Here is a 57,671-nt window from a genome sequence, read left to right as displayed (position 1 = left end):
CCCGGTGGAGGGCCACCGCGTTCAGCGCCGCCGCGGACATGCCCTGGCCGTACACGGGGTTGAGGGCGCACAGCGCGTCACCGACCACGAGCAGCCCGGTGCGGTGGCGCGCGGCGCGGTCGTAGCGGCGCCGCCGGTTCGTGGTGTGCCGGAAGCCGACCGGACGACCGACGGCCTGTGCCGTGCTCAGCCACTTGTGCGGCCCGTCGTGCGGGAGATCGCGGGTGAAGTCGACGAAACCGGTCACGTCGTTGGGTGGCGCCTGCCCGCGCGGCCCGGACAGGGTCACCATCCACCGGTCACCCTCGGCGGGCAGGATGATCGTCCCGAGTGGTTGCCTGGCCTCGGGCACGATGTAGAAACCCCTGATGTGGCCGTCGGGCACGAGTTCGTCGGTCTGGAAGACACAGGTGGCGTAGGCCCGCCCGGTCTCCAGCAGTTCCTCGTCGGGCGCGGGGGCGCCCAGCGCGGTCAGCCACTCGGGCGTCCGGCTGCCTCGGCCGGTGGCGTCCACCACCAGGTCGGCGGACAGGCTGTGCCTGGCCTGGTGGTCGCCTCCCCGGCTGCGGTAGGTCACGCCGGTGATCTGGTGGGGACCACCGGTCAGGCCGGTGGCCTCGGTCGAGGTGAGCACCCGGATGTCCGGGTTGGCCAGCACGCGCTCGCGGACGGCCCGCTCCAGCAGCGGCCGCGTCGGCGTCATGATCGGCCCGGACGGGTGGCTGCGCGAGATCCACTGTCCCGCCTGCCACACCCCGAGGTCCGCGGGCACCGACAGGTGCGGCGCGCCCGCGTCCCGCAGTTCCCGGGTGAGCCCGGGAAGCAGCTCGTCCAACGCCCTGATGCCACTGCTCAACAGGACGTGGGTGTGCCGGGACTGGGGCACCCCGGAGCGTGGCTCGGGCCCGGCGGCGTACTGGTCGCGTTCCAGCACGGTCACCCGCTCGGCGTGCCGGGCGAGAACGTGGGCGGTCAGCAGGCCGGCGATGCTCCCGCCCAGCACGACGACCTGTCCCAGCAACGGACTTGGCGACAACGCGCGCATGTGTGGCCTTTCACGAACGCGTCCTCGGCCCCGCCGCGGCGGCGGCGTCACCGGGGGCCGGACCGTCCAACTGGCGTGCCAGGTACTCGATTCCGGAGGTGTTGCCCGAGCCGGGCAGGTCGCCGATCATGTGCGCGACCAGCTTGATGTGGGTGCGCCGCCAGTCCTGGACCGCCGCGCGCAGCCGCATCAGGTGTTCCAGTTCCGTCACCGACCGGTGCGCCACGTCGCGTCTGGTGAGGCGCTCGGTCAGCGTGAACAGCTCGCGGAACTGGGTGGACTGCAGCCCGCTCGCCGATCCGAAGCGGTCCCGGAACAGCAGGAAGTCCGTTCGCCGCAACGTGTTGTGCAGCAGCGACAGCTGCCCCTCCAGTGCGTGGATCAGCCGGGTGGCCCGGTCCACCCGGTGCGCGAAGCACTGCGACGTGCACCGGTCCGCCTCGATGTGGCGCAGGTCGGTGAGGACCTGGCTGAGCAGCGTCTCGGAAGCCTGGTGCACCACGATGAACAGCCGCTCGCTGTCGTGCACGTCCTGCTGGTCGGACGGGGTGAGCGGATGCTGCAGCGAGAGCAGTTCGTCCAGGTGCAGGTATGTCGAATAGGTCATGGCGGTCAACAGGAGTCACCTCCACATGAGCGTCGGTGCGCTACACCAGGCGACCCGGCACGGTGAGTTCCGCGAGCGCGGCGCGGTGCTCGCTGGCGGGCAGCCCGTCCAGCGCCTTCGCGGCCAACCGCGCGTAGCGGTGGGACATCTCCCGCGCCGCCCGCACGCCGTCGTGGGCGCGCACCAGCCGGGTCATGGCCTCGTAGCGCTCGGCCACGGGTGAGTCGGTGTCGGCGAGCAGCCGTTCGATCAGCTGCTGCTCCTCGCGCGGTGCGCGCTGGTGGGCGAGCAGCACGGGCAGGGTGGGCCGGCCGTTGCGCACGTCGGAGACGTTCGGCTTGCCCGCCCGTGTTCCGTCGTAGGCCATCAGGTCGTCGCGGATCTGGTACGCGACCCCGAGCAGGTCGCTGTACCTGCTCAGGGCCGTGAGCGCGGCATCGTCGGCGCCGCTGAGCGTCGCGCCGACCCCGCACGCCATCCAGAGCAGGGCGCCGCTCTTGTCCCTGATCATGTTCAGGTATTCGGTGCTGGAGCAGATGCGCCGCCCCATCCGGATCTCCTGGATGGCCGCGTTGCCGATGCGCAGGCCGGTCTGGGACAGCACGGTCAACGCCCGCGCCACCCGGTCGACGGGCACGCCCGCCTCCTGACACTCGGCCAGGGCGGCGAAGCCGTGGAAGAACAACCCGTCCCCGCCGACGATCGCCGACGGCTCCCCGAACCTGGCGAACGCCGCGCGTTTGCTGCGCCGCTGGGGGTCGCCGTCGATGATGTCGTCGTGCATCATCGCGCCGACCTGCACGCACTCCACGGCCACGGCGGCGGGGAGAACCGACGCGATCTGGCCACCCACGGCCAGGCTTGACCGGATCAACAGCCAGGGGCCCATCATCTTGCCGAAGGGCACCAACCCGTAGCGCACCAACTCGTCGATGCCGGAAACACCGTCCGGCCACCGGCATTCCACCTCGGCCCGCACCAGTGCGGCGATCTCGGGATCGGCCACCTGCGGCACATCGACCTCCGTCATGCGGCCGACTGTAGGTGTGGCACAACGGGTTGTCGCCGAGGACGAACGAGCCGTGCCCGAAGGGGACACCGGTGCGGGCTCTTTCGGCCGGCCGGAATCCCAGTGCTGCCAACGATCTTCGGGCGCGGCGCGGTAGGTCCACCGTCCCGGTGCGAGGTGTCCGGGGAAGTGCGCGGCGGGCCAACAGGCGCGGGCGGCACGTGCGGTGGGCGGACGACCTTTCTGCCGTGCGGTGCTCACCAGTGCGGTGTCCAGGCTGGCCGAGGTGGCCGACGCACGCGGGATCGCCGCCGGTGTCAGCGTGGGGATCGCCTGCGGCACAAGGCGATCACGACGGTCGGGCGGGGCTGGGCAGCGCGGGGCGGCCGGGCGGGATCGGCGTGGCGCGGCTCGGGTGGTGTGGTTCGGGGCGGACCGGCGCACCGCGCCACGGTGCTCAACTGAGCAGCGCGGTGGTGCTGCGGCCAGGCCGGTCCGCTGGTGTGCCGGCCGCCGCGCGGATCACATGGAGAGGCCGTTGATCGCGGTGCGCAGCGCCGCCCGGGTCGCGTTCGTCAGGCCGCCCGGCGGTGTCGCGCGCGCACCGGCGGGCGCGGTGTTCCAGGCGTGGTGCTCCACCGCGATGCGCAGTGCGATGTTCAGCATTCCCGCCTGCACCTTGGTTTCCAGCGCGTCCGCCGCCAGGCCGGTGCGTTCGGCGATGACCTCCGCGAAGACGTTCTCCGCGTCGAGGTAGCTCCGCAGCCAGACCGACCGCAGCGCGGGCTCGGTCCGGGTCAGCCTGGCCAGGTCCAGAGTGGACTCCGGCACCCGCTCGGCGAGATCGCTCTCGTGCAGCAGGTGGTCGAGCAGTGGCAGGTGGCGCGGCCAGGCCCGCAGCTTCTCGACGACCGCGGCGAGCCCGTGGGTGAGCAGCGGCAGGACGCACCCCTCCTTGGACGGGGAGTACCGCCACAGCGTGCGAGTGGAGATGCCCAGTTCGCCCGCGATCTGCTCGACCGAGGTGGCGGCCACCCCCTGGGACTTGAACAGCTCAAGGGCTGCTGTGGCGATCCGCAGCCGGATGACGTCCTTGCGCCGCTCGCTCATCGGGGGTCGTCCCCTGCCGCGGTCCACCGTCTCGCCTGCCGAGTCCGCTGCCACGCCGCACAATCTCCTCCAGGTCTCGGCGGCCCCGTGGTGGCGACCGCCGCCCGAACCGGCCGGGGCCCACAGGGCATCGGGTCTATCTGGCGCTTGGGGTCAAAAAGACACTCCGCGACAAATAATGTTAGCATCCTCCCCGCGACGGTCCACCGGCCGGACGAGGTGTCGCCCTGGCCGGTGCCGTCGGCCGTCATCGGTGCTGTTGTCCGGACGTGGGCGGGGCCGCGAGGTGAACACGATGACCCGGGCTGGCGGTGGTGCGGTGCTGGCGCGTCCGGACGGCCGCCGCGGTGCCGAGGACGGCGACCAGGCAGCCGGTGAACTCGCCACCACCTTTCGGAAAGTCCCTGGCCACCAGGAAGTCACGACCACCAGGAGCCGATCATGTCCTCTGCCGCGTCCGCTGTCGAACCCGTCGTTGACCACCACCAGCGGGTGGTGCGCGACTTCCTGACCAGCATGGGGCCCACCCCGGCCGACGTCACCGCCGCGGTGCACCGGTTCCTGACCGACGACTGCGTGTGGGAGAACCCGGGCGCGCCGGTGTGCCGGGGCAGGCAGCAGATCCTCGCGCTGATGCCGGACGACTTCGCCCAGTTGGAGGTCAGGTTCCGGCACCTGGCCACCTCGGGCGACACCGTGCTGGTCGAGCGGGTGGAGAACATGCTCCGGGTGGACGGCACCCCGATCGCCCGCAACCTGAGGGTGATGGCCGCCTTCGAGCTGCGTGGCGACCGGATCCGCGCCTGGCGGGACTACTACGACAGCAACAACCTCATCTCCGAGCCGCGGGAGTGGTGAGCGCGATGGTGCGGTACCGGCAGGCGGGGCCGCCGGTGGCGGAGCGGGCGCTGCGCCAGGCGTTCGCGCAGTTCCCCTCCGGCGTCACCGCGATCGCCGCGCTGGTGGACAGCGCGGCCCTGGGGATCGCGGTGAGTTCCTTCACCTCGGTGTCCCTGGAACCACCCCTCGCGTCCATCTGCGTGATGGAGAACTCCTGGACCTGGGCGCGCCTGCGCACCGCGGACCGGATCGGGGTGAGCGTGCTCGGCGCCGAACACGCCGAGCTGGCCCGTCGGCTGGGCCGCGCCACGGCGAACCGCTTCACGCCAGCGGAATGGCGGCTGACCGACCGGGGGGCGATCCGGGTCGTGGGCGCGCCAGCCTGGCTGGAGTGCTCACTTGAGCAGGAGATCCCGGCCGGGGACCACGTGCTCGCGCTGCTGCGGGTCGAGCACGTCGAGACGCGCGCCGGGGTCCGCCCGCTGGTGTACCACGCGAGCGGCTTCCACCACCTCGCCCGCTGAGGCGACACCACACCGGTCTCCTCCTCCTTCGACACGGCAAGCTTCCCCGGACACGGCAAGGGACATCCCATGGACTGGCTTCCGCCGTTTCTCATCCCGATGTCAGAGGTCGCGCCGGTCACCCTGGGGCCGGCCGACGTCCCGCGCTGGCTCTTCTGGGCCGTCGCCGGGCCGACCGCGGCCGGCTGGGTGGTGACCTACCTGCTGGCCATCCGCCAGGCCATTGTGGACAAGCGGGTGGGGGTGCCCGTGTACATGGCCGCGGTGGACTTCGCCTGGGAGTTCAGCCTGACCTTCATCCTGGAGCAGACGCCGACCCAGCGCGGCATCAACTTCGCCTGGGTCATCGTCAACGTCTTCCTGATGTACCAGGTGTTCCGGTACGGGCGCAACGACTACCCCCGGTTGTCGCCGCGGGCCTTCACCTGGTCGGTGCTCGGCGTGCTGGTGTGGGCGGCGCTGCTGGTGATGGCCGGGGCCAACGAGTTCCACGACCTCGACGGCATGTACATCGGGATGGTCATCAACGTGCCGCTGAGCGCCTCGTTCATCCTGATGCTCCGGCGGCGCGGATCGTCGCTGGGGCAGTCCATGCACATCGCCACCGCCAAGTGCGTCGGGTCCTTCTTCGCCGGGCTCACCGGCTTCCTCCTCTACCCGCACCGCATCCTGTTCTGGGTGGTGGTGCCGACCATGGTCGTGCTGGACATCGTCTACCTGGTGCTGCTGCACCGGACCATGCGCGCCGAGGGGCGCTCGCCGTGGGCGTTCACCGCGCGGCCGCACGCCGAGGCGGTGCTGGTCGCCCGGACCTGAGCCGGTGGCGGGCCCACCGCGTGGATGACGAGTCGGATGCTGTGCGCAGGCGCTGGTTGCCTGCGCACAGCCGCGTCCTGCGGTGAAACCCTCACCGGACGAAGTGTTGATCCGGTTAATCATCGCGATCGGCGGCGGCGAGGTGTTGTCCGGGGCACACCGGCGGGGCTGTGGTGCGGGAACCACCAGGACGCCGGCCGGGTGATTCGGGCGAGGACGCGCTGCCGGGCTGGCGGGATGTCGTCCGTGCTGTTCGTGACGCCTCCGGGCGCGGCGGTCCGGAGTGGACCAGTCGCGTGAAGGATTCGTGAAGCGGTGGTGGTCCCCGGTCCACATGCGTGCGTGTCAACGGGCACCGCGTTTCGCGCCGGTGAACTCCGCGTTCCAGGAAAGCCCTGTTGCCGGTTTGTCCTGTGCCCCCCGGGGGGAGACTGGTGCCCGTTGCCGTTCGAGGTGGTGGTGGAAAGGGGGATCTCCCCCAGTTTGCCCCTGCACGGCCGAGTTGGCCGGCTCGACGGGGATTGGTGTGCTGACCTTGTCGTGGATGTTCTCACGGTTCGAGCCGCTCGACTGCAGCCCGGGCTTCTCCGGTCGCACTGTCAGGCTCAGAGCGCATGCGGGAGTGCGGATGGTTCCGAACGCGGAACTGAAGATAAGGCTGCTCGGCGAGCCCCGCGCCTGGCGGGGTGAGGTGCCGCTCAAGCTCGGACACGGGTTGCCGACCGCGGTGTTCGTGGCCCTCGCCCTGCGTGCCAACCGGGTTGTCTCGCGCGACGAGTTGGTCGCGGCCCTGTGGGACGACGACTGTCCGAACGGCGCGAGCAACCGGATCTACACCTACGTCTCCGCGCTGCGCCGGCTCGTCGAGCGCGGTGTGGGCACGCGCGAGGCGGCCGGGGTGCTGGAGAGCGGCTACTCCGGATATCGCCTGGTGGTCTCGCCGGACAACCTCGACGTCGCGCTGGTGCAGCGCTACCGCGACCAGGCCAGGGCGATGCGGGCGAGCGGGGACGCGCGCGGCGAACTGTCGGCTGTGGACAGTGCGCTCGCGCTGTGGCAGGGGGAGGCCCTGCAGGGCGTGCCGGGTCCGCTCGCGCTGTCCTGGCGGCAGCGCCTGACCGAGGTGCGGCTGGGGCTGAGTGCCCGCCGCGCCTGCCTGATGATCGACATGGGGTACCACGACGAGGTCATCGACGAGTTGCGGGAGCTGGTGTCGCACCACCCCGCGCGTGAGGACCTCCACCACTCGCTGATGCTGGCCCTGTCCCGCTCCGGCCGCCAGGTCGAGGCGCTGGGGGTGTACCGGCAGGCCAGGGAGGCACTGCTGGAGCACTTCGGCGCGGAGCCGGGCGCGGCACTGCGCGAGCTGCGCCAGGCGGTGCTGCGCAGCGGAAGCCCGGTGGTGCCCGGGATCGTGGGCGGCGCGGTCGTCGCGGAGCGCGAGCTGTCCGGTCGCGCGTACGCGCGGATCGCCAGTGCGCGCCCGGCCACCTTCGTCGGCCGGGACGGGGAACTGGCCCGGGTGCGGGCGGCCGTGGCCGGGGTGCGCACCGGCCGGGGCGGCGCGCTCTGGGTGAACGGCGCCCCGGGCACCGGGAAGACCGCCCTGCTCGGGGCGGGACTGGCCGAGCTGGTGGGCGCGGAGTGCGTGGTCGGCTGGGGCGTCGCCGACGAGCTGTCCCACCGGGTTCCGCTCGGGGTCCTGGAGAGCTGTGTCGGTGGGCTGGACAGCGGGCTGCTCCGCCGCGCCGGCCTGACCGGACTGGACCTCGTGCCGGAGAGCGTGGCGAAACGGGCGGACGCCCGGGTGCGGCTGGGCGGCGTGCTCGCCAGGGTGCGGTCAGTGCTGGACGCCGCCGGCAGCCGGCCGGTGGTGCTGGTGATCGACGACCTGCACTGGGCGGACGACGAAACCCTGCTGGTGTGGCGACAGCTGCACGAGCTGACCGCGCACCACCCGCTGCTGCTGATCTCCACCTGTCGGCCGCTGCCCCGACACCGCAACCTGGACCTGCTGCGCATGCTGGTGGCCGAGTCCGGCTGCGACACCCTGGAGCTGGGCGAGTTGTCCGACGCCGAGGTGCGCGAGCTGCTGCACCGGTCGCATCCCGCCGGCCGGCACACCACCGACCTGGTGGCCACCCTGTCCGGGGGCAATCCCGCGTTCGTGCGGGCGATCGGCCAGGCCATGGCCAGTCGGCCGAGTCGGGGCTGGCTGGCCACCCCCGACTCGGTGGCCAGGGCGGTGCACGACTACCTCGACTGCTTCTCCTCGGCCACCCGCGAGATGCTGCGCTGCGCGTCCCTGCTCGGTGACCCGCACACGGTCGGGGATGTGCTGCGGGTCAGCGGCAAGCGCGCGCACCAGCTGGTGGACTCCGTTGCCGAGGCACTGGCCGGCGGCGCCCTGGTCGACCTGGGCGGGTCGCGGCTGCGGTTCCGCCATCCCATCGTCAAGCGGGTGCTGCACGAGTCCGTCCCGGTCGCCGCGCGCCGGGCCGCACTGGCCGACCTCGGGGTGGACAACGGGCTGCCGGCCACCTACTGGGCCCACCCGGTGGGAACCCGCGCGCCCGTGCACGACGACCTGGGGGTGCGGCTGGACGCGATCAGCTAGCGCGCTGGCCGGCCGCGCCCGCGCGGCTACAGGCGCAGGCCGGCGATGGCGGTGCGCAGTGCCACGCGCGTGGCGTCCGTCATGCTGGACTCGCGCGCCGCGTCCGGGTCATCCGCGGTGAGCCAGGCGTGCTGCTCGACGGCGATGCGCAGCGCCGCGTTGAGCATGCCAGCCAGCACCCGGGTCTCCAGCGCGTCGGCCGGCTGGCCGGTGCGCTCGGCGATCGCCTCGGCGAAGGCGTTCTCGGCCTCCAGGTAGGTCTGCATCCACACCGCGCGCAGTGCCGGCTCGGTGCGGGTCAGTCTGGCCAGGTCCAGAGTGGACTGCGGGACCTGCTCGGTGAGGTCGGACTCGTGCAGGAGGTGTTCCACCAGCGGCACGTCCCGCGGCCAGGCGCGCAGCTTCTCGATGACCACCCCGATGGCGTGGGTCAGCAGCGGCTGGACACAGCCCTCCTTGGACGGGCAGTACCGCCACAGCGTCCGGGTGGAGATGCCCAGCCGGTCGGCGATCTGCTCGCCGGAGGTCGCCGCGACCCCCTGGGCCTTGAACAGTTCCAGCGCCGCCGTGGCGATCTGCAGGCGGATGATGTCCTTGCGCCGCTCGGTCATGGGCGGTCGCCCCTTGCCGCGCGGCACCTCGGTGTCTGCCTGGTCCGTACGCACGATCGCCATTCTCACCCAGATGCCACTGGCCGCGCGCGCAGACCAGGCCTGGATCTGTCTTTCAGTGCCAAAATAGCGCTGAGTGCCAAATAATGTTACGCTGGTGCGGTCGATCGAGTCGACGACGTTCTCCAGAGCCATCGAGGTGAACACGATGTGCGCAGCGTTCGCTGATCCGCACCCGCCGGTGCCGGCCAAAGGTGCTGTCGCCGCCGTGATCGCGCTCGCGGCGGGCGTGGCCGCGATGAACCAGACCCTGATGGTGCCGCTGCTCGGCGAGCTGCCGACGCTGTTGCACGCGAGCCCCGCAGGCACCTCGTGGGTGGTCACGGCGACGCTGCTGGCCGGGGCGGTCACCAGCCCGGTCACCGGCCGGCTGGGCGACCTCTACGGCAAGCGCCGGCTGGTGCTGATCGTGCTGGGGCTGGTGACGCTGGGCTCGCTGCTGTGCGCGGTGGCCGACTCGCTGGCCCCGGTGATCATCGGGCGCGGGTTGCAGGGCATCGGCATGGGGCTCGTGCCGCTGGGCATCAGCCTGCTGCGCGATGTGCTGTCCGGGCGGCGGCTCGGCTCGGCGATCGCGGTGACCTCGTCGGTGGTGGGCATCGGCGCGGCGGTCGGGCTGCCGCTGGCCGCGGCGATGGCCCAGTTCGCCGACTGGCACCTGCTGTTCTGGACGATCGGTGCGCTGACCGCGGTGCTCGGCGTGCTGGCGGTCTGGCTGGTCCCGGCGACCCCGCCGCTGGCCACCGGGCGCTTCGACGTCCTCGGGACGCTGGGCCTGACCGCCGGACTGACCGCGCTGCTGCTGGCGATCTCCTACGGCGGCGAGTGGGGTTGGGGCAGCAGCACCACCGTGGGCCTGGTCGTGGCGGCCGCGGCGGTGCTGGTGCTGTGGGGCAGGTGGGAACGCCGGGTGGCCGACCCGCTGATCGACCTGGCCACCGCGGCCCGGCGGCCGGTGCTGCTGGTGAACATCGCCTCCGTCGTGGTGGGCTTCGCCCTGTACGCGCAGGTGCTGATGGTGTCCCAGTTGCTGCAGCTGCCCGTGAGCACGGGCTACGGGCTGGGCCGGTCCATGCTGCAGACCGGCCTGCTGATGCTGCCGGCCGGGCTGGCGATGATGGCCGCCTCGGCGTTCGGCGCCCGGCTCTCCTCGGCGCGCGGCCCCAAGTTCACGCTGCTGCTGGGCATCGCGCTGATCGGCCTGGGCTTCGCGGCCTGCCTGGTCCGGATGGACTCCACCACGATGCTGGTGATCGGCACGGTGGTGAGCAACGCCGGGGTCGGCTTCGCCTACGGCGCGATCCCCGCGCTGATCATGATGGCCGTGCCCGCCACCGAGACCGGGGTCGCCAACGGGTTCAACACGCTGATGCGGTCCATCGGCTCGTCGCTGTCCGGCGCCGTGGTCGGCGCGATCTTCGCCGGGCTCAGCGTCGCGCGCGGCGCGACGGCCATCCCGCTGCGGGAGGCCTTCGTGCTCATCGCGGTGGTCGGCATGGTCGGCGCGGTCTTCGCCACGGCGATCGGCGCCGCCATTCCCGCGCGACCACGCCAGCCCGAGCCGCAGCGCTCCGCGGTCCAGTAGGTCACGGCGCGCCGCGCCCCGGCGTCCACTGTGGATGATCCGGCCCGTCGCGGTCCGGTCGATCACCGGCGCTCCGCCGCGGACGTGCGGCTGTCGCATGCCCTTACTCCTCATGAGCAGAGAGGCGATCTCATGACCGAACCCAGGGTGTCCCCCATCGACGCGCGAGCCACCGGGTGCCCGTTCGCCCCCGCCCCCGACCTCCGCGCGGCGCGGCAGGACGAGGAACTGCGCCGGATCAAGGTGCCCAGCCCGCTGTTGGGCGCGTTCGACGCGGTGCTCGTGACCCGGTACGAGGACGCCAAGGCCGTGCTGGGCAGCGGCGGGTTGCGGATGGGCGGGGGCATGCCGCACCAGGAGGGCAACCTGCTCAGCTACGACGGCCCGGAGCACACCCGGCTGCGGCGGCTGCTCACCGGGTCGTTCACCACCAGGCGGGCGCGGGAACTCCGGCCGAGGATCGAGGACATCGTCTCGTCCACTTTGGACGACCTGGCGGCCGCCGGACCGGGCGCGGACCTGGTGCGGCTGTTCTGCACCCCGATTCCGACGCTGGTCATCTGCGAACTGCTCGGCGTGCCCTACACCGACCGCGACGAGTTCCAGCGCCGCACCAAGGCCGTGGTGGACGTCAACACCAGCCGGGAGGTGCAGCTGGAGAAGACGGCCGAGATGGAGGCCTACATGGCCCAGCTCGTGGCGCGCCACCGGCAACAGCCGGGCGACAACGTGCTGGGTCGGCTGGTGCGCGAGCACGGCGACGAGCTGACCGACCGCGAGCTGGTGGGCATCGGCAGCATGCTGCTCATCGCCGGGCACGAGACGATCGCCAACACGCTCGCGGCCAGCGTCGCCCTGCTGTTCCAGCACCCCGACCAGCTCGCGGTGGTGCGCGACGACCCCGAGGCGGTCGACGGCGCCGTCGAGGAACTGCTGCGCTACGTCGCGCCGGCCACCATCCTGCCGCGCCAGGCCGCCGAGACCCTGTGCGTGCGGGACCAGAAGATCAACGAGGGCGAGCGGGTCGTGGTGTCCGCGCTGGCCGCCAACCGGGACCTCACCGGCACCGACCCGGACCAGGACCTGGACCGGCTGGACGTGCGCCGGCGGGCGAACCGGCACCACCTCACCTTCGGCTACGGCCCGCACCAGTGCCTCGGCCAGCAACTGGCCCGAGTGGAGCTGCGGGTCGCGCTGCCGGCGCTGTTCACCCGGTTCCCCGCGCTGCGGCCGGCTGTCCCGCAGGACGAGATCGACTACCGGACCAACGCGCTGGTCTTCGGCGTGAACAGCCTGCCGGTCACCTGGTGACCCGGAACAGGACGTGGAGATGACCACGGAGGTCGAGGTCGACAGGAGCCGGTGCGTCGCGTCCGGGAACCGCGTCGCGATCGCGCCGACCGTCTTCGACCAGAGCGAGGACGACGGAACCGTGCCCCTGCTCGACGCGACTCCGCCGGAGCACGAGCGCGAGCGGGTCCGGGAGGCGAGCCTGGTGTGCCCGGCCGCCGCCATCGTCCTGCACGAGCACACATCGGCCCGCCGCGAGTGACCTGCCCGACCAGGCGTTCGCCCAACACCTTGAAGGAAACCAATGTCTGACGTAGACGTGCCAGTTCTCGTTGTCGGCGGTGGCGGGTGCGGGCTCGCCGCGTCGATCTTCCTGTCCGACGTGGGCGTGCGCCACCTGCTGGTGGAGCGCCGCGAGACGACCTCCGGCCTGCCCAGGGCGCACTACCTGAACCAGCGCACCATGGAGATGTTCCGGCAGCACGGGATCGCCGACGACGTCTACCGGATCAGCACGCCGCTGGCGAACATGAGCGAGGTCGTCTGGCGCACCTCGCTGGCCGGCGAGGGCGAACTCGACGCGCGTGACCTGTACCGGATGGACTCCTTCGGGGGCCGGGGCACCGCCGGGCCGTACGCGGCCGACAGCCCCGGCCCGTCCACCAACCTGCCGCAGCACCGGCTGGAGCCGCTGCTGCTCCGGCACGCCGAGCAGCGCGCGCCCGGCCAGCTGCTCTTCCACCACGCGCTGGAGGAGTTCACCCAGGACGAGAACGGCGTGACCGCGCACATCACCAACCGGTCGACCGGCCAGACGCGCACGGTCCGCGCCCGGTACCTGATCGGCGCCGACGGCGGCCGGAGCATCGGCGGTGCGCTGGGCGTGCCCATGGACGGCGCCGGCGGCGGGTTCACGGTGATCTCGGTGCACTTCAGCGCGGACCTGTCCCGCTGGTGGCCGGGTGACTCGGTGATGATGACCCACTTCGTCAGCCCCGACGGCGGGCCGTTCAGCACGTCGGTGATCGTCGCGGCCGGGCCCAGCTGGGGTCTGGCGTGCGAGGAGTGGGTGCTGCACTTCAGGCTGCCGCCGGGCGCCCAGGGCGACCTCGACCCGGCGGCGATCAGCGCCACCGTGCGCGACCACCTGAAGCTGCCCGACCTGGACCTGCGCATCCACCGCGTGAGCGAGTACCGGCCGGAAGCCGTGGTGGCGCGCGCCTTCCGGGTCGGCCGGGTCTTCCTCGCCGGGGACGCCGCGCACCGGCAGCCGCCCGCCACCGGACTCGGCCTGAACTCGGCGATCCAGGACGCGCACAACCTCGCCTGGAAGCTCGGGGCCGTGCTCGGCGGCCAGGCCGACGAGGCGCTGCTCGACTCCTACGAGGCCGAGCGGCTGCCCGTCGCCCAGCAGAACGTGAACTGGTCAATGGCCTGCCTGCGCAACCACGCGGCGCTGTACGCCAGCCTGGGCAAGCTGCCGGGGCAGCCGCCGGAACTCACCAGGGCCAGCTTCCGCCAGCTCCTGTCCGACACGCCGATGGGACAGACCCGGCGGGCCGTGGTGCGCGAGGTCTTCGGCACCCAGCGGACCGAGTACCAGGCGCACGACATCGAGATCGGCTACGCCTACCCGGCCGGTGCGCTGGTCCCGGACGGGACACCGGCACCGCCGCGCGACCCGATGGGCAGGACCTACCACCCGGTCACCCGGCCGGGCCACCGGCTGCCGCACGCGTGGCTCGCCCACGGCGACACCCGCGTCTCAACGCACGACCTGGTCGGCAGCGGCGGCGGCTTCGTGCTGATCACCGGGCCGCTGGGGGAGGGTTGGACGGTCGCGGCCAAGCAGGCCGCGGACACCCACCGGGTGGCGCTCACCGTGGTGCCCATCGGCAACAAGTGCGACGCGGCGGGCTACTGGGACGCCGACGGCACCTGGGCGGCGGTGCGCCAGATCGACGACGACGGCGCCATCCTGGTGCGCCCGGACAACCACGTGGCCTGGCGCAGCAGCACCGCGAGCGGGTCGCCGGTCGAGGAACTGGCCGCGGTGTTCCACGAGATCCTCGGTCGCCCCGCCCCGGCCGACGACCGCACCAACCTCACTGCCGAGCGCGCGGAGTGGTGACCATGACGAACAGCCGAACCGACCCGAGGGAACTGCGCACCGAACTCGTGGACCGGGTCCACAAGTTCGGGCCGATCTTCGCCGACGGCGTCGCCGAGGGAGAGCGGGAGCGGCGACTGCCCGACGCCACCGTGCGGGCCATCGACGACGCCCAGCTGAGCATGCTCTGGACCGCGAGCGGCTACGGCGGGCTGGAGACCGACGTCCGGACCCTGAGCGAGGTCACCAAGGCCCTCTCGCACTACTGCCCGTCCACCTCGTGGGTGGTCAACAACATCAACGGCTCGAACCTGCTCGCCACGAAGTTCTCCCGGGCCGCGCAGGACGAGGTGTTCGGCGACAACCCCGGCGCCAAGCTGGCCTCGGTCTTCGCGGCGGCGGGCACCGCGGTCCGGACCGAGGGCGGCTACCTGCTCACCGGCACCTGGCCGTACGCCACCGGCATCCTGCACGACGACTGGGCGATCCTGGTCGCCAAGGAGGTCGACCTGGACGGCGAACCCGTGGGCGCGCTGTCCATGCTGGTGCCGGCCGCGGACATCACCGTCGAGGACACCTGGCGCACCGTGGGCATGCGGGCCACCGGCAGCCACACCGTCGTGCTCCGGGAGACCTTCGTGCCCGAGCACCGGGTGATCTCGGGCCAGGTGCAGCGCGGGCGGGAGAACGCCGCCGACCTCACCCTGCCGCCGCTGCTGCGGACGGCCGCGATCGCGGCCATGGCCGTCATCTGCGCGTCGGTGGTGGTCGGCATCGGCCAGGCCGCGCTCGCCGTGGTCGTGGACCGCGCGCCGGGCCGGGGCATCGCGCCCAGCCACCGGTACACCAGGCAACCGGACTCCCAGACGTTCGTGTCCGAGATCGGCCGGACGGCGCTGACCATCGACGCGGCCGAGCTGCACGTGAACCGGGCCGCCGACGCCATCGACGCGGCCGCCACCTCGGCCAGCCCGCTGGCCGAGCACGACCTCCGCCGGATCCGGGGTGATGTCGGGCAGGCGGTGAACCTGGTGACCGTCGCGCTGGACGAACTGATGTGGGCGCACGGCGCGGGCGCCTTCGCCGAGTCGAACCCGCTGCAGCAGTACTGGCGGGACGCCAACACCGCGGCCAGGCACGCGATGCTCAACCCGCGGCTCGGCCGCGAGCTGTACGGGGGCGCGTTCTTCGGCCTGGACCTGGTCGTGCCCAGCCTCTGAGCGCGCCAACCCCGCAACCGGCCACAATGGACAGACACGGTGGTCGTCCCGAGGCCGGGCCCGCACCAGCAGGGCCCGGCCGGTCACCTCAGCCGGCGGCGCCGACGCTGACCAGGTAGTCCTGGGTCTTCTGCGGGTCGAGCAGCCAGTGCTGGAAGTCGGTGGGGTTGTTGAACCCGTTGACGAAGCGCTTGGCCACGGCCTCGTTGGTCTGCGCGGCGCCCAGGATGGCCTGCACGTGCTCCGGCGGGTGGAGCATGGTGTTGGTGAACCGGGTGACGTACTGGGCGTGCTCCCAGTACCGGTCGAACGTGCGCTGCATCCAGGCGCGGTCGAACGGCTGGTCGCCGTGCTCCAGGATGGCGCGCAGGTAGGCCTCGGCGCACTTGGCCGCGTTGTTGGCGCCCTGCCCGGTGATCGGGTCGTTGGCCACCACCACGTCGGCCATGCCGAGCACGAACTGGCCGGACGGCAGCTCACCGACCGGGTGGCGGACCACCGGCGCGTAGCCGCCCACCAGGGTCGCCCTGGCGTCGGTCAGTTCGGCGTTGCGGCAGCGCTCGTACTCCCAGGGCAGGTACTGGCGGAACAGTTCGAGGTGGCGGGCCAGGTGCTCACTGGGACCGGGTCGGTCGGCGAAGCAGTCGAACGGCCCGCCCGGCGCCCCGGACACGTAGAAGATGTCGCACGGGCCGCTGAGCGTGTAACCGGGAATGTTGATCAGCTCGCACACCCCGGGGACGATGTTCATCCACACGTCGGTCGAGCCCGGCCGGTCCGGGCGGGACTCCACACCGTGCACATAGGACACCGACAGCGCCCGCTGCGGCGCGGTGAACGGGGACCGGGAGGCGTCCCGGGTGAACAGCTGGACCAGTTCGCCCTTGCCGGCCGCGACGATCGTCAGCTCGTACAGGGAGGCGAGCCCGTTCAGGTCGGAGGTGGTGACCCCGTGGATGACGACCTTGCCGCCCCGGTCCTCGAACAGCTCCAGCCACGCGGGCATCTTCACCCGCTGGTCGATGGACTGGGCCGGGCCGTTGTCCCAGGCGCTGATCCAGTTGAGCATCCGGGTGCCGTCCGGCGCGCCCAGCGACAGGCCCTGGCCGGCGATCCTGGGCGCCACGTCGTCCCACAGGTTCAACCCGTGCGCGCGCTCGACCGCCAGCGCGTCCGCGAACATGCACTGGGTCGACAGGACCCGACCGGCGCGGATCTCGTCCGGTGTGCGCGCCGACATCACCGTCACGTCGTAGTCGTGCTCCTGCAGGGACAGCGCCAGCTGGAGACCGGACTGGCCGGCACCGACGATTAGGACCTTACGCATGCGTGCGCATCCTCCTGGGATCCGACAGTTCTGCCAGCGACAGCGTGTGGGAGACCAGCTCGCGCAGCGTGCCGACGGCGGAGGCCGGGTCGCGCGCGTCGCACGTGGTCAGTGGGACGTCCGGGCTGAGCGCCAGCGCGTCGCGCACCTCGTCCAGGTCGTGGCGCAGCTGTCCGTCGAACCGGTTGACCGCCACGATGAACGGCAGGTCCGAGTCGTTCTCGAAGTAGTTGATCGCGGCGAAGGACTGGTCGAGCCGGTTGGTGTCCACCAGCACGATGGCGCCCAGCGCGCCTCGGGTGAGGTCGTCCCACAGGAACCAGAACCGCGCCTGCCCGGGCGTGCCGAACAGGTACAGCAACAGGTCGTCGTGCAGGGTGATCCGGCCGAAGTCCATGGCCACGGTGGTGGTGGACTTGCTGGCGTCCGGCGGCAGGTCGTCAACGCCCTCGCTGGCCTCGGTCATCCACGCGTCGGTGTTCAGCGGTGGCACCTCGGACACGGAGCCGACGAACGTGGTCTTGCCCACGCCGAAGCCGCCCGCGATGACGATCTTCGCGGACACGGTCAACAGCCCGGGGTCGGGCGCGTGGGTGGCGTCAGGGCGTTCTGCGCCGCTCATTGTCACGTCTCCGTTTCCCGACGCCGCCTCACACCGGCAGTCGGCTGAGCCCATCGAGGATCTTCTTGAGCACGTCCGGGTCGTGCTGGTAGGCGGCGGCCGTGGGGTGGACGTAGACCGCGCCCTGCGCGGCGAGGTCGCTGACCAGCACCCGGACCACCCCCAGCGGCATGGACAGCAGCGCGGACAGCTCGGAGATCGACACCCGGGTGCGCGCCCGCTCGTAGAGCGTCCGGGATTCCGGCATCAGCGAGTCGCTGAGGTTCGGGTCGTAGTTCGGCACCGAGATCAGCGTTTCCATCAGCAGCTCGTGGCGCGGTCTGGTGCGCCCCCCGGTGAGCGCGTACGGGCGGATCCGCTTGCTGCGCATCCGCTGCGGCTGACCGGGCCTGCTCCCGTCGGACAGCGTGCTCACCTCCTCGCGCCGGACTGACCCTGGGCTCGGCGCGCGGTCAGCACCTGGCGCAGGTCGGAGCGGATCTCCGGGGTCAGCGCGTGCCCGGCGTTGGCCACGAACTGGGTCATCTCGTAGCCGACCACCTTCATGTCGCAGTCCGGGTTGGTGAGCACCGCGAGCCCCGCGCCGGTGCCGATGCCCATGAACAGGAAGTAGCCACTGCTGAGCCGCATGATGATCTGCTCGCAGGCGCCCTTGTCGAACAGGGCCGCGCTGCGGCTGGCCAGGCTGAGCAGGCCGCTGGCGATGGCGGCGAGCTGTTCGGCGTCGTCGGTGCTGACCGAGTCCGACGCGGTCAGCGGGAACCCGTCGGCGGACATGATCAGCGCGTGGCTGACGCCGTGCACCTTGCGGACGAAGTCGTTGATCAGCCAGGCGAAGTTGTTGGCCGGGGAGCTGGTGTTCTCAGCGGTCACTGGTTTCCTTCAACTGGTTGTTCAACTGGTTGTTGCTGGTCAGCCTCGCGGGCGCGCTGCTCGTCCAGCGCCTCCCGCTCGCCGGCGGTGAAGGCGTCGAGATCGGCGAGCAGCCGGTCGGGATCACCACCGGTGGTTGGCGGTGGCGGTGCCGCGTTCGGGGTGCCGGGGTCACCGGACGGGTTCTTCAGGCTGCGCGAGACGCGACGGGGCAGGCCGTTGGCGGTGACCCCGCCCCGCGCCCCGGGCTGGCCGACTCCGGGCTGGCCGGCGCCGAACGGGCCGGCCGGGGGTGGTGCCGGCGCGGCGGGCGCGCGCCGGGGCAGGCCGGCCGGGGTCGTGCTGGACACCGGCGCCGCCGGCCGCGGTTCGACGCTGGCCGGCCGCTCGACCGGGGCTGCGGCGGGGGTGGCGCCACCGGGCCGCACCACGGTCTGCCCGCCGGACCAGTTGGCTTCGGGGAGTTCGCCGACCAGGGCGGCGGGCAGCAGCACGGTCGCGGTGGTGCCGTGCGGCATCCGCCGGTCCAGCGACACCCGGATGTCGTGCCGGTTGGCCAGCCGGCCGACCACGGCCAGCCCCATGTGCCGCACCGCGTCGTCGTCCAGCACGGGCGCGTTGACCAGCCGGTCGTTGAGCGTGCGCAGCCGTTCGGGCGGCAGCCCGATGCCCTCGTCCTCGATGCGGATGAGGATGCTGCCCTGCTCGGTGAGGTGCGCGCTGACCCGGACCGGCGAGTTCGGCGGCGACTGGTTGGCGGCGTTGTCCAGCAGTTCGGCCAGCAGCCGGCTCAGGTCCTCGGCCGCGAACCCCACCACGCCGAGGGAAACCACCCGCCCGATGGTGATCCGGGCGTAGTGGTCGATCGCGGACATGGCGGCCCGCACCACGTCCACCAGGGAGGCGGTCTCGGACACGGCGTGGTCGGTGCCGCCGCCGGCGAGCACGCGCAGGTTCTCGGCGTTGCGGCGCAACCGGGTGGCCAGGTGGTCGATCTGGTACAGCTCGGCGAGCCGGTCGGTGTCCTCCTCCTTGGCCTCCATCGCCTCCAGTTGGGAGAGCAGGGCGTCCAGCAGGTTGAGGTCGCGCAGTGCGATGCTGTCGCAGATGCCGGCCAGTGCCGCGCTCGACGGGCGCTGCGCCTGGGGGTCGGCGGTTCTGGTCCCGGCAGGGCTCGCCCCGTCCGATGTGGACGTGTCTGGTGTGGACGGTTGGGCAGTGGGGGACCGGTGCTCACCGGCCGGCCGGACCGGCGGTGCGGGGCGGGGCGCCCCGAGCAACTGTGCTGCGGCCACTCGTGAGCGGTCCAGCAGCACCCGTGAGCGGTCCAGCAGTGTTCGCGCCCGGGTAGCCATCTAACCACTACTTTCTGTCGCGCACGCGCCTGACTCAGGCGGCCACACGGTCGACAACGGCAGCTATGCAAGCAGAGTCACCCGATCTTGTCCACCGTCGTTGTGCCAAGTGGACCTGGATCACTGTCCGCGACCGCGGTGCACGGCGATTGTCACCACGCGGTGACACCGGGTCTGCTCGGTGCTCGCCCCAGTGGCGGACGCCGGCGGGCACCCGTCGTGCGCGGCAGCCGACATCCACTGTGGTCACGAATCTGGCCAGTTCGACCTGCCCGAAGATTTTCTCGGGGAGCCGTTCGACATCGAATCCCCCGTGCGTTCGGCTTCGCGGCCGAATCCTCCGGTGCGCCGACCACGGCTACCACCGAACCAACGGTTCAGCGCACCAGTTGGCGCGGTTCGGCGAGATCGTTTCGCTCAATGCGGACAAGGCGGAACCATGTCGGCTGGAATTATTATTATCTGACATTTCCGCGCCGCGGGAACGCTACCGTGAGGAATATGGCCGAGCAGTCGGGTGATCGCGTGGAAAACAGGGTGGGGACGAACTTCGGCCCGCTGGTCCAGGCCGGAACGGTGCTCGGCGGCGTCAACTTCTACGACACCTCCCGGCCGCCGCTCGCGCAGCGGGCCTTGTTGCCCGAGCCCAGCCTGCCAGCCAGGTTTCCACCCAGCGCGTTGCTGCGCAGTGAGTACAAGATCGTGCCGTTCCACGGCCGGGGCGACGAACTCGACGACCTCGTCGCGTGGTGCGGCACGGACGAGCCCATCGGGATCCGGTTGTGCACGGGCCCGGGTGGCCAGGGCAAGACGCGCCTGGCACTGGAGATGATCGCGTTGCTGGTGGGTCGGGGGTGGACCGCCGGCCGCCTGCGCACCGGCTGTGACGAGTCGACGCTGGGCGAACTGTGCGCACTGCCGGCCGACACGCTGCTGGTGGTGGACTACGCGGAGAGCCAGCCCGAGCAGGTGGGAACGCTGCTGGAGGTGGCCGCCGCCCGACCGGCCGGCGCGGGTCGGCTGCGGCTGCTCCTGCTGGCCAGGAGCGCGGCGGAGTGGTGGCCGCAGCTGCAGGCCGCCGTGGTCGATGACGGCATCGCCGCGCTCATGGACGAGGCGGAACACGCGCTGTCCCCGCTGTTCGGCGATCCGGCGGACCGCTCCCGCCTGTTCACCCAGGCCCTGCTGGCGTTCGCGGACCACGGTGGCTGGCCGCGGGTGGAACTGGTCCCGCCCGACGATCTCGCGCAGCAGCGCTTCGCGTCCGCGCTGGCCCTGCACATGGCGGCACTGGCCGCGCTGCTGGACCACCAGGACGCGGTCGAACCAACGAGGGCCTACCGCGACCCCGCTGCCCGGGTGCTGCACCACGAACAGCGCTACTGGAAGATGACGGCGCAGGCGCTGGCACTGCCGCACACCCAGCCGAGAACCCTGCGCACCGTGATCACGATTGCCAGTTGCTGCGGCGCGACCAGCAGGGACGAGGCGGTGGAGTTGATGGACCGCGTCCCGGACCTGGGTGGCGAGCACGAGCGGGTGCGCGGCCAGTACGCGGACTGGGCGCACGAGTTGCATCCCGGCGAACGCTGGCTGAACTCCGTGACACCGGACCTGCTCTGCGAACGTCTCGTCGCCGACGTGCTGGTCGAACAGCCGGAACTGGCGGTCGCGGTCGGCAGGGCCGCCGTCACCACCGAACAGCAGTTCACGCTGTGCACCCTGCTCGGCAGGGCCGCGGAGCAACACGCCAGCGTGCGCAACGCGTTGGGCACCATCGTGGCCAGTGGCGCGGACAGGTTGTGGCTCGTGGCGGCCGCGTTGACGTCCTATCTCGCCCGCCCGGACCTCATGCAGGCAGCGCTGATCGAGTCCGTCGACGGAGTGACCGACCGGAACATCCTCTGGTACGTGGCCGAACAGATGCCGCACACGCACCGCAGTTGCGAGTTGAAGATCGCCATCGCCGAGCAGGCGCTGCGACAGTTCCACGATGGCGTGGACCGCGATGTGGTCGCCGAAGCCGGGTTGCACTTGGCGCTGGCGGATGCCCTGACGTCGGCCAATCGGTTCGACGAGGCCCTTGAGCACTACCGCGGAGCGATCCGCCTGTTCCAGAAGATCGTGCCGGATCAGCCGGAACGCTGCGCGGACCATTACCTCCGCGCGCTGTGCAACTACGCGACGCAACTGGACAACAACGGTCGCCACGACGAGGCGCTGAAGGTGTGCGACAGGGTGTTGGCCGAGGCCGAACGATACGGCAGCGGTGACGACGGTTACCTGCGGGCCAGCGTGTGGTGGTGTCGTTCGCAAGCGCGCCACAACAGGAAGCAGCCGGCGAAAGCGGCGAAGGCGATGGAACGAGCGGTCGCCGAGTGCCGAGCGGCCGTGGCGAGTGACGAACGCGCCAAGGCCCACCTGCCGCTGATGATTATGAATCTGGCGAACCGCTACAGCGACCTCGGCTGGCACGATGAGGCACTCAAGACGATGGAGGAGTCGGTCTCGATATATCGGGAACGCGAGAGTGCCCACCCGGATCCGTTGAATCCGAGCTTCGGTCAGGTGCTGTTCAACTATTCGGCGTGTCTGTACGACTGCGGCAGGCCGCAGGAGGGGAGGGCGGCGCTGGTGGAAGCGGCCCGGCGGCTGGCACGGGTGACCGAGCACCACACCCCGCGCCTGCCGCTGCTGTGGTCGGTCCTTGAGGTGTGGGGCAGACGGCTGGCGCACAGCGACTTCGCGGACGAGACGGTGCGCGCCGAGTACGAGGAACTGGCGACACTCCACGCTCGCACCGACTGGCCGGTCGACGGCCGGCGTGGGCGAACCGCGTTCGCGATCATGCTGGACTACTGGGTGAAACTCGGTCAGTGGGGTGACCGGGCGAAAGCCGAGAAATGGCGGAGGAAAACGTTCGAGATCTTCCCGGTGCAGTCGAGGTTGCTGTGGCGCGCTGCTCAGGTTGCTGCTTTGCGTTCATCGGTGAGCACACGTGATCGGGCTGGCGAATGACTGGACAGGCGTAGCCGGTGACCTGGTGCCCCTGGCCCAACGGGTGGGAAACCGGGCACGCGCTCCACTGTGGACGGTCCGCACGAGATCGCCGTCGGGGTGCGCGCTCGTGCGGTGTCCTCCGCCGCTCCGCTGATCAGCCGGCCAGTTTGCGGAACAGACCCTCCAGGTCGCGTTCGCCGTCGCGGGTCTGGGCGCCGTTGGCCAGTCCGCCCCGGAGCAACCGCTCGGCCGAGGGCAGGGCGATCTGGCCGGCCCAGGCGTGGTGTTCCCGCAGGAAGCCCTCGGCCAGGTCGTCGGGGACGATGGCGCGTTTGGCCGCGGCGACCACACCCTCGGGCAGCGCGGCGATGTCGCGGGCGAGGCGGTCGACGAAGGCGTCGAGTTCGTCGGCGGGGACGGCCCGGTTGACCCAGCCGTAGCGCTCGGCGGTCCGCGCGTCGAAGAGGTCGGCGCCGAGCACCACCTCCAACGCGCGGTTGCGGCCGATCCGGCTGGCGAGGTACTGGGTGCCCCCGCCGCCGGGCACGATGCCCATGAGGGCCTCGATCTGGCCGAGGCCGGCGCGACCGATCGCCGCGAACGCCATGTCCGCCGCGGTGACGAACTCCGCCCCGCCGCCGCGGGCCAGGCCGGCGAGCTTGACGATCGTCACCTGGGGCTGGTGCCGGAGCATTTCGCCCAGGGACTGGAAGACGTTGACGCCCTCGGGTGTGTCGGCCGCGAGTTCGTCGACGGCGTCCGGCGCGTCGACCAGGGACATGTCGACGTGGGCGATGAAGAAGTCCGGGTCGGCGCTGTCGAACACGATCACCCGGACCGAGTCGTCGTCCCGCAGCCCGGTCAACAGCCGCCGCAGGTCGGCCATGAGGGCGACGTCCAGGACGTTGACGGGCGGGTTGTCGAGGGTGACGCGGGCGATGCCGGCCTCGTGGCGCACGCGCAGGGTCGCGTAGGCGTCGTGGTGCACGAAGATCTCCGATCCGTACCTGTCAGGCAGCTAGGTTCCTGATGTATACCTAGGCTGCGGCGCCGGGAGATCGGCGTCAATAACGCACTTTCGGCATCGCAAGGATCGCGGAGGATACCGACATGACCGCTTCCGACACCGGCACGGACCCGGGCATCGTCTACCGGGCCGACTGCCCCAGCCGCCCGATCCTCGACCAGATCGCCGACAAGTGGTCGATGATGGTGCTGGCCGTCCTCGACCGGCCGCGCCGGTTCAACGACATCAAGCGCCGCCTCGAAGGCGTGACCCAGCGGGTGCTGACCCAGACCCTGCGCCGCCTGGAGCGCAACGGGATGATCGACCGGCGCGTGCTGCCGACCGCGCCGATCGGGGTCGAGTACTCCCGCACCCCGCTCGGCGAATCCCTGCGCGAGCCCTTCGGACACCTCTACGACTGGACGACCGCGCACGCGGACGAGATCCAGCGGTGCCAGCAGGACTACGACCGGCGTCAGCACGCCGCACGGTCCTAGTCCGCCACCCGGTGCCGCGCCGCCGACGTCACGGCGCGCCGACGCGGGCGCCGAGGGCGGGGTGGTCGCGGGGCAGCAGGAAGCTGGAGGACCGGATGGCGCCGGTGGCGTCCCGCGGTCCGGTGAGCACCGACTGGTCCGTGCTCACCAGGTCGGCGTCGGACCAACCGCTCTTGATGTCCCAGGAGTTGCCCGAACCCGACGACGAGGACCCCAGCGCGACCGGCGTCGTGTTGCCCACCGCGAGGTTCCCGGTCAGCGTGGAGCTGGAGCGGTCCACGTCGAAGCCGGTGCCGGGATTGCGGTAGGCGGTGTTGCGGGTGAGCGTCAGCGCGCCCGGGTTGCCGTTGTCGGTGTAGCCGTGGGCCGCGTTGGCGAAGGCGACGGTGTTGGCCACGACGTGGGCGACGGCCGGGGCCGGGCTGCCGCCGCCCAGCTTGAAACCGTTGCCGTCGCCGGCGAAGTCCGGGAAGTTCCACCGGTTGACGCCGTTGCCGTAGGCCACGCTGTGCTCGACGCGGATCGGGGAGGCGAACAGCCACGCGTCAAAGCCGTCGTCCACGTTGTTCCACAGCCGCGCGCCGCGCACCACGTTGCCGGTGCCCGAGCCCTCCTTGATGGCCAGGCCGTCGGCGCTCTCCCCGTTCTTGCGCGGGTCGTGGTTGCCGTAGCTGTCCAGGTTGAGGATGAGGTTGTTGCTGGACGCGCCCTGCAACTGGAAACCGCTCTCGTAGTTGTCCCGCGTCACCAGGCGTTCGAACACGTTGTCGTCGCAGCCGGCGCAGTAGTACGCGTACGGCCCCCGGATGATCTCCAGCCCGATCACCCGCCAGTGCGACGCCTCCTGGTGGAACACGCCCCGCTCGGCCCTGGGGATGCTGCCGCCGACCGGGGTGTGGCTGGCCGGCAGCCGCTCGCCGTCCACCACCACGTGCTCGCCCGGGTAGTTGGCCAGGGTGATCGGGTTGCCCGGCTGGCCGCTCCTGGTGATCTGGATGTTCGTGGTGACCGCGTACGTGCCGCCGCGGACCAGGATGACGTGGCCGGGCTGGGCGAGGTCCACGGCCTTCTGGATGGTGCGCAGCGGCTGCGCCAGCGTGCCGGGGTTGGTGTCGCTGCCGTTGGTGGCCACCACCAGGGTTGGTGACTCGGCCAGTGCCGGGGCGGCCGGGACGAGGGTGGCCAGCGCACAGACGAGCGCGGTGAACAGTGGGCGGACGGGCATGCTCGGCTCCGGGGCAGGCGGTCGGGTGGTCCGGTGCTGTCCATTCCCGGTGGGCGTCGGCGCGACCGGCCAACCGGGCGCCGTCGCCGCGGCGCTGATCCGATCCGAGGAGGGGCCGGCCAACCTCGGCCGGGCCCGTGTTCCGGACGCTAACCAGCGACCGCGCGCACTGTCAACCGCCCGGTCAGCCGGCTGCCCGGCGCGCGGCGGTGTCCGGGTGCGCGGCCAGCAGCCGGTCCAGCCGGGACTCCACGTCCGGGCAGGTTCGCCGGACGGTGTCCAGGAACGCGGCGAGCACGGGTGAGCGGTCGGCCGCGCGGAAGGACAGCAGCAGGTCCGGCAGCCGCACCCGAGGCGTCACGTCGCAGAACCAGACGTCGTTGCGGGCCACCCGGCGCATGCTGTCCGGCCCGAGCCCCACACCGACACCGCACGCGGCCAGGCCGACGATGGTGTGCACGTCCCGGGCCACGGTGGCACCGTCGAGCGGACACCGCTCGGGCGCGAACAGCGCCCGCAGCATCGCGCTGACCGCCGGTTCCTTGTCCGGTGGGGTGATCACCAGGTCCTCCCGGGCCAGCTGGTCCACGCCGATGGTCGACCGCCCGGCGTGCGGGTGCGCGGTCGACACCACGGCCACCAGGTGGTTGGTCCAGAACGGCACGGTGACCAGGCTCTCCGCGCCCACCCCGCGCGGGGTGGCCCGCCCGACGGCCACGTCCAGTTCGCCGGCGAGCAGCGCGGCCGTGCCCGCCGGGCTCTCCATCTCCTGCACGGCGAGCCGCACGTCCGGATGGGTGCGGCGGAAGCGCCCGAGCACCGCGGGCAGGGGCGCGAGCAACGCGGAACCGATGAACCCCAGGCGCAGCCGGCCGGTCTCGCCGCGCGCGGCCCGCCCCGCGTCCACGACCGCGCCGGCCATCTCGTCCAGCGCCCGGCGGGCCCCGGCCAGGAACGCCGCACCGGCCGCCGTCGGGAACACGCCCCGGGGGGTGCGGTCGAACAGCCGCTCGCCGACCTCCCGCTCCAGCGCGGCGATCTGGGTGGACAGGGGCGGCTGCGCGATGCCAAGGGACGCCGCCGCGCGGCCGAAGTGCTGGTGCTCGGCCAGGGCCAGGGCGTAGCGGAGGTGTCGAGCTTCCACCCGGCGCACGATACGTCAGAGATATCGCGCGGGGCGAAGTCAGATATGGAAGTGGATAGCGCGGGCGTCTGGCGGGTGAGCTGGGGGCACCAGAAACACCAGCCAGAAAGGCGCACCCATGACTCAGCTTCCGCCAGCCGAGACCCTGTTCGTGCTGGTCCACGGCGCGTGGCACTCCTCGGTGCACTGGGCGGCCACGCAGCGGGCCCTCGCCGGCCACGGCCTGGCCAGCATCGCGGTGGACCTGCCCGGCCACGGGATCGACGCGCCCGTCCCGTCCGGCTATTTGCTGGCCGGGCAGCCCGGCCTGGCCACCGAGAAGTCGGCCGTGGCCGACGTGACCATGCGGGACAACGCCGACGCCGTGCTCGCGGTGCTGGCCGACGTCCGCCCCCGGTTCCGGCACGTGGTCCTGGTCGCGCACAGCGCCGGCGGTGGTCCGGCCTCCGCCGCGACCGAGCGGGCGCCCGACCTGGTCGACCACCTGGTGTACCTGTCGGCGTTCGTCCCGGCCGGGCGGCCGAGGTTCGCCGACTACATCGGCGCGGAGGAGAACGCGGACGCCGTCATCATCCCGCCCGTCGGTGACCCCGCCGAACTCGGCGCGTTCCGGATCAACCCGCTGTCCGACGACCCGGACCTGGTCGCCACCATCCGCCGGGCCTTCCTGAACGACCTGCCCGCGGCCGCCCCGGACGGCTGGCGCCACCTGCTGCACCCGGACCTGCCGACGGCCGTGTTCGCCGAGCCGGTGCCGGTCACCGCCGAGCGCTGGGGCCGGGTGCGGCGCACCTACGTCCGGCTGACCGACGACCTGGCGCTGCCGCTGGGCACCCAGGACCTGATGATCAGGGAGGCCGACCGGACCACGCCGGAGCACCCGTTCCAGGTGCGGTCCCTGCCCGGCGGGCACTCCCCGTTCGTGACGCGGCCGGACGACCTCGCGGCGCTGCTGGCCAGCCTGGCACCGGGCGTGAACACCGCGCACGGAGACCCGAGGTGACCGTCACGTCGCGGGTGTCCCGGCCGGTCCGGGCCCCGCGCCTGGTCCTGCCCGTGGTCCTGTCCGGGACCTTCGTGCAGCTGCTCAGCGTGACGGTGATGCAGGTGGCCGTGCCCGACGTGCAGCGGGACCTGGGCGCCGGCCCGGGCACCGGGCAGCTCGTGCTCGCCGGCTACACGCTGACCTTCGCGTGCTCGCTGATCACCTCGGCCCGACTGGGCGACCGGCACGGCTACCGCCGGCTGTTCGTCCTCGGGATGGCCGTGTTCACCGTGGCGGCGGTGATCGCGGCGGTGGCCCCGACGGCCGGGCCGCTGGTCGGCGGCCGCCTGCTCCAGGGACTGGGCAGCGGGCTGATGGCGCCGCAGATCCTGTCGATCATCCAGACGGCCCTGCCGGACCAGCGCAGGGCCCGCGCGCTGGGCGCCTACGGCGCGACCATGGCGCTGGCGTCGCTGGCCGGCCCGCTGCTCGGGGGTGTGCTGCTCCAGGCCGATCCGCTCGGGCTGGGCTGGCGCGCGGCCATGCTGCTGCCCGTGCCGGTCGGGGTTCTCGCCCTGCTCCTGGCGCCCGCACTGCCCGCCGGCGGTGGGCGGCGGGGCCGGGAGTCCCGCGTCGACGCGGTCGGCGCCGGGCTGAGCCTGGCCGGGTTCGCCCTGCTGGTGCTGCCGCTGACGCTGGGCCGGGACGCCGACTGGCCACTGTGGACGTGGCTGAGCCTGGCCCTGGCCGCGGTGCTGCTGGCCGGGTTCGCGGTCGCCCAGCGCAGGGTCGCGCACCCGCTCATCCACCCGACCGCGCTGGCCGAGCCGGCCACGAGGTGGGGGATCGGCCTGGTGTTCGTGTTCAACGCCGGCGTCCCCTCGTTCACGCTGCTGCTGTCGCTGCACGCCCAGGGCGCGCTCGGCTACAGTCCACTGTGGACGGCAATGGTCATCACGCCGTACGCCGCGGGCGCGCTGGTCGGCAGCGTGCTCGCGGAGCGGCTGGGCCGGCGCTTCGGCGCCACGGCCCTGACCGCCTCGGCCGCCGCGTTCGCCGCGGTGTGCCTGCTCGTCGCCGTGACGCTCGGGGTGCCGGGGCTGGGCTGGGTGCTGGCCCTGGTGCTCGCGGTGGGCGGGTTCGGCTTCGGGGTGTTCACCGCCTCGGTCTTCGCCCAGATCCTGGCGCGGGTCCGGCCAGCGGCCGTCAGTTCACTGTCCGGGCTGCTGCCCACCGCGCAGCAGTTGGGCGGCACCCTGGGGGTCGCCATCGCCGGGGTCGTCTACTTCGGACCCGCGCCCGACGCGGGCAGCGCGCTGTGGCACGCCATGACCTACCAGGCCGTGGTCTTCGCCGCCGCCGCGGGCATGGCGGCGGTGGTGGCCCGGGCACGGCCAGCCGGGCCACCAACCGTCGACCGCTGACCGGTCGAGCCCCGGTCAGCCGGTGGCGTCCGGCGCGGTGGTGCCCGGCGGGGTGGTGCCCGGCGGGGTGGTGCCCGGCGGGGTGGTGCGCTGCCTGGCGGGCAGGGACAGACCGGCCAGGAAGATCAGGCCGGCGGCCACCACCAGCGTCCAGAAGGTGTTGCCGTAGGCCGATTCCTGGGTCGCGGTCAGCAGGTTGCGCTGCAGCACCAGGGCGACGATGGCCACGCCGAAGGCCCCACCCAGCTGGTGCAGCACCATGGCGGCGCTGGTGGCGCGGGGCACCATGTCGCCGGGCACGGTCCGGTAGAGCGACCCCATGGTGGGGGCGCCGACAAAGCCCACCCCGAAGCCGGCGAGCAGCGTCCACGGCACCAGCCAGGCCACCGGGGTGGTGGGGCCGGCGGTGATGAACACGACCGCGGTGGCGGCGATGACCAGCCCGCCGATCGGGACCAGCACCCGGGCGCCGAGCCGTTCGCTGTAGCGGCCGGCCACCGGGTTGCCCAGCAGGGTGCCCACGCCCAGCGGCGCCAGCAGCAGGCCGACCGCCAGCGGGCTGTAGTCGCGGACCTCCTGGTAGTACAGCGGGATCAGGAACAGCAGGGAGAACAGCACCACGCCGAGGACGGTCATGCCGAGCGCGCTGGCCGTGTAGGTCCAGCGGGTGAACAGGCGCGGGTCGATCAGCGGCGTGGTCCTGGTGCGCAGCGCGTGCACCAGGTAGGCCGCCAGGAACAGCCCACCCACGACCAGACCGGTCAGCACCGGGGTGTTGGCGAAACCGTTGCCGTCACCCGCCCGCGACAGCCCGTACATCAGGAACGCGCTGCTCGGGCAGAGCAGGGCGATGCCGAGCACGTCCACCCGGGGCGCGCCGCCCGCGGTGGCCGGGGTGTCGGCGGGCAGGTAGCGCAGGGCCAGTGCGATCGCGGCCAGTCCGATCGGGACGTTGATCAGGAACAGCCAGTGCCAGTCGAGGTTGGCCAGGATCACCCCGCCCAGCAGCGGGCCAAGCACCGGGCCGACGGTGATGGCGCCCAGCAGCCCCATCAACCGGCTGACCCGGGCCGGGCCGGCCGCGCGCACCAGCAGCGCCAGCATGATCGGCTCCAGCATGCCGCCGCCGAAGCCCTGGAGCACCCGGAACGCGATCAGCACCGGCGCCGACCAGGCCAGGCTGCACAGCACCGACCCGATCACGAACGCCACCAGCCCGGTCAGCCACATCCGCCGGCCGCCGAAGCGGTCGATCAGCCAGCCGGTCAGCGGGGTGACCACGGCGACCGCCAGCAGGTACCCGGTGGCCACCCACTGGATGGTGTCCAGCCCGGCGCCGAACTCGGTGCGCAGTGTCTCCACGCCGACGTTGACGATGGTGGCGTCGAGGAACGCCATCATCCCGCCCAGCACCATGACCAGCACTGTGCGCATGAGCGGCCAGTCGAACTCGGTGGGTGGACTCGGCTCGGTCGTGTCCGGCCGGGTGTCGGACATGGGCACCTCGTTGGGTTGTGAGGGGTGGTCGGATCGCGTGTCGGGTTGGTCACTCTGCGTGGTCCCGACGAAGCGGACGAACAATATCCCAGTCCGTCCGCCCCGCGTCACCGAAATGCCCGGACCACCTCCTCGTGCAGCCGGGCGATCTCCTCGGCCGGGTCGGCGGGCGGCCGGGCCGGCACCAGGATCACGTGGTGCGCCCCGTGGTCGCGGAACTCGGCGACCCGGTCGACCACCGCGCCGTACCCGCCGAACGCGTAGATGTCGGCGGTGGCGAAGCCCGGCTTGTGCCGCCGCACCTCGTCGTCGAGCTGCGCGGCCAGCCAGTCCTGCCCGTCCAGCTCGGGCGGGACGTAGACGACCTGCACGGCGTGGGTGACCTCCTTGCGCCCGCCACGCCGCGCCACCAGCTCGTCGATCATCGCCCGCCGCGCGCCGAACTCGGCCGGGGCGATGAACGACGGCACCCACCCGTCGGCCGTGGCCGCCACCCGCCTTGCCGCCCGCACCGAGTGCCCGCCCAGCCACACCGGCGGCCGGGCCAGCGCGTCGTCGGCGTCGAAGAACGCGGCCAGGTCGGCCAGCAGCTGCTCCATCGCCCGCGCCGCCAGCCGGGGATCGGGGATCAGCGCCTCCCTGGGCCCGCCGAGGCCCAGTTGGGCGACGAACCGGCCGCCGGAGGCCGCGGCCAGCGCGCTGAACCGCTCGGCCAGCGGCAGCGCCGGCAGCCCGGCCGCCACCAGCACGTGCGGTCCCACCAGCAGCCGCTGCGTGCGCCGCAGCACCTCGGTGACCAGGTCCAGCACCGGCGGCAGCGCGCCGTTGGTGTTGTACAGCCACACCGAGTCGAACCCGACCCGCTCGACCTCGGCGACCAGGTCCCACAGCCGCTGCGGCCCCGGGTCGGCCCGCAGCAGGGTGCCGAAGCAGAACCCGAACTCCATCACGCCTCCACCGGCCGGTAGAGCGAGATGTGCGAGCGGTCCCCGGCCAGGAACGGCCGGGTGCGGGCCCAGTCGCCCCACCGGCCGACCAGCCGCAGCCCGGCGGCCTCGCACATCAGGTCCAGCTCGCAGGTGGAGGTCAGCCGCAGCGCCATCGGGTGCAGCCGGGTCTGGCCGTCCCGCAGGACCACGTGCTGCGCGAAGTAGTGCTGGTGCACCGGGTCGTACTGGGCGGCCAGCAGGTGCAGCTCGTCCGAGGTGATCCGGAGGACCTCAAGGCCGGACCGGGTGAACGCCGCCGGGTTGGCCTCCTCCAGCACCAGCACGCCGTCCGGCGCCAGGTGCCTGGCGATGTTGCGCAGGCACAGCCGCTGGGTGTCCGCGCCGGCCAGCTGGAGCAGCGAGTTGACCACGAGCACGACCTTGAAGCGGCCCCGCACCGGCATGTCGATGAAGTCGCCGAGCACGGTCTCCACCAGCCCGTCCGGGTCCTTCTCGCGCAGCTGGGCCAGCATCGGCTCGGACACGTCCACACCGGTGACCTTCACCCCGCGCCGGGCCAGGGGCAGCGCGACCCGGCCGGTGCCCACCCCCAGCTCCAGCACGGGGCCGCCGTCGGCCAGCTCGACCACGGTGTCCACGGTGTCCGTCGGCGACCAGTTGCCGTGCAGCTGGTCGTAGCTGTCGGCGATCCGGTCGCCGTAGGTGGACTGCTGGTAGCCCTGCACGCCTCAGGCCGCCTTTCGGGCCGCGGCGATGATGTGCGTGCCGCCGTCGATGTTGCCCGGCGCCCGGCACGCCTCCAGCTCCCAGCGGGTGAACGCGGCCAGCACCTCGGGGTCGGCCAGCAGCGACTCGTCCAGCAGCGGGGTGTCCGCGGACAGGAAGTTCGACGCGGACGCGGTGACGATCTCGCAGCCGCGCGAGGTCAGGTGCGTGCGCAACTCGTCCCAGGTGAAGAAGTGCGTGGTGAGCAGTTCGAAGTCGGCCTGCACGTTGGCGATGTCACCGGTGGCCACGGCCTTGTCGATGGCGCCGAGCTGTCCGCCGGCCGCGACCATCGGCAGGATCGCGTTGAGCCCGGCGCGCAGGTAGCCGTAGCGGGAGGTGACGCTGACGATCACCGTGCCGCCCGGGCGGACCAGCCGGACCAGCTCGTCGAACGCGTCCGGGATGCGGTCGAGCACGCAGCTGAGCACGCTGCCCACGCACACCACCGCGTCGAAGCTGGCGGACTTGAACCGGCTCAGGTCCACGATGTCGGCCTGGTGCCAGCCGGTGACGTTGCCGGCGAGGCCCGCCTCGGTGACCTTCTCCTCGTTGATGGCCAGCTGCACGTCGGACAGGTCGCACACGGTGACCTCGGCGCCCGCGCGGGTCAGCTCCAGGGTGAACCGGCCGGGGCCGGCGCCCGCCTCCAGCACCCGGTCGCCGGGCTTGACCAGCTCACCCAGGATGGTGCGGTGGATCTGGTAGTTGATGCGGTTCTCGAACGAACTCTCCAACCGGTTCCACTCGTTGGCGCCCCACTTGTTGTAGAAGGTGCGGGTGGTGTCGGGCTGGTACATCGCGGACGTCATGGCTCTCCTCGGTGCGGTGTGCGGTGTGCGGTGTGCGGTGTGCGGTGTGCGGTGTGCGGTGCGTGCGGTGGGTGCGGGGACGGGGTCAGCGGGTGTTGGCGGCGTGGTAGGTGAGGTCGCGGCTGCCCAGGCGGATGCGGCTGCCGGAGGCGAGGGTGAACGGCTGTCCCGGGGCCAGCCGCACCCAGGTGGCGCTGTCCGGCTCGCGGACGTGGGTGCCCTGGGGGTGGCCCCGGTCGACCACGGTGACGTCCCACTCGACCAGGGCGATGTCGGCGTGCGCCTCGGCGAGCAGGCCGGTGCCGTCGGTCACGGCGAGCGCGGTGGCCTGGCCGCCGCGCACCTTGGCGTCACCGTGCGGCGCGGTGCCGAGCACCACGTCGTGGTCGAGCACGTGGGACACGCCGTCGTCGCCGATCAGGTAGCCCAGTGCCGGTCGGGGGCCCTGCCTGGGCTCGTGGGTGAGGCCGTGCATGGCGGTGCCGCAGGCGGCGCAGTACCGGGCGTCCGGCCGGTTGAAGTGGCCCTGCTGGCAGTTGATGCCCCACACCAGCGGCGTGGCCGACCCGCTGCCGCTGCCACCGGCCGGCTGCTCGGCCACGGGCACCCCCGGCAGGGCGGGCCCGGTGACGCCGGTGGCGGTGGCCGCTCCGGCGGGGGCGGGTGCGCCGCGGTGCAGCAGCCGGCGGGTCGGTGGCAGCAGCCCGAGCACCACCACGCCGACGGCGATCAGCACCGCGGTGGCGGCCACGTCGATGGCCAGGGCGATCTCGTCCACCAGGAACTGCTCCGGCAGCAGCAGCACCTGCACGCCGTAGGCCAGCGCCGCCTCGGGCACGGCCTGGAGCAGCAGCAGCGGCACCGGCCAGTCCCCGGCCCGGCGGCGCCGCTGGGCGAACTGGCAGACCGGGTCCCAGACGACCACGCCGAGCACGAACAGCAGGCCCAGGGCGACGAACGTGGTCAGGTAGACCTCGTCGAGCGGGGCGAAGCCGACCGGCAGCACGAACCCGAGCAGGACCGTGACCAGGCCGCCGACCACCGCGCTGCTGAGCAGCCTGGCGGCCAGCCGGGTGGCGTAGGTCGGGGTGGGTGCCCTGGTGGCGGGCGCCGTGGTGGCGGGGGTGTCGGTGGCCGGGCCGAGGCCGGGCAGGTCGGCCGGTGGCCTCGGGTTCGCCCAGCCGGTGGTCACCGCGCCGGCCCGGCCGGTGGCCGCGCCGACCGGCGGTGGTGCGGTGCTCGGTCGCGGCGGTGGCACGGCCATGGGGGTGGGGCGCGGCGGGGCGGGCGTCGGCGGTGCCGGCGGCGCCGTGGCCGGGCCGCTCCTGCCGGCGACCGTGCCGACCGTGCCGACCGGGCCGGCCGGGGCGCCCGCCATCGCCGGAACGCGGTGGTCGGCCACGGCCGCCATCGCGCCGGTGTGCGCCATGCCGTCCCCGGCGGCCATTCCGTCCACAGTGGAGTCATCCGGCATCGCGGCGTCCTCGCGGTGCAGCACCAGGCCGCCGCCGGAGACCAGGCCGGTGCGCAGCGACAGCGACGCGGATTCCGCGCTGATCTGCTCGCCGGCCGCGCGGATGGACAGCGACCGGGTGCCGTCCGGCGCGTCGTAGCGCTGGAGATCACCCATCGCCGGGCCCCAGGCGCGCAGCTCGGCGTGCGGGCTGTCCGCGGAGACCTCCAGTGGGCCGTGCAGGTAGACGGCCATGCCCCGGTCGGTCTCCAGCACCGCGGCGAAGGTGGACGTCGGCGCGGCCGGGTCCAGCTCGGCGAACATCGCCTCCAGCCGGGGCGCGACCTCGGCGCCGTCGGTGAACAGGTTGATCAGCTTGTCGTGTGCGTTGGCGCCGTCGTCGCCGACCAGCAGCAGGACCCCGGCCGGGAAGCGCCCGACCAGTCCCTGCCCCGGCCGCACGGCCACCTTGAAGTCGTCGAGTTTCACAGCAGTCTCCCACCGCGGAATCGCCAGCGGACCGACACCACGCGCAGCGGCCCGTGCAGGCACAGGAACACCACCAGCCAGGTGGTGCCGAAATGGATGAGGAACGGGACGAGCCGCACGTCGAAGCCGAGGACGTCGCGCAGCAGGAAGAAGACCAGCGCACCCTCGGGAATCCCCTCCAGCAGGGTGAACATCGCCGGCCAGTCCTTCTCCCAGCGGAACTGTTGCAGGAACTGGTAGACCGGCTCCCACAGCAGCACGCCCACGCCAGCGGTCAGCCCGATCGCGGCGAACGTGCTCGCGTAGGTCTCGCTGACCGTGGCGAAGCCCACCGGCAGCAGCGGGGTGACCAGCAGTGTCCACAGCAGACCCGCGGTGGCGAGCACGAACAGCCGCGACTGCCAGCGGCCCAGCAGGGTCGGGGTCACGGTGCCACCCCCCGCATGCGCCTGCACCACTGCGCGATCGACCGGCCGGAGCCGATCCGGTGACAGAAACCCAACTCCGCCAGCTGGTCGGTCACCCGCAGCGCCGCGTACTGCAGGCCGAGCAGCGAGTCGGCCGGCGCGTAGTAGGCGCCCTCGGTGACCGCGCCCGCGGCGAACAGCCGGCCGGCGCCGTTGCGCAGCGAGCGCACCTCGAAGCCGGGGCTCACGTCCAGCCGGCCCCACAGGTTGCGCGCGGCCCCGGACACCTCCACCAGGTCGTGCAGCAGCCGGTGCGAGCGCAGATCGCCGATCAGCCCGGTGGCGTCGACCACGAAGTCCGCGGCCAGCGTGCGCGGTGTGCCGGTGGCGTTGTCCCGGTAGACGATGGCCAGCCGGTCGTCCTCGGCGCGGTCCACCCGGTCGATCACCCCGCCGACCGCGGTGTAGACGCCGTCGCGCCGGGCCTGGGCCAGCTGGCGCTGCCAACCCCGCCGGTAGGGCGTGGTGGAGCCGGCCATCAGCTCCCACAGCTGCCGCCGGTCCTCGCCCTCCAGCTTCTCCAGCCGCACCTTGAGCTGACCGCCCCACGCGGCCTTGGGCCAGTTGAACCCCTGGTGCGCCCAGCCCAGCCGGCCCCGGCGGCGCATGAACCGGGACGGCCCGTGCGGACCGTCCACATAGGTGCGCAGCAGGTGGACGATCCGGGTTGCCGCGCCGTGCTGCTCCCGGTCGTTGAGCAGCCGGTGGATGATCGCGGACGCGGCGATGCCGCCGCCGCGCACCACCACCGTGCCCGGCCGGGCCACCAGGTCGGTGTAGACCTGCTCGTGCGGCTCGTAGGCGTTGACGAACCGGTGGCCGCTGCCGTGCCTGGCCCGGTAGTCCTGCATGTCCGGCAGGAACCGGATGCTCGGGTAGCCCACCGCCAGGTGCACGTACCCGCTGCGGTAGACCACCCGCTGCTTGTGCGCGCCCTGCGTGGTGAACACGGTGAAGTAGCCGCCGCCCGCGCGCCGGCGCACCATCCTGGCCTGGCCGTGCGCCACGCAGTCCCAGTAGCCGACGCGGTCGGCCTCGCGGCGCATCCCGTCGAACACCTCACCGGCCAGCGGCGTCCAGTAGTCGGTGAACACGTTCTCGGTCAGCACGTTCCACAGCGGTGCGATGAATCCGCGCGGGCTGCGGGAGCGGAATGCGCGGCGGACCGCGTAGCTCGGGAATCCCCAGATGTTGTCCGGCATCGACGAGGCGTCGGAGCGAATTCGGTAATGCGGCGGGAGTTGCGAGACCCCGGTCAGGTACGCGTAGTTCTCCCACGGGTGGCGCAGGTTGGTCAGCACCTTCATCTGGTTGGTCGGCACACCCGCGATCCGCAGGCAGTCGATCATCGCGAACGAGCCCATGCCGCCGCCGACGGTCAGGAAAGGCACGTCCACCACGGGGATTCCGGACTCGTGGACCAGCTCGTCCGTCCACACCGGACTCGTCAGCAGGAAGTCGGGCAACTCGGGGGCGCGCTCGTCCCACCCTGGCGGCGCCGGTGGCGCGAGCACACGTGAACTGTCTGTTGTGGGCACGGTTTTCACACCCTTGGCGAAGTGATTGATCGGCACCCGGATCGGGTGGTGCTTGTCGTCTCGCTCGGATTCGAGCTAAGCACGTGGCCCGGATTCGGTACACCCGGTGGTTTTCCTATGTAGGGTAGGGAGTCGGGGGATCGACACCGTCCGGAAAGGAGCCCGCGTGAGCATTCCGCACATTCGCGGGTTCCGCGTGCAGGGCGAGATCGGCGGGTCCGGGATCAGCGTGGTGTACCTGGCCGAGGACCTGCTGCTGGCCCGCCGGGTGGCGGTCAAGGTGCTGCGGCCCTCGGTGGCGCACGAGGAGCGGCTGCGCAACCGGTTCCTCGGCGAGGCGCGGATGGCCGCGAGCCTGGACCACCCGCACATCACCCCGGTGCTCTCCGCCGGCGAGGCGGGCGGGTCGCTGTACGTGGTCATGCCCTACGTGCACGGGTCGGACCTGCAGAGCCTGCTCGACGAGAACGGCCCGTGCCCGCCGGCCAGGGCCGCCCAGATCGTCGACCAGGTCGCGGCCGCGCTCGACCACGTGCACGCCTGGGGGCTGGTGCACCGCGACGTCAAGCCGCGCAACGTGCTGGTGGCCGCGGGCCCGGCCGGGCACTGCTTCCTCAGCGACTTCGGCATCGCCACGCCGGCGCGCACCCCGGACACCGCGGCGGTGGCCCGGCCGGACCGCTCGGCCGGCTCACCCGGCTACGGCGCGCCCGAGCAGCTGGCCGGGCTGCCCACCGACCACCGCGCCGACGTGTACTCGCTGGGCGCGCTGCTGCTGGCCTGCCTGAGCGGGGTGGAGCCGTGGCGGCTGGACGAGGAACCCGGGCTGCGCGAGCGCGTGCGCGCCGCGCTGCCCGGGGACCGGGTGGCGCTCACCCGCATCCTGGACCGGGCCATGGCGGCCCGGCCGGAGGAGCGCTTCGCCACCTGCGGGGAACTGGCCACCGCGGTGCGCCGCTGGGTGGCGGGCGCACCCCGGTAGCCGGGCGGCGCCGGCTCAGGCCGATCCGGACGGGCTGGCCCCGCCGGGGCTGTCCGGCCCGGCCGCCAGCGTGTCGGCCGCCTCCTCGGCGGGCGGCGGCGGCATGGTGTGCCGGCGGATCGCCCTGGGCAGGGTGACCGCCACCAGCAGCGTGAACAGGATCCCGCCGCCACCGGCGATCATCAGCGTGGCCGGCGCGTCCGTGGCGTCGAGCAGCAGGCCGCCGCCGACGTAGGAGATGGCCGCCGCCACCCCGATGCTGCCGTAGAGGTTGCCGAAGACCCGGCCGAGCAGGCTGGTCGGCACCATCCGCTGCAGCATGGTGGACGAGGCCACGTCCATGCCGGCGATGCCGAGGCCGCGCACCGCCTGCACGGTGAACGCCGCGGCCACCGACCAGGCCAGGCCGGTCAGGAAGTTGCCGGCGCTGCTCACCAGGAACCCGCCGACCAGCAGCGCGGGCATGCCCAGCGCCGTGCTGTAGCGGGTCAGCAGCGCGTACCCGACCAGCAGGCCGATGCCCACCGCGCCGAGCAGCAGACCCACCGAGGAGTCCCCGGACATCAGGTTCTCCTTGGCCAGCAGCACCAGGGCCACGTCGTCGACCCCGTTGAACGCCACCACCGCGCAGAAGCCCAGCGAGATGATCCGGATCGCCGGGGTGCGCAGGATGTAACCGAGGCCCACCTTGGCCTGGGTGAGCAGGCTGCCCTGGTCGGCGTCCGGGTCCGGCGTCGGCGGCATGGCCCGCGTCCTGGTCAGCACCAGGGCCGAGAGCAGGAACGAGGCCGCGTCCACCAGCAGCACCCCGCGCACCTCCAGGAACGGCAGCAGCGCCGCGGCCAGCAGCGGGCCGAACGCCTCGGCGCAGTTGGAGCCGAAGCCCACCGCCGAGTTCGCCGTCTCCAGGTCGCGGCCGGAGACCATCGCCGGGATGGCCGAGCGGGACGCGGGCTGGAAGACCTGCGAGGCGATCGCCCGCAGCGCCACCAGGGTGAGCAGCAGCGGCAGCGGGGGCAGCGCCAGCGCGATCAGCAGCACCAGCACGCCCTGCACCAGCTCGCAGATGATCATCACGCGGCGCAGGTCGAACCGGTCGCTGATGGCCCCGGTGAGCGGGCTGATCAGCGACGGCACGAAGTCGCCCACCAGCAGCAGCAGCGCCACGGCCAGGCCCTGCCCGGTGGTGTTGGCCACGTGCAGCATCAGGGCGACCATGCTGAGCGAGTCACCGCCGTAGGACACCACGCGTGCCACGAACAGCGCGCGCAGCGGCCCGACGGTGCGCAGCAGACGGTAGGCGCTGGGAGCGCGCTCGCCCGCGTCGGCGTCAACAGTCGACATGCTCAGCCTTTCCGTCTTCTCCGGGCGAAGTGCGACCGGGTCACCGACCGTACCCGGCCGGCTGCGGTGGGTGCGAGATCGGGTCCGGTCACGACGTGGTCAACCGTTTCCCGCCATGGCCCGGCGCAGGCTCAGCGGGCGCAGGTCGGTCCAGGTCCGCTCGATCCAGTCCAGACACTCGTCCTCCGTCCCGGTTACCCCGACCGGGGTCCATCCAGCGGGTGGTTCCCGGTCGGCCGGCCAGATCGAGTACTGCTCCTCGTGGTTGACCACCACCCGGGTCAGTGGTCCCCCGGTGTTCTCGGCGGTCGTCTCGCCACGCTCGGTGGTCATGCCACCACCATCCCTTCCGTACCGCTTGCTGCCTACCGGCTGGCCCGCCGTGCCTTGCCGCCGGTCTCGTTGCGCAGGATCGACATGTCGTTGGAGTTGTGGTTCACCGCGACCAGGTCCGGGGCGCCGTCGCCGTCCACGTCGATGGCGGCGATGCCGCCGCGCGGGTCGTCGCCGGCCTCGGCCAGCGCGCCCTCGCTGAACCGGCCGGAGCCGTCGCCGCGCAGCACGCTCAGGTCGTCGGTCGCGGAGTTGTTCGTGGCCAGGTCCAGGTAGCCGTCACCGTTGAAGTCGGCGGCCACCAGGCCGGCGGGCGAGCCGCCGTTGACCGGGTAGCGGCGCGGCTCCCCGAGTTCGCCACCGCCCCGGCCGAGGTAGACCGACACGTCGTTGGAACCGTAGTTCGCCACGGCCAGGTCCACGTGGTCGTCGTCGTTGAGGTCGGTCACCAGCAGGCCGGCCGCGTCGTCGGCCGTGGTGATCAGTTCCGGCGCGCGGAACGCGCCCTTGCCGGTGCCGTAGAGGATGGACACGTCGTCCGAGCCGAAGTGGCCGAGCAGCAGGTCGACGACGTCGTCCTCGTTGAGGTCGGCGGCCAGGATCCGGATCGGGGTCGCCGCGACCGGCGTCTTCACCGGGTCGTCGAACGCGCCGTCGCCGTCGCCGAACAGCACGGAGATGTCGCTGCCCTTGTAGTTGACCGTGGTCAGGTCGAGGATGTTGTCGCCGTTGAGGTCGGCGGCCAGGATGCGGGCCGGGTCCTCGCCGCCGGGGAAGCGGGCGCGGTTGCCGAAGCCGCCGGTGCCGTCGCCGTAGACGACCGAGATCATGCCGTCGTTGAAGTTGGTGACCGCGGCGTCGACCTTGCCGTCGCCGTTGAAGTCGCCGACCCCGATGTCCGAGGGCATCGGGCCGACCTCGGACTTGATCGGGTCGGCGAAGCCGCCCTTGCCGTCGCCCAGCATCACCGACACGGTGGTGGACAGGAAGTCCCCGGTGACCACGTCCATGATCCCGTCGTCGTTGACGTCGGCGGTGGCCAGCGAGGCCGGGCCACCGCCGATCTTGAGCGTGCTGGCCTTGCCGATGCTCACCTCCTCGGGCAGTGAGCAGGCCGCGGCGGTGAGCGCGGCGGCGCAGGCGAGGGCGGCCAGCCGGGTGGCCCGGCGCAGGGTGGTCCGGCTCGGGGTGGGGTTCATCGGTTCTCCAGTTCTTCCTCGGCCCGCCGGAACAGCTGGACCATCAGGGGGTCGGTGACCTTGCCGGCCGCGTAGTCGGCGGCGAAGCGGCGGTGGTACTCGGCGAACCAGTCCGGGCGCTGGTGCAGGAACAGCACGTCGTGCGGGGCCATGTGGCGGATCACGAAGCACGGCACCGGGCCGGTGGACACGGCGAAGTCGGGGTTGCGCACGGCGGTCTCCGGGCAGCCCTCGTAGAACTGCCCGAGCATGGCACCGCCGCGCACCATGTCCGGCTTGACCGCGCGGTGCACCGAGTCCAACGTGGACATGTGGGGCGCGGCGACGCCGGGCAGCACGATCACCAGGCTGCGCTGCCGCCGGGCCACCGCGTTGCTGGGTGTGGTGGCGACGAACTCGGCGAGGTAGTCGCGCAGCAGACCGGCGATCCGGTCCGGGTCGCTGCCGTCGATCTCGTCGTGCAGCACGATGCGGACCTGGTCGGTGCGCAGCGACTGCGGCACGAACGGGCACACCGGGCCGCTGCGGCCCAGATCCGGGTGGGGCATGCAGATGTAGTCGCGCAGCCAGTCCAGCACGGCCCCGGCCGCGCGCAGGTCGGCCAGGGACACCGGGGTCTTGGGTGTGGGCGGTGCGTCCGGTGGGGAACTGTCGGCTCTCATGGTTGGACACCTGTTCCTTGTCGGGCCGGCTCGGGCTGGGAACTCAGGCGGGCAGCAGCAGCGGGGTGGGCGCGGGCACCGGGGTCAGCGCGATCGCCGGTTTGGTCCCGGTGCGGCGGGCGGGCAGCGGGTCCAGCCGGAACCGCTGGGCCACCCTGGTCAGCACGAGATCGCCCTCCAACTGGGCGAAGGTGTTGCCGACGCACTGGTGCGCGCCCGCGCCGAACGGGAAGTAGGCGAACCGGTGCCGCTGCTGGTCGACGAGCCACCGCCCGGGGTCGAACTGCTCGGGCCGGGCCCACACCCCCTCGTGCCGGTGCGTCACGTAGGAGGACACGATCAGCCGGGCGCCGGCCGGCACGGTGTGCTCGCCGATCTGCAGCGGCTCGTCCACCACCCGGCGCAGCGCCCACGCGGGCGGGTAGAGCCGCAGTGCCTCGCGGAGCGCGGCGCGCGGCCAGGTCAGCAGCCGCAGCCGGTCCCCGGTGGGCGCGTCCGCGCCGAGCACGTCGGCCACCTCGGCGCGCAGCCGCCGCGCCGGCTCCGGGTTGAGGCTGAGCAGGTGCAGTGCCCAGACCAGGGCGGTGCCCGTGGTCTCGGTGCCGGCCACGAAGATCGACAGGATCTCGTCGACCAGCTCCTCGTCGGTGAAGTCGCCCTGGTTGTCCAGCAGTCCGTCCAGGAACGTGGGCTGCCCGCTGGGCCGGCGCCGCCGCGCGGTGAGCGCGTCGCCGATGACGCGGCGCAGCGCGGCGATGTCGGCGCGGTAGCGGCGGTTGTCCGGGGTCGGCCAGGAGCGGGGGATGGTCAGCAGGGTGAACAGCTGGTGGTCGACGTAGCCGAGCAGGAAGTCCAGTGCGGCGCGGGCCGCGGCCCGGTCCACGTCCGGCGCGGTGCCGAAGGTGGCATCCACCATCATCGCCACGGTGATCTTCTTCAGCTCGGCGGCGAGGTCGATCCGGGCGCCGGGCCGCCACCGCCGGTCCAGCGCCTCGTCCAGCGGCCGCAGCAGCAGCGGGGTCATCGAGGCCAGCCGCTCGGCGCGGAACAGCGGGGTGAGCAGCCGGCGCCGGCGCACCCAGTCCTCGCCGGACGGGCTGGTGAACAGGCCCTTGCCGAGCAGTTCGCGCAGCAGCTGGCGGTGCGTGCGCCGGCCGTTGAGCAGCACCTGCCGCACCCCGTCGGGGTGGAAGGCGGCGTAGAGCGAGCCGGCCACCCCGAGGTCGAGTTCCACCAGGTCGCCGTGGTCGCGGCGGGCCTGGCAGAACATGCCGATCGGGTCGCGCAGGAACCGCAGGTTCAGGCCGAGCAGCGGGGGACCGGCGTAGCGGGGGATCACGGCTGACCGTCCGACGTGGACTCCAGCAGGGTCCAGAAGGTGCCTGGCACCCGGTGCACCCGGTCCAGCCGCAGCCCGGCACCGGCCAGCAGGTCGCGGAACTGGGTGTGGGTGCGCACCGCGCCGCCCAGGTGGGCCAGTGCGTTCATGTCGCCCTCGACCACGGACATGCCCGCCTCGACCCGGTCCGGCGCCATCATCTCGAACACCAGCAGCGTCCCGGTCCCGCCCAGGGCGGCGCGGCAGTTGGCCAGGATCCTGGCGGCCACCGGGTCCGGCCAGTTGGCCAGCACCCGGGACAGCAGGTACACGTCGCCGCCCTCGGGCACGTGCTCGCGGAAGTCGCCGGGCACGAACCGGCAGCGGTCGCCGCCAGGCACCCGGCCCAGCGTCTCCAGCGCGGACGGCTCGGTGAGCGGCAGCTCGACGAGCACGCCGCTGGCGTGCGGGGCGTGGGTGAGGATCTCGGCGAGCAGCGAGCCGTTGCCGCCGCCGACGTCCACAACGGACCTGGCCGCGCCGAAGTCGAACAGGCTGGCGATGAGCGCGCCCGTGCCGTGGCCCAGGGCGATCATCCGGTGGTAGTGCTCGGCCAGCACCGGGTCGCGGTCCAGGTACTCGTAGTAGGGCATGCCGAAGACGTGGTCGAAGGCGATGCCGCCGTCGCGCAGGCTGGCGGTCAGCCCGGCGTAGGCCTGGTAGCTGAGCCCGCCGAAGTAGATGGCCGGGCCGTGCAGGGACTGCGGGTGCGCCGGGTCGAGGAAGGCCCCGGCCTCGGTGAGCCCGAACCGGTCGTCCTCGTCCTGGTCCAGCACGCCCAGCCCGACCAGGGCGCGCAGCACCTGGGTGAGCGGGCCCTGGTGGGTGTCGGTGAGCCGGGCCAGCTCGGCGGCGCCGCGCCGGCCGGTGGCCAGGTGGGCGGCGATGCCGAGCTGCGCCGCGGTGTGCACCAGGGCGCTGCGCCGGTAGCCCTCGATCAGCTGGCTGACCCGCTGCCGCGCGTCCAGCCCGGTGGGCGCCTCGGTCATCGGGTCACCTCGTCGAGGTGGGCGAACAGGGCGTCCGCCAGGGCGACGGCGGCCCCGCCGATCCGTGCGTCGTACAGCATCACCAGCTCCAACCTGTGTCCGATGTGGTGGGCCTGCAGTGCCAGCCCGAAGTCCGTCCAGTGCTCCCTGGGTGGCTCGGCCACCAGGCCCGGCCCGAGATCCGGCGCCGGGTCGGCCAGGTCGGCCATCAGGGGCAGTGCCACCGCCTCGGCCAGCGCGGTGTGCGGCAGCAGCCGCTGGCGCTGGTAGGCGGCCAGCACCTCGGCGTGGGTCTGGCCGATCCGCTCGGCCCGCCCGGCCGCGGCCGGGGTCGGGCGGACCACGGCGAGGTTCACGAACCGGCCGACCACCCCGTCCAGGCCGGGCTCGGTCCGCCCGGTCACCGGCACCGCGATCGGCAGCGGGCCGGTGGTGTCCCTGGCCGCGTCGGCCAGCAGCGCCAGCAGCAGCGACCGCACCGGCACGCCGTGCTCGCGCGCGGCCCGGGCCAGTCGGGCGCTGCGCCGCTCGTCCAGCACGTGCTGGCGGGCCAGCCGCGGGCCGGGGCCGAGCACCGGGAGCACCTCGGGGATCGGCGCCTCGGCCAGCCAGTCACGCAGGGCGGCCTGCACCACCGCCGGGGTCAGCCAGGACCGTTCCCAGGCGGCGAAGTCCGGGTGGTGCAGGCGCAGCGCGGGCAGCCCGTCCGGCGCACCGGACAGCCGGGCCCGGTACAGCGCGGCCAGATCGGCGGCGAGCAGGCCCGCGCTGGCGCCGTCCACCGCGATCCGGTGCGCCCGCAGCGTCAACCGGTGCCCACCATCCACGGTGGACAACTCGGCGGCGAGCAGTCGACCGGTGGCCGGGGACAGCCCTTCGCCGGCGCCGAGCACCGGGTAGGGGTCGGCGGGCCGCTGCCGGTCGCCGTCGACCACCACCCGCAGTGCCTCGTGCCTGGCCACCACGGCGGTGAGCGCGTCGGCCAGCGCGTCCTCGTCGACCGCGCCGGTGATCAGCGCGCTCAGCTCCAGCTCGGCCGCTGGCCCGGCGGGCACCGCGGTCAGCCGCTGCTGCGCCCAGGACAGCGGCGCGTCCGGAGTGGACCGGCGCGCCAGCACCGGAGTGTCCACAGTGGATGCCGTGATGGCGTCGGCGACCCGTTCCACCGTGGCGGCGGCGAAGAAGTCGCCCACGGACACGGCAACGCCGAAGCGCTCCCGGATGGCCCGGACGATGCGCACCGCGATCAGCGAGTCGCCGCCCAGTTGGAAGAAGTCCGCGTCCGCGGCCACCTCGTCGCGGCCAAGCGCCCGCGCCCACAGCGCGGCCAGCTCCGCCTCGGTGCCCGGCCGGGGCGGCCGGCCGCCGGTGTCCGGCACCACCTCGGGCAGGGCCGCCAGGTCGACCTTGCCGGTGGGGCTCAGCGGCAGTTCCGCGACGGCCACCACGTGCGCGGGCACGAACGCCGCCGGCAGCCGGCCGGCCACGAACGGCCGCAGCTCCCCGACGTCCAGCGGGCCCGAGGCCGTCACGTACGCGGTCAGCGCCGGCACCCCGTGCACCGGGCGCGCCACCACCACGGCCTCGGCCACCGCCGGGTGCGCGCGCAGCACCCGCTCGATCTCGGCCGGCTCGACGCGCACGCCGTTGACCTTGACCTGCCCGTCGGCCCGGCCGGCGAACTCCAGGGTGCCGTCCGGCCGGTACCGGGCCAGGTCGCCGCTGCGGTAGACGCGCGAGCCGGGTGCGCCGAACGGGTCCGGCCGGAACCGGTCCGCGGTCTGCCCGGGCGCGCCCGCGTAGCCGTGCGCCAGCCCGGTCCCGCCGATCCACAGCTCGCCCACCACCCGGGGCGGCACCGGCTCGCCGTGCGCGTCGAGCACGTACACGCGCTTGCCCGCCACCGGTCGGCCGATCGGCACCTCGGTCTCGGCCCGGTCCCGCTCCAGCGGGTGCGAGGTGGTGTCGATGGTGGCCTCGGTCGGCCCGTACTGGTTGTGCAGCCGCGCGGCGGTGCGCTGGTGGAACCGGGCGACCAGGTCGGCGCCGAGCCGCTCGCCGCCGCAGAACACGTGCCGCAGCGTGCGCAGCTCGTCGTCGGCAGCGTCCAGGGCCCGCCCGAGCTGGGCGGGCACGAAGTCGGCCACGGTGATGGCGTGCGCGCCGATCAGCCGGACCACCTCGGCCGGGTCGGCGGCCTGCTCGCGGGTGGCGATCACCACGGCCGCGCCCGTGGCCAGCGGACCGAACAGCTGCCACACCGACGGGTCGAACGCGACGGACACGGTGTGCAGCAACCGGTCGCCGGGCCCCAGCCCGGTCAGCGCGTGCCGCCAGGCCAGGTCGGCGGACACCCCGGCGTGCGGCACGGTCACGCCCTTGGGCGTGCCGGTCGAGCCGGAGGTGTACATCAGGTAGGCCACGTCCTCGGCGCCCACCTCGGGCAGCTCACCACCGCCGGTCGCGGGCACGTGCCGGACCACACCGTCCACACCGTCCACACCGGACTCGTCGCCGATCAGCCGGCGGGCACCCGAGTCGGCCAGCATCTGCCGCCGCCGCTCGGCCGGGTGGGCCGGGTCCAGCGGCAGGAACGCCGCGCCCGAGGCCAGCACCGCCAGCAGGGCCACCACCAGCTCGGCCGAGCGCGGCAGGCACACGGCCACCACCTCACCGCGGCGCACCCCGGCCGCGCGCAGCCCGGCCGCCTCGACCAGCACCCGCTGCCACAGCTCGGCGTAGCTGAGCCGGGTGTCCCCGCACACCACGGCGGTGGCCGCCGGGGTGCGCTCGGCCTGGGCGGCGACCAGGGCGTGCACCGGCCGGTCGGCCCACGGCCACGCGGTGGCATCAGCCAGGCTCGCCAGTGCCCGCGCGCGTTCCTCGGCGGTGAGCAGCGGCACCCGGTCCACCGGCGCGGCCCAGCCGGGCAGCACGCGCAGCAGCCGCGCGTAGCGGGCCAGCAGGTCCTCGACGCTCGCCCGGTCGAACCGGACCGTGTCGTAGTCGACCAGCACGGCCAGGTCGGCGCCGTCGCGCACCACCGACAGGGTCAGCGCGCACTGGGCCGTGCCCCGCCCCAGCTCCAGCGGCCGCACGGTGAGGCCGGGCAGGTCGATGCTCGGCGCCGGCGCGTCCTGCAGGGCGAACAGCACGTCGTAGCCGCCGGTCAGGAACTGCTCGGCGGGCACGGCGGCGTGCTCGAACGCGCTCGCCGCCGCGGCGCGCACCCGGTCGACCAGCTCGGCGAACCCGGGCGCGCCGGTCAGGTCGGCGACCATCGGCACGGTGCTGAACAGCGGCCCCACCACACCCACCAGCTCCGGCCGGTGCCGCCCGGTCACCGGCACGCCCACCACGAACCGCTCGCCGGCGCCGCAGCGGCTGAGCAGCACCTGGAACGCGGCCAGCAGGCCGGCGAACAGCGGGGCGCCGGTGGCCGCGCAGTGCGCGTCGAGTTCGGCGAGACCGGTGATCCGGTGGGTCAGCCGTCCGGAGTGGACGGTGGTGCCGGCCGGGCGGTCCACCGGCAGCTCGACCGTGCCGGACAGGCCGGCCAGGGTGTTGCGCCAGTGCTGTTCGGCCCGGGCGTGGGCGCCCTCGGCCATCCGGTCGCGCAGCCAGCGGGCGTAGTCGGCGAACTGCAGCTCGGGCTCGGCGTGCTGGGGCCGCTCGCCCCGCGCCTCGGCCGCGTAGCAGGCGGCGAGGTCCTGCAGCAGCACGGTGTTGGACGCCGCGTCGGTGGCGATGTGGTGCAGGGTCAGCAGCAGCGCGTGGTCGCCGTCGGACAGCTCGACCAGCACGGCCCGCACCGGCGGCTGGGTGGTCAGCTCGAACGGCCGCTCGGCCTCGGCCAGGGCCACCGCGGCCAGGTCGTCGGTGCGGACCCGGCGCGGCACCAGCTCGGCGGTGTCCGGCACGACCTGGCGCAGTCCCTCGGCGGTGTCCACGAACCGGGCGCGCAGCACCGCGTGCCGCTGGACCAGCGCGGTGCAGGCCCGCTCCAGCGCGGCCACGTCCAGCCGACCGCGCAGCCGGACCGCCACGAACACGTTGCCGGCCACGTCCTCGGGCGCGGCCTGCTGGCGCAGCCAGAACCGCTCCTGGGTGGGCGAGAGCGGCGCGCCGTCCACCGGCCCGGCCGGGATGGGCAGCTCGTCGGCCGGCTGGTCGGCGGCGTGCGCGGCGGCCCGGTCGATGGCCTCGGCCAGCTCGCCCAGGGTCGGGTGGTCGTACAGGGACGCCACCGGCAGCCGGACGCCGAACTTGGCGGCCAGCTCGTCCAGCACCCGCATGCCCACCAGGGAGTGCCCGCCGAGCTGGAAGAACGACTGGTCGCGGGTGATCCCGCTGACCCCGAGCAGCCGTTCCCACACCGCGGCCACCACCTGCTCGGTGCCGCTGGCCGCCGCGGACTCCGCCGGCACTGGCGCCGGCGGCGGGAGCACGGTGGCCGGGGCGTCGCCCTCGCGCACGCTGTAGCGGGTGCGCTGGAAGGCGTAGCCGGGCAGGCCGGTGCGGCGGCGGCGCTGGCCGTGGTGCAGGCCGGCCCAGCGCAGCGGCACGCCGGCCCGCCACAGCGCGCCCGCCGCGGCCAGCAGCGTGCCCAGGTCGTCCCCGCCGCCGGCGCCGGGCAGGCTGGGCCGGGCACCGGTCAGCTCGGCCAGCGCCCGGCCCGGCCCGATCTCCACCAGGGGCAGCCCGCGCACGGCGGCCACGGCGTCGGCGAACCGGACCGGCGAGCGCAGCTGGGCGCCCCAGTAGTCCGGGGTGATCTCGCTGATCGGTGCCCCGGTCATGGTGGAGCACACCGGGATCCGCGGTGCGGCGTGCGGCAGGGTGGCGGCCGCGGCGGCCAGTTCGGCGGCGGCCGGTGTCATGGCCGAGGAGTGGAACGCGTGTGAGGTGCGCAGCCGGCGGGTGCGCACCCCGCGGGCGGCCCAGTGCTCGGCGAACGCGGCGATGGCCGCTTCCGGGCCGGCCACCGTGGTCTGCGACGGGGCGTTGACCGCGGCGATCTCCACGCCCGCTGGCAGCTCACCCAGCTCGCCGGTGCCCACCGCGAGCATGGCGCCGGGCGGGCAGGCGGCCATGGCCCGGCCGCGCGCCACCACCAGGGCCATGGCGTCGTCCCGGTCGAGCACGCCGGCCACGCACGCGGCCACCAGCTCGCCCACGCTGTGCCCGAGCACGACCGAGGGGGTGACGCCCCACGAGCGCCAGAGCCGCGCCAGCGCGTACTCCACCGCGAACAGCGCGGGCTGGGTGAACTCGGTGCGGCGCAACAGCTCCGCGTCGGCCAGGGCGGCGCGCAGGTCAACGCCGTGGTCGGCGGCCAGGGCCAGGCACGCGTCGAACTCGGCGCGGAACACCGGCTCGGTCGCGCGCAGTCCGGCGGCCATGCCCGGGTACTGCGAGCCCTGCCCGGAGAACAGGAACGCCACCCCGGGCTTGTCCTCCATTGTGGACGGTCGGGCGGCGCGGAGCCGTTCGGCGGCCTCGGCGCCGGTGCGGGCGACGACGGTGAGCCGCACCGGGAACGGCTGCCGCCCGGTCTGCAGGGTGTGGGCGGCGTCGGCGAACTCCGGACCGTCCAGATCGGACAGTGCGTCGGCCACCCGTTCGGCGGCCTCGGCCAGCGCCTCGGGTGTGCGCGCGCTCAGCGGCACCAGCTGCCACGGCCGGTGGGAGTCCGCGGCGGGCGGTGCGGGTGCGCGCTCCAGCACCACGTGCGCGTTGGTGCCGCCGATGCCGAACGAGCTGACCCCGGCCAGTCCGCTCCACTCGCGCGGCCGCGCGCTGACCCGGAACCGGGTGCGCGCCAGGCCCAGCTCGGGATTGGCGGTGCGGAAGTGCAGGGTCGCCGGCACCACGCCGGTGCGCACCGCCTGCACCGCCTTGATCAGCGAGGCGATGCCGGCGGCGGCGTCCAGGTGGCCGATGTTGGTCTTCACCGAGCCCAGCACGCACTCCGGGCCGGCGGCCAGCGCCTCGGCCAGCGCGGCCACCTCGATCGGGTCGCCCAGCCGGGTGCCGGTGCCGTGCGCCTCCACGTAGCCGACGCGGGCCGGGTCGGTGCCGCCGGCCGCGTGCGCGGCCCGGATCACCTCGACCTGCCCCCGCACGGACGGCGCGGTGTACCCGGCCTTGAGACCGCCGTCGTTGTTCACCGCCGAGCCGCGGATCAGCGCCAGCACCCGGTCCCCGGCGGCCAGCGCGTCGTCGAGGCGGCGCAGCACCACCGCGCCCACCCCGTCGCCGGACACCATGCCGGTGGCGTCGGCGTCGAAGGCCCGGCACCGGCCGTCCGGCGACACCATGCCGTCCGCCCTGGTCGGCCGCGCGCCGGAGCCGCCGCCGCGCACCGACACCCCACCGGCCACGGCCAGGTCGCACTCGCCGGCCAGCAGCGCCTGCCCGGCCAGGTGCACGGCCACCAGCGAGGTGGAGCACGCCGACTGCACCACGACCGCGGGCCCGCGCAGGTCCAGCCGGTGCGCCACCCGGGTGGCCAGGTAGTCCTTGTCGCAGCCGATCACCAGCTGCGACTCGTCCAGGTCGGCGGTGTGCCTGGGGCTGGCCAGCACGTCGAGCAGGTAGGTGCTCAGCGACGACCCGGCGTAGAGCCCGGTCACCGGACGGTGGGCCGGGTCGCCGTGGCCCGCGTCCTCCAGTGCCGCGTGCACGCACTCCAGGAACACCCGGTGCTGCGGGTCGGTCCGCTCGGCGTCCAGCGGGCTGAACCCGAAGAACCCCGCGTCGAAGTGGTCGGCGTCGGCCAACTGGCCGCGCGGCTGGCCGTCGGGCGCCTCGGTGACCGAGTCCACGCCGGCGAGCAGGTTGGCCCAGAAGGCGGCCACGTCCTGGGCGCCGGGGAACCGGCCGGCCATGCCGATGACGGCGATCGCGTCCAGCCCGGCGGTGTCGTCCCGGGCGGGCTCGGCGCTGGGCAGGTGGGTGGTCACGGGGCCTCCAGCGGTTCGCTCACCGGTTCGGGGTGCTGCCGGGTGGTGCGGGCGCGACGGCGGGTCAGCCGGGCCCGGCCCGCCCCGGTGTCGGTGCCGGCCCCGGCCTGCTGGTCCGGCCCGCCACCGGACAGGTAGGCGGCCAGCGACCGGACCGTGGGGTAGCGGAACAGGTCCACCACGCGCAGGTCCGGCTTGAGCGGGCGGAGCAGTTCACAGGCCCGGACCAGCAGCAGCGAGTGCGCACCCAGGTCGAAGAAGCTGTGGTCCACGCCGATGCCTGCGGTGCCGAGCAGCTGCCGCAGCACCTCGCTGACCCGTTCCTCGGTCGGCGTCGCCGGGGCCGAGACCACCACCGGCGCCGGGGCCGGCGCGGGCAGCGCGGAGGAGTCGACCTTGCCGTTGGGCGTCAGCGGCAGCGCGGGCAGCGCGACCAGGTGCGCCGGCCGCAGCCAGCTCGGCAGGTGCTCGGCCAGGTGCGCGCGCAGCTCTGCATCGTCCACACCGGACACGACGTGGGCCACCAGCTCCGGCCCGGCCGGTCCGGTGTGGACGGTCGTGTGCGCGGCGGTCACCGCCGGGTGGCGCAGCAGGGTCGCGGTGACCTCGTCCGGTTCCACCCGGTAGCCGCGGATCTTGACCTGGGTGTCCACCCGGCCGCGGAAGTGCAGCCACCCGTCGGCGTCCCGGTGCGCCAGATCGCCGGTGCGGTAGGCGCGGGAGCCGGGCGCGCCGTGCGGGTCCGGCCGGAACCGGGCCGCGGTGAGCCGGGGATTGCCCAGGTAGCCGCGGGCCAGGCCGGCGCCGCTCAGGTGCACCTCGCCCACCACGCCCGCAGGGCACGGCTCCAGCTCGGCGTCCAGCACGTGCGCGCCGGAACCGGGCACCGGCGCGCCGATCGGCACCGACACCCCCGGCGGCTGCGGGGCCAGCAGCGCCACCGTGCTCCACACCGTGTTCTCGGTCGGCCCGTACTCGTTGTACAGCGCCACCTCCGGGGTGATCTCGTGGTGCAGCGCCACCAGCCCCGCGTCCACCGGCTCCCCGGCCACGGCCACCGCGCGCAGCGCGCTCGGCGCGTCCCGGAACCGCTCCAGCAGCAGCCGGTACAGCGACGGCAGGCACACCAGGTGGCTGGCGGCCGGCCGGGCCAGCAGCTCGCACAGCCGGTCCAGGTCGAGCTGGGCGCCGTCGGCGGGCAGGCACAGCTCCGCCCCGGCGCACAGGCTCCAGAAGATCGACGCGACCGAGGTGTCGAACGCGGGCGAGGACACCAGCACCAGCCCGCGCACCGGTCCGGAGTAGACGGTGAACCGGGCCGAGGTGGAGCTGGCCAGGTTGGCGTGGCTGACCGCCACCCCCTTGGGCGTGCCGGTCGACCCCGAGGTGTGGATGACGTACGCCAGGCTGTCCGGGTGCACGCGCACCGGCTCGACCTCGGCGGGCGGCACCGCGGTGTCCAGCGCGACCAGGCGCACCCCGGGCAGCTCCGGCGGTGGCGAGTTGAACAGCACCACCGGTGGCCGGGCGTCCGCCACGATCTGGCGCACCCGGCCGGCCGGGTAGGCCGGGTCGAGCGGCAGGTAGGCGCCGCCGGCCCGGAGGATCGCCAGGATGCCGACGACCAGCGGGATGCCCCGGTGCGCGTGCAGGCCGACCAGGGTCTCCTGGCCGACGCCCAACCCGCGCAGGTGGGCCGCCAGGTCGCGGGAACGCCGGTCCAGTTCGCGGTAGGTCAGCGTGCCGCTGTCGTCGCGCAGCGCCACCGCCTCGGGGGTCTCGGCCACCCGCGCGGCGAACCGGTCGAGCACCGGGGTCCGCGCACCCGGTGCCGCCGCGCGCACGCCGTGCGCCAGCGCCTGGCGCCGGGCGGGCGGGGACAGCAGCGGCAGCGCGCCGACCGGCGTGTCCGGCGCGGCGGTGACCGCTCCGAGCAGCACCGCGAAGCACTCGGCGAACCCGGCGACGGTGCTGGTGTCGAACAGCTCGGTGGGGTGTTCCCAGCGCAGTTCCAGCCCGCCCTCGGGGTCGTGCCGGACCGCCAGGGTCAGGTCCACCTTGGCCGCGCCGGTGTCCGCGCCCGAGGTGGTGTAGGTGTGCCCGGAGGCGCCGGTGCGCGGGCCGCGCTCGTGCCGCAGCGTCAGCATGGCCTGGAACAGCGGGTTGCGGGTGTGGTCGCGGGGCAGCCGCAGCTCCTCGACCAGTTGCTCGAACGGCAGGTCCTGGTGGTCCTGGGCGCCGAGCACGGTCGCGTGGCAGCGGTCCAGCAGGTCGGTGAACGGGATCGCGGCCTCGACCGGGGTGCGCAGCGCCAGCGTGTTGGCCAGGAACCCGACCGCCGACTCCAGCTCCGGCCGCACCCGGTTGGCCACCGGCGTGCCGACGACCACATCGGACTGTCCACTCAGGCGGGACAGCAGCACGGCGTAGGCCGCGTACAGCGCGGTGAACAGGGTGGTGCCGTGCGCGGCGGCCAGCGCGCCCAACCCGGCCGCCACCTCGGCGGGCAGCACGTGGGTGTGCGCGGCGCCGCGCACCGAGGGGCCGGCCGGGCGGGGCCGGTCGGTGGGCAGGCGCAGCGCCGCCGGCGGGTCGGCCAGCCGGGTCCGCCAGTAGGCCAGCTGCCGGTCCCGCTCGCCACCGGCCAACAGGTCCGCCTGCCACAGCGTGTAGTCGGCGTACTGGGTGGGCGCCTCGGTGGGCAGCACCCCGTCCACGGCGGCGATCAGCTCGTCCAGCAGCAGGTCCAGCGACCACCCGTCGCAGATGATGTGGTGCAGCACCAGCAGCAGCTCGGCGTGCTCGGTGTGCTCGGTGTGCGTGACGAGCGCCGCCCGCACCAGCGGGCCGGCGGCCAGGTCGAACGGGCGCGCCAGGAACTCGTCCCGCTCCGCCGGCGTGATCGTCGGCAGCGGGATTGGCCGGGCCTCGGCGATGTGCTGGTGGGGACCGGCCGCGTCCTGCGGGAACGTGGTGCGCAGTGCCTCGTGCCGGCGCACCAGCGCGTCCAGCGCGGCGGCCAGCCGGGCGGTGTCCGGGCGCGGGCTGATCCGCACCGACACCGGCACCGCGTACCCGCCGGGCGCCAGCTGCTCCAGGAACCACAGCCGGCGCTGCGCCGGCGACAGCGGCAGGCGGGCGGGTCGGGCACGCCGCACCGGGGTGCGCGGCGCCGAGGGCCGGTCGTCCAGCTGGCGGGCGAGCGCGGCGACCGAGGAGTGGTCGAACACCGCGCGCAGCGGCAGGCCGAGCCGCGCCGCCAGCTGGGTGGCCAGCAGCGAGTGGCCGCCGAGCCGGAAGAAGTCGTCCTCGACCGAGTCGACCGGCACCGCCAGCAGCTCGGCGAACAGCGCGGCCACCCGGTGTTCGGCCGCGGTGGCCGGGGCGAGCACCGGCCGCGCCACCGGCGCGGGCACGGGCAGCCGGCGGGTGTCCAGCTTGCCGTTGACGGTCAGCGGCAGCGCGTCCAGCGCCACCAGGTGGGCCGGCCGCATCCACGCGGGCAGCTGCTCGGCCAGGTGGCGGGCCAGCTCGTCGGGGACCGGCTCGCCCGCGTAGACCACGTAGGACACGATGTCGCCGTCCGGACCCAGCGCGGTGTGCGCGGAGCGCACCTGGTCGTGCCTGGCCAGCGCGGCGGTGATGTCGCCGAGTTCGATCCGGTAGCCGCGCACCTTGGCCTGCTGGTCGGCGCGGCCGTGGAAGTGCAGCACCCCGGCGGCGTCCCGGTGCGCCAGATCGCCGGTGCGGTAGGCGCGCGCGCCCGGCTCGCCGAGCGGGTCGGGCCGGAACCGCTGCGCGGTCAGCCGGGGGTTGCCCAGATAGCCCCGGCTGACCCCGGCCCCGGTCAGGTGCAGCTCACCGACCACGCCGGTCGGCGCCGGCAGCAACGACGGCTCGACCACCACCGCCCCGGTGCCGGGCAGGGGTGTGCCGATGGGTGTGGTGGTGGCGGTGGGGTCGATGGGTGCGGTGGTGGCGTAGACGGTGGTTTCGGTGGGGCCGTATCCGTTGATGTGGTGGGTGTGGGGGAGGTGGTGGAGGAGGTCGCGGAGGTGTTGGGTGATGGTTTCGCCGCCGAGCAGCAGGGTGGTGAGGGTGGTGAGGGCGTGGGGGTTGTGGGTGAGCAGGGTGGTGGCGTAGGTGGGGGTGGTTTGCAGGTGGGTGATGGTGGTGAGTTGGTCGGTGATGGGGGTGGTGTCGGGCAGGACGGTGGTGGCGCCGGTGGTGAGGGTCCAGATGAGTTCGACGACGGAGATGTCGAAGGCGGTGCTGGTGAGGGCGAGCCAGGTTTGGGGTTGTGGGGTGGCCAGGAGGGTGTCCATGGCGGACAGCAGGGTGGCGAGGTTGGCGTGGGTGACGGCGACGCCCTTGGGCACGCCGGTCGACCCGGACGTGTACAGCACGTAGGCCAGTGCCGCCGGGTGCGGCTCGACCCCGGCGTCGGCCGCGGCGGGGTACGGCGCGGCCAGGTCGAGCACGGGCACGTCCGAGGTGGGCGGCGGGCCAAGGGCGGGTTCGGTCAGCACCGCGACCGGGCGCGCCGACTCGACGATCTGGCGCAGCCGGGCCGGCGGGTGCGTCGGGTCCAGCGGCAGGTACGCGGCGCCGGCGAGCAGGACGGCCCACAGCCCGACCACGGTGTCGATGCCGCGCCCGGCGTGCAGCCCGACCAGGGTCTCCTGGCCGGCGCCCAGTTCGCGCAGGCGCGCGGCCAGTGCGTGCGCCCGCGCGGCGAACTCGGGGTAGGACAGGGTGCGGCCGGCCTGCGCCACGGCGGTCCGGTCGCCGTGGTTGGCGACCGCGGCGCGGAAGCGGTCGAGCACCCCGGGCGCGGCGACCGGCGCCGGCCGCACCAGCGCGGCGTCCTGCTGCGCGGCCGTCAGCAGCGGCAGCCGGCTGACCCGGGTGGCCGGGGCCGAGGCGATGCCGGTGAGCAGGGTGTGGAAGTGCCCGGCGAACCGGGCGACGGTGGCGGCGTCGAACAGCTGCGTGCGGTACTCCCAGCGCAGCGCGGGCGTTGGCCCGTCCACCCCGACGATCTCCACGGACAGGTCGAACTTGGCGGTGTCGGTGTCCAGCGCGGCCGCCCGGTGCGCGACGCCGTTGACGGTGACCGCCTCGGGCAGTTCCGGCCGGACCGACAGCATGGTCTGGAACACCGGGTGGGTGCCCTGCTCGGTGCTCCCGCCCAGGTCCCGCACCACGCGCTCGAACGGCACGTCCTGGTGTTCGTGCGCGGTCAGCACGGCCTCGCGCGCCCGGTCGACCAGCTCGGCCGCGCTCGGGTCGTCGGACAGGTCCAGCCGCAGGGTCACGGTGTTGAGGAACAGCCCGACCAGGCCGTCCAGCGCCGGGTCCGGCCGGTGCGACACCGGGGTGCCGATCAGCACGTCCCGGCTGCCGGACAACCGGCCGAGCAGCACGCCGTAGGCGGCGGCCAGCAGCATGAACAGGCTGGCGCCGCGCTCGGCGGCCAGCGCGCGCAACCGGGTGGTCAGGCCGGCGTCCAGGACCTGGTGGTGGTTGCCGCCCCGGCCGTCCCACGCCACCGGGCGGGGCCGGTCGGCGGGCAGCCGCAGCGGGTCCGGCAGGTCGGCCAGCCGGTCCCGCCAGTGCGCCAGGTGCCGGCCGTGGTCGCGGCCGGCCTCCCACAGCGTGTAGTCGGCGTACTGCACGGCCAGCGGCCGGGTCGGCGCGCCGGCCAGTTCGGCCAGCAGCAGGCCGAGTGACCAGCCGTCGCAGGCGATGTGGTGCACGACGACCACCAGCTCCAGCCCGTGGTCGTGGTCGTGGCGGATCGTGGCGGCCCGCAGCAGCGGTCCGGCGGCCAGGTCGAACGGCCGTGCCACGAACGCGGCGCGCTCGGCCGGGGTGATCACCGGCAGCGGCACCGGCGCCGGCGGGTGGACCAGCTGCCACGGGCCGTGCTCGTCGTGCGGGAAGCTGGTGCGCAGTGCCTCGTGCCTGGCCACCACCGCGGTCAGCCGGTCGGCCAGCTCGGCCGTGGACACCGCGCCGCTGGTCCGGATGCTGCCCGCGATCACGTACGCGTCCGTTGTGGACAGTTGGGTCTGCACCCAGATCCGCCGCTGTGCCGCGGACAGCGGCAACCGCGCCGGCCGACTGGCCGGTGCGAGCGGGCGGTCGGCCGGCGGGCAGGTGTCCAGGTGCGCGGCCAGGGCGGCGATGGTCGGGTGCTCGAACACCGCGCGCAGCGCCACCTGCCGGCCCAGCGCGACGCGCACCCGCGCGATCAGCTGGGTGGCCAGCAGCGACTGCCCACCGGCGGCGAAGAAGTCGTCGGTGCGCGACGGGTTCCGCACCGCCAGAAGCTCCGACCAGATCGCGGCCACCGCGACCTCGGTGTCGCCCCGGGGCGGCTGGTGCACCTGCTCGACCGGGGTGGGCAGCGGCAGCCGGCCGGTGTCCAGTTTGCCGTTGACGGTGAGCGGCAGCTCGGTGAGCGGGATCAGGTGCGCCGGGTGCATCCAGGTCGGCAGCTGGCTGGCCAGGTGGGCGCGCAGCTCGGCCAGGTCCACCTCGCCGACCAGGTAGGCGGTGATCTCCGGGCCCGGGGTCAGCGCGGTGTGCGCGGCGCGGACCGCCGGGTGCGCGGTGAGCGCGGCGGTGATCTCGCCGAGTTCGACCCGGTAGCCGTTGATCTTGGCCTGCTGGTCGGCGCGGCCGTGGAAGACCAGCTCACCGCTTGGCGCCAGGTGCGCGAGGTCCCCGGTCCGGTACAGCCGCGCGCCCGGCTCGCCGTGCGGGTCGGGCACGAACCGGGCCGCGGTGAGCCGGGGGTTGCCCAGGTAGCCGCGGGCCACCCCACCGCCGCCGACGCACAGCTCTCCGGTCGTCGGGGTGACCGCCAGGTTGTGGTCCAGCACTCGCGCGGTCACCCCGGGCAGGGGTGTGCCGATGGGGGTGGTGGTGGCGGTGGGGT

General features: G+C 73.5%; 42 protein-coding genes (1 of these 42 cut by a window edge). 14 read left to right on the top strand and 28 right to left on the bottom strand.

Going from position 1 to position 57,671, the window contains the following annotated elements; genetic code table 11:
• The 4 genes from LX83_RS27825 to LX83_RS27810 form a co-directional block, all read right to left on the bottom strand.
• Positions 1 to 1,045, bottom strand: the 5' portion of a protein-coding gene (locus LX83_RS27825; RefSeq protein ID WP_253776613.1) for an FAD-dependent oxidoreductase. 338 nt of this gene lie to the left of the window's left edge; the window shows 1,045 of its 1,383 coding nt (coding positions 1-1,045); the start codon lies at positions 1,043 to 1,045; its stop codon lies off the left edge, out of view.
• A gap of 10 nt (positions 1,046 to 1,055) precedes the next feature.
• The gene (locus LX83_RS27820; RefSeq protein WP_253776611.1) at positions 1,056 to 1,652 is read right to left on the bottom strand and encodes a tryptophan 2,3-dioxygenase family protein; all 597 of its coding nucleotides are present in this window, start codon (positions 1,650 to 1,652) and stop codon (positions 1,056 to 1,058) included.
• Between the two features lie 40 nt (positions 1,653 to 1,692).
• Positions 1,693 to 2,682, bottom strand: coding sequence for a polyprenyl synthetase family protein (locus tag LX83_RS27815; protein ID WP_253776609.1), 990 nt, complete (start codon positions 2,680 to 2,682; stop codon positions 1,693 to 1,695).
• 501 nt (positions 2,683 to 3,183) lie between these two features.
• Positions 3,184 to 3,771, bottom strand: a complete 588-nt coding sequence (locus LX83_RS27810) for a TetR/AcrR family transcriptional regulator (protein WP_253776606.1) — start codon at positions 3,769 to 3,771, stop codon at positions 3,184 to 3,186.
• Between the two features lie 441 nt (positions 3,772 to 4,212).
• Here LX83_RS27810 and LX83_RS27805 point away from each other — a divergent pair, with 441 nt between their 5' ends.
• The 4 genes from LX83_RS27805 (at position 4,213) to LX83_RS27790 (ending at position 8,568) form a co-directional block, all read left to right on the top strand.
• Positions 4,213 to 4,629, top strand: coding sequence for a limonene-1,2-epoxide hydrolase family protein (locus tag LX83_RS27805; protein ID WP_253776604.1), 417 nt, complete (start codon positions 4,213 to 4,215; stop codon positions 4,627 to 4,629).
• Between the two features lie 5 nt (positions 4,630 to 4,634).
• Positions 4,635 to 5,135, top strand: a complete 501-nt coding sequence (locus tag LX83_RS27800; RefSeq protein ID WP_253776647.1) for a flavin reductase family protein — start codon at positions 4,635 to 4,637, stop codon at positions 5,133 to 5,135.
• 99 nt (positions 5,136 to 5,234) lie between these two features.
• Entirely contained in the window at positions 5,235 to 5,951 is a 717-nt protein-coding gene (locus LX83_RS27795) for a transmembrane-type terpene cyclase (protein ID WP_253776602.1), read from the top strand.
• A gap of 628 nt (positions 5,952 to 6,579) precedes the next feature.
• Positions 6,580 to 8,568, top strand: coding sequence for a BTAD domain-containing putative transcriptional regulator (locus tag LX83_RS27790; RefSeq protein WP_253776601.1), 1,989 nt, complete (start codon positions 6,580 to 6,582; stop codon positions 8,566 to 8,568).
• Positions 8,569 to 8,594: 26 nt separating this feature from the next.
• Here the strand turns inward: LX83_RS27790 and LX83_RS27785 are convergent, their stop codons facing one another.
• Entirely contained in the window at positions 8,595 to 9,233 is a 639-nt protein-coding gene (locus LX83_RS27785; protein ID WP_253776600.1) for a TetR/AcrR family transcriptional regulator, read from the bottom strand.
• Between the two features lie 154 nt (positions 9,234 to 9,387).
• On the opposite strand from LX83_RS27785, the gene LX83_RS27780 reads away from it, so the two are divergent.
• The 5 genes from LX83_RS27780 to LX83_RS27760 all read left to right on the top strand — a co-directional run bounded on the left by LX83_RS27780 (position 9,388) and on the right by LX83_RS27760 (position 15,444).
• Positions 9,388 to 10,824, top strand: a complete 1,437-nt coding sequence (locus tag LX83_RS27780) for an MFS transporter (protein ID WP_253776599.1) — start codon at positions 9,388 to 9,390, stop codon at positions 10,822 to 10,824.
• A gap of 132 nt (positions 10,825 to 10,956) precedes the next feature.
• Positions 10,957 to 12,135, top strand: a complete 1,179-nt coding sequence (locus tag LX83_RS27775) for a cytochrome P450 (protein WP_253776592.1) — start codon at positions 10,957 to 10,959, stop codon at positions 12,133 to 12,135.
• Between the two features lie 19 nt (positions 12,136 to 12,154).
• Positions 12,155 to 12,376 (top strand): ferredoxin, encoded by a 222-nt coding sequence (locus LX83_RS27770; protein WP_253776591.1) that lies wholly within the window; start codon positions 12,155 to 12,157, stop codon positions 12,374 to 12,376.
• Positions 12,377 to 12,418: 42 nt separating this feature from the next.
• Positions 12,419 to 14,245 carry an FAD-dependent monooxygenase gene (locus tag LX83_RS27765; protein ID WP_253776590.1) on the top strand — a complete coding sequence of 609 codons (1,827 nt, stop codon included), beginning with the start codon at positions 12,419 to 12,421 and terminating at the stop codon, positions 14,243 to 14,245.
• 2 nt (positions 14,246 to 14,247) lie between these two features.
• Positions 14,248 to 15,444 (top strand): acyl-CoA dehydrogenase family protein, encoded by a 1,197-nt coding sequence (locus LX83_RS27760; RefSeq protein WP_253776589.1) that lies wholly within the window; start codon positions 14,248 to 14,250, stop codon positions 15,442 to 15,444.
• Positions 15,445 to 15,532: 88 nt separating this feature from the next.
• Here LX83_RS27760 and LX83_RS27755 read toward each other — a convergent pair whose 3' ends face one another.
• The 5 genes from LX83_RS27755 to LX83_RS27735 are packed head-to-tail and all read right to left on the bottom strand — an operon-like array spanning position 15,533 to position 19,621.
• Positions 15,533 to 16,771: a styrene monooxygenase/indole monooxygenase family protein gene (locus tag LX83_RS27755; RefSeq protein ID WP_253776588.1), complete on the bottom strand. Its 1,239-nt coding sequence runs from the start codon at positions 16,769 to 16,771 to the stop codon at positions 15,533 to 15,535.
• A complete protein-coding gene (locus LX83_RS27750) occupies positions 16,764 to 17,393 on the bottom strand; it encodes a GTP-binding protein (protein WP_253776587.1) in 630 nt (209 codons plus the stop codon). Before LX83_RS27750 ends, LX83_RS27755 begins: the two co-directional genes overlap by 8 nt.
• 28 nt (positions 17,394 to 17,421) lie before the next feature.
• Positions 17,422 to 17,763, bottom strand: coding sequence for a DUF742 domain-containing protein (locus tag LX83_RS27745; protein WP_253776645.1), 342 nt, complete (start codon positions 17,761 to 17,763; stop codon positions 17,422 to 17,424).
• A gap of 41 nt (positions 17,764 to 17,804) precedes the next feature.
• Entirely contained in the window at positions 17,805 to 18,266 is a 462-nt protein-coding gene (locus tag LX83_RS27740; RefSeq protein ID WP_253776586.1) for a roadblock/LC7 domain-containing protein, read from the bottom strand.
• The gene (locus LX83_RS27735) at positions 18,263 to 19,621 is read right to left on the bottom strand and encodes a sensor histidine kinase (protein ID WP_253776585.1); all 1,359 of its coding nucleotides are present in this window, start codon (positions 19,619 to 19,621) and stop codon (positions 18,263 to 18,265) included. The genes LX83_RS27740 and LX83_RS27735 overlap by 4 nt, the downstream gene beginning before the upstream one ends.
• Positions 19,622 to 20,122: 501 nt before the next feature.
• Here LX83_RS27735 and LX83_RS27730 point away from each other — a divergent pair.
• Positions 20,123 to 22,639, top strand: a complete 2,517-nt coding sequence (locus LX83_RS27730) for a tetratricopeptide repeat protein (RefSeq protein WP_253776583.1) — start codon at positions 20,123 to 20,125, stop codon at positions 22,637 to 22,639.
• 136 nt (positions 22,640 to 22,775) lie between these two features.
• On the opposite strand, the gene LX83_RS27725 is transcribed toward LX83_RS27730, so the two are convergent.
• Complete coding sequence (locus LX83_RS27725) at positions 22,776 to 23,609, bottom strand: enoyl-CoA hydratase/isomerase family protein (RefSeq protein WP_253776582.1); 834 nt, start codon at positions 23,607 to 23,609, stop codon at positions 22,776 to 22,778.
• Between the two features lie 122 nt (positions 23,610 to 23,731).
• Between LX83_RS27725 and LX83_RS27720 the strand changes: the two genes are divergently transcribed.
• On the top strand, positions 23,732 to 24,124 hold the full coding sequence (locus tag LX83_RS27720; protein ID WP_253776581.1) for a winged helix-turn-helix transcriptional regulator: 393 nt from the start codon (positions 23,732 to 23,734) through the stop codon (positions 24,122 to 24,124).
• Between the two features lie 28 nt (positions 24,125 to 24,152).
• Here the strand turns inward: LX83_RS27720 and LX83_RS27715 are convergent, their stop codons facing one another.
• The gene (locus LX83_RS27715; RefSeq protein ID WP_253776580.1) at positions 24,153 to 25,349 is read right to left on the bottom strand and encodes a right-handed parallel beta-helix repeat-containing protein; all 1,197 of its coding nucleotides are present in this window, start codon (positions 25,347 to 25,349) and stop codon (positions 24,153 to 24,155) included.
• A gap of 184 nt (positions 25,350 to 25,533) precedes the next feature.
• Entirely contained in the window at positions 25,534 to 26,493 is a 960-nt protein-coding gene (locus LX83_RS27710; RefSeq protein ID WP_253776578.1) for a LysR family transcriptional regulator, read from the bottom strand.
• A gap of 118 nt (positions 26,494 to 26,611) precedes the next feature.
• Here LX83_RS27710 and LX83_RS27705 point away from each other — a divergent pair, with 118 nt between their 5' ends.
• Both LX83_RS27705 and LX83_RS27700 read left to right on the top strand, forming a co-directional pair.
• Positions 26,612 to 27,496: an alpha/beta hydrolase gene (locus LX83_RS27705; protein ID WP_253776576.1), complete on the top strand. Its 885-nt coding sequence runs from the start codon at positions 26,612 to 26,614 to the stop codon at positions 27,494 to 27,496.
• On the top strand, positions 27,493 to 28,902 hold the full coding sequence (locus LX83_RS27700; RefSeq protein WP_253776574.1) for an MFS transporter: 1,410 nt from the start codon (positions 27,493 to 27,495) through the stop codon (positions 28,900 to 28,902). The genes LX83_RS27705 and LX83_RS27700 overlap by 4 nt, the downstream gene beginning before the upstream one ends.
• 15 nt (positions 28,903 to 28,917) lie before the next feature.
• Here the strand turns inward: LX83_RS27700 and LX83_RS27695 are convergent, their stop codons facing one another.
• From LX83_RS27695 to LX83_RS27665, 7 genes are all read right to left on the bottom strand, one after another.
• Positions 28,918 to 30,399, bottom strand: coding sequence for a DHA2 family efflux MFS transporter permease subunit (locus LX83_RS27695; protein WP_253776573.1), 1,482 nt, complete (start codon positions 30,397 to 30,399; stop codon positions 28,918 to 28,920).
• A gap of 107 nt (positions 30,400 to 30,506) precedes the next feature.
• Complete coding sequence (locus LX83_RS27690; RefSeq protein WP_253776572.1) at positions 30,507 to 31,346, bottom strand: LLM class flavin-dependent oxidoreductase; 840 nt, start codon at positions 31,344 to 31,346, stop codon at positions 30,507 to 30,509.
• Positions 31,346 to 32,074 carry a class I SAM-dependent methyltransferase gene (locus LX83_RS27685; RefSeq protein WP_253776571.1) on the bottom strand — a complete coding sequence of 243 codons (729 nt, stop codon included), beginning with the start codon at positions 32,072 to 32,074 and terminating at the stop codon, positions 31,346 to 31,348. Before LX83_RS27685 ends, LX83_RS27690 begins: the two co-directional genes overlap by 1 nt.
• A gap of 3 nt (positions 32,075 to 32,077) precedes the next feature.
• The gene (locus LX83_RS27680; protein WP_253776570.1) at positions 32,078 to 32,926 is read right to left on the bottom strand and encodes a class I SAM-dependent methyltransferase; all 849 of its coding nucleotides are present in this window, start codon (positions 32,924 to 32,926) and stop codon (positions 32,078 to 32,080) included.
• A gap of 85 nt (positions 32,927 to 33,011) precedes the next feature.
• The gene (locus tag LX83_RS27675) at positions 33,012 to 34,868 is read right to left on the bottom strand and encodes a hypothetical protein (protein ID WP_253776568.1); all 1,857 of its coding nucleotides are present in this window, start codon (positions 34,866 to 34,868) and stop codon (positions 33,012 to 33,014) included.
• Positions 34,865 to 35,296, bottom strand: coding sequence for a hypothetical protein (locus LX83_RS27670; protein ID WP_253776566.1), 432 nt, complete (start codon positions 35,294 to 35,296; stop codon positions 34,865 to 34,867). The genes LX83_RS27675 and LX83_RS27670 overlap by 4 nt, the downstream gene beginning before the upstream one ends.
• Positions 35,293 to 36,873: an FAD/NAD(P)-binding protein gene (locus LX83_RS27665; protein WP_253776564.1), complete on the bottom strand. Its 1,581-nt coding sequence runs from the start codon at positions 36,871 to 36,873 to the stop codon at positions 35,293 to 35,295. Before LX83_RS27665 ends, LX83_RS27670 begins: the two co-directional genes overlap by 4 nt.
• Positions 36,874 to 37,039: 166 nt before the next feature.
• Between LX83_RS27665 and LX83_RS27660 the strand changes: the two genes are divergently transcribed.
• Entirely contained in the window at positions 37,040 to 37,855 is an 816-nt protein-coding gene (locus LX83_RS27660; RefSeq protein WP_253776562.1) for a serine/threonine-protein kinase, read from the top strand.
• 15 nt (positions 37,856 to 37,870) lie between these two features.
• Here LX83_RS27660 and LX83_RS27655 read toward each other — a convergent pair whose 3' ends face one another.
• The 8 genes from LX83_RS27655 to LX83_RS27620 form a co-directional block, all read right to left on the bottom strand.
• Positions 37,871 to 39,199 (bottom strand): MFS transporter, encoded by a 1,329-nt coding sequence (locus LX83_RS27655; RefSeq protein ID WP_253776560.1) that lies wholly within the window; start codon positions 39,197 to 39,199, stop codon positions 37,871 to 37,873.
• A 99-nt stretch (positions 39,200 to 39,298) separates the two neighbouring features.
• Positions 39,299 to 39,532 carry an MbtH family protein gene (locus LX83_RS27650; RefSeq protein WP_253776558.1) on the bottom strand — a complete coding sequence of 78 codons (234 nt, stop codon included), beginning with the start codon at positions 39,530 to 39,532 and terminating at the stop codon, positions 39,299 to 39,301.
• 32 nt (positions 39,533 to 39,564) lie between these two features.
• On the bottom strand, positions 39,565 to 40,731 hold the full coding sequence (locus tag LX83_RS27645; protein WP_253776556.1) for an FG-GAP repeat domain-containing protein: 1,167 nt from the start codon (positions 40,729 to 40,731) through the stop codon (positions 39,565 to 39,567).
• On the bottom strand, positions 40,728 to 41,393 hold the full coding sequence (locus LX83_RS27640; RefSeq protein WP_253776554.1) for a DUF6875 domain-containing protein: 666 nt from the start codon (positions 41,391 to 41,393) through the stop codon (positions 40,728 to 40,730). Before LX83_RS27640 ends, LX83_RS27645 begins: the two co-directional genes overlap by 4 nt.
• Before the next feature lie 43 nt (positions 41,394 to 41,436).
• Complete coding sequence (locus tag LX83_RS27635) at positions 41,437 to 42,732, bottom strand: cytochrome P450 (RefSeq protein WP_253776552.1); 1,296 nt, start codon at positions 42,730 to 42,732, stop codon at positions 41,437 to 41,439.
• Positions 42,729 to 43,760 carry an acetylserotonin O-methyltransferase gene (locus LX83_RS27630; RefSeq protein ID WP_253776550.1) on the bottom strand — a complete coding sequence of 344 codons (1,032 nt, stop codon included), beginning with the start codon at positions 43,758 to 43,760 and terminating at the stop codon, positions 42,729 to 42,731. The genes LX83_RS27635 and LX83_RS27630 overlap by 4 nt, the downstream gene beginning before the upstream one ends.
• Positions 43,757 to 50,725, bottom strand: a complete 6,969-nt coding sequence (locus tag LX83_RS27625; RefSeq protein WP_253776548.1) for a non-ribosomal peptide synthetase/type I polyketide synthase — start codon at positions 50,723 to 50,725, stop codon at positions 43,757 to 43,759. Before LX83_RS27625 ends, LX83_RS27630 begins: the two co-directional genes overlap by 4 nt.
• Positions 50,722 to 57,648, bottom strand: coding sequence for an amino acid adenylation domain-containing protein (locus tag LX83_RS27620; protein WP_407649681.1), 6,927 nt, complete (start codon positions 57,646 to 57,648; stop codon positions 50,722 to 50,724). Before LX83_RS27620 ends, LX83_RS27625 begins: the two co-directional genes overlap by 4 nt.
• Positions 57,649 to 57,671 lie beyond the last annotated feature (23 nt).

The sequence above is a fragment of the Goodfellowiella coeruleoviolacea genome, assembly GCF_024171785.1.
GTDB classification, from domain to species: Bacteria; Actinomycetota; Actinomycetes; order Mycobacteriales; family Pseudonocardiaceae; genus Goodfellowiella; species Goodfellowiella coeruleoviolacea.
Note: the sequence above shows the minus strand (reverse complement) of the source record. Positions and strands in the feature narration are given on the sequence as shown.

Bases quoted from the DNA above. Each gene is read 5' to 3' on its own strand.
- LX83_RS27820 (WP_253776611.1), bottom strand. From the start codon at position 1,652: ATGACCTATTCGACATACCTGCACCTGGACGAACTGCTCTCGCTGCAG.
- LX83_RS27815 (WP_253776609.1), bottom strand. From the start codon at position 2,682: ATGACGGAGGTCGATGTGCCGCAGGTGGCCGATCCCGAGATCGCCGCA.
- LX83_RS27810 (WP_253776606.1), bottom strand. From the start codon at position 3,771: ATGAGCGAGCGGCGCAAGGACGTCATCCGGCTGCGGATCGCCACAGCA.
- LX83_RS27805 (WP_253776604.1), top strand. From the start codon at position 4,213: ATGTCCTCTGCCGCGTCCGCTGTCGAACCCGTCGTTGACCACCACCAG.
- LX83_RS27800 (WP_253776647.1), top strand. From the start codon at position 4,635: ATGGTGCGGTACCGGCAGGCGGGGCCGCCGGTGGCGGAGCGGGCGCTG.
- LX83_RS27795 (WP_253776602.1), top strand. From the start codon at position 5,235: ATGTCAGAGGTCGCGCCGGTCACCCTGGGGCCGGCCGACGTCCCGCGC.
- LX83_RS27790 (WP_253776601.1), top strand. From the start codon at position 6,580: ATGGTTCCGAACGCGGAACTGAAGATAAGGCTGCTCGGCGAGCCCCGC.
- LX83_RS27780 (WP_253776599.1), top strand. From the start codon at position 9,388: ATGTGCGCAGCGTTCGCTGATCCGCACCCGCCGGTGCCGGCCAAAGGT.
- LX83_RS27775 (WP_253776592.1), top strand. From the start codon at position 10,957: ATGACCGAACCCAGGGTGTCCCCCATCGACGCGCGAGCCACCGGGTGC.
- LX83_RS27770 (WP_253776591.1), top strand. From the start codon at position 12,155: ATGACCACGGAGGTCGAGGTCGACAGGAGCCGGTGCGTCGCGTCCGGG.
- LX83_RS27765 (WP_253776590.1), top strand. From the start codon at position 12,419: ATGTCTGACGTAGACGTGCCAGTTCTCGTTGTCGGCGGTGGCGGGTGC.
- LX83_RS27760 (WP_253776589.1), top strand. From the start codon at position 14,248: ATGACGAACAGCCGAACCGACCCGAGGGAACTGCGCACCGAACTCGTG.
- LX83_RS27755 (WP_253776588.1), bottom strand. From the start codon at position 16,771: ATGCGTAAGGTCCTAATCGTCGGTGCCGGCCAGTCCGGTCTCCAGCTG.
- LX83_RS27750 (WP_253776587.1), bottom strand. From the start codon at position 17,393: ATGAGCGGCGCAGAACGCCCTGACGCCACCCACGCGCCCGACCCCGGG.
- LX83_RS27745 (WP_253776645.1), bottom strand. From the start codon at position 17,763: ATGCGCAGCAAGCGGATCCGCCCGTACGCGCTCACCGGGGGGCGCACC.
- LX83_RS27735 (WP_253776585.1), bottom strand. From the start codon at position 19,621: ATGGCTACCCGGGCGCGAACACTGCTGGACCGCTCACGGGTGCTGCTG.
- LX83_RS27730 (WP_253776583.1), top strand. From the start codon at position 20,123: ATGGCCGAGCAGTCGGGTGATCGCGTGGAAAACAGGGTGGGGACGAAC.
- LX83_RS27720 (WP_253776581.1), top strand. From the start codon at position 23,732: ATGACCGCTTCCGACACCGGCACGGACCCGGGCATCGTCTACCGGGCC.
- LX83_RS27715 (WP_253776580.1), bottom strand. From the start codon at position 25,349: ATGCCCGTCCGCCCACTGTTCACCGCGCTCGTCTGTGCGCTGGCCACC.
- LX83_RS27705 (WP_253776576.1), top strand. From the start codon at position 26,612: ATGACTCAGCTTCCGCCAGCCGAGACCCTGTTCGTGCTGGTCCACGGC.
- LX83_RS27695 (WP_253776573.1), bottom strand. From the start codon at position 30,399: ATGTCCGACACCCGGCCGGACACGACCGAGCCGAGTCCACCCACCGAG.
- LX83_RS27690 (WP_253776572.1), bottom strand. From the start codon at position 31,346: ATGGAGTTCGGGTTCTGCTTCGGCACCCTGCTGCGGGCCGACCCGGGG.
- LX83_RS27680 (WP_253776570.1), bottom strand. From the start codon at position 32,926: ATGACGTCCGCGATGTACCAGCCCGACACCACCCGCACCTTCTACAAC.
- LX83_RS27655 (WP_253776560.1), bottom strand. From the start codon at position 39,199: ATGTCGACTGTTGACGCCGACGCGGGCGAGCGCGCTCCCAGCGCCTAC.
- LX83_RS27650 (WP_253776558.1), bottom strand. From the start codon at position 39,532: ATGACCACCGAGCGTGGCGAGACGACCGCCGAGAACACCGGGGGACCA.
- LX83_RS27645 (WP_253776556.1), bottom strand. From the start codon at position 40,731: ATGAACCCCACCCCGAGCCGGACCACCCTGCGCCGGGCCACCCGGCTG.
- LX83_RS27640 (WP_253776554.1), bottom strand. From the start codon at position 41,393: ATGAGAGCCGACAGTTCCCCACCGGACGCACCGCCCACACCCAAGACC.
- LX83_RS27630 (WP_253776550.1), bottom strand. From the start codon at position 43,760: ATGACCGAGGCGCCCACCGGGCTGGACGCGCGGCAGCGGGTCAGCCAG.